A 41,126-nucleotide genomic window follows, 5' to 3' on the forward strand; every position below is an offset into this window, starting at 1 on the left:
ATCCTGACCGGCCTGAAGGTCGGCTGGGCGTTCGCGTGGCGCACGCTGATCGCCGCCGAGCTGGTCTTCGGGGTGTCGTCCGGGGCGGGCGGGCTGGGCTGGTTCATCTTCGAGAACAAGAACATGCTCGACATCCCGAACGTGTTCGCCGGGCTGCTGACCGTGATCCTGATCGGCCTCGTCGTCGAGAACCTGATCTTCCAGACCATCGAGCGCCGCACCGTCCAGCGCTGGGGCATGCAGGCCTGAAGACTCTCGCCTGCCCGCCGGCGCGTGATCGGACGCCCTAGGTCCGGCGCGGCCCGACGGGCCTGGAGGCGTATAGTCTCGCATGACCTTCGATTAGAGAACGATGTTCTCTCTTGCGCGGATGCGGCAAACGTTTTCTTCCTATACGCTCCGCAGGCGACCTCGGAGCCCGTTCCTTTGAGCCCTGACGCCCCTCCCAAGATGGCCCCGGCTCTCGCCCGGCATGGCAGCCGGTCGGACACGGCCGCCTCGCTCCTGCCCGGACTCGCCCTGTGCGCGGCGATCACCGCGGTGGCGATGGCCGCACAGGCCCTGGAGGAGCGCGTCGCCGGCCATCCCTATGTCGAGGCCCTGGTCCTGGCGATCCTGATCGGCATCGCGGTGCGTACCGCCTGGACGCCCCAGGCCCGGTTCCGCACCGGCATCGCCTTCTCGGCCAAGCAGCTGCTCGAGGTCGCCGTCGTCCTGCTCGGCGCCTCCCTGAGCCTCGGGGCGATCCTCGCCTCTGGCCCGGCCCTGTTGGCCGGCATCGTCGGCACCGTGGTCCTCGGCATCGCCGCCAGCGTGGCGATCTGCCGGATGCTGGGCCTGCCGGCCCGGATGGCGATCCTGGTGGCCTGCGGCAACGCCATCTGCGGCAATTCGGCCATCGCCGCGGTGGCGCCGGTGATCGGAGCGGAACCGAAGGACATCGCCGCCGCCATCGCCTTCACGGCGGTGCTGGGCGTGCTGATGGTGCTCGGCCTGCCGCTGTTCGTGCCCCTGGCCGGCATGACCGACAACCAGTACGGGGTCCTGGCAGGGCTGACCGTCTACGCGGTGCCGCAGGTGCTGGCCGCCACCGTGCCGGTGAGCCTGCTGTCGACCCAGGTGGGGACCCTGGTGAAGCTCGTGCGCGTTCTGATGCTCGGGCCCGTGGTCGTGGTGTTCTCGCTGATCGCCCCCCGCCTGCCGCAGGCCGCGGGCGCCCCGACCTCGCCGGCCCGCCCCGGCCTCACCAAGCTGGTGCCGTGGTTCATTCTCGGCTTCCTGGCCCTGGCGGCCCTGCGCTCGCTGGGCCTCGTCCCGGACGCCGCGGTGAAGCCCCTCACCCAGCTCGCCGGCGTGCTCACGATCCTGTCCATGGCCGCCCTCGGCCTCGGGGTCGACGTGCGGGTCCTCGCCCGGGTCGGCGGCCGGGTCACCCTTGCGGTCACCGCCTCCCTCGCCGTCCTCATCGTCCTCAGCCTCACGCTGATCCGCACCCTCGGGATCGGCTGAGGCCGCACCACCCTAGGTCCTGCAATCCGCGATCCGACGGAGGGAGCGGTATTCCCCGCCGGGGATCCGCCGCGCCACGGTAACCGGCGCGGGACCGGCACCGTCGTGCAGGTGACGGCATCATATCGGAGCCGGCATTCCGCCCATCGGCACCGAAAAGCGCTTTCAGCGATCCATCGCGTGTCAAGGCCGTCTTGACACATCCGCGGTTTTTGCTTTGGAACCGCATGCATCGTGGTCGAAACCTTCGTGTGGACTCGCGCAGTGCCCGAAAAGAATCCTGAGAACAGCCTCAAGTTGGTTGCGCTGGCCGGCGAGATCGTCGCCGCCTATGTCGCCAACAATTCCGTTCCGCCGGCGGCGCTGCCTGAGCTCATGGCGAGCGTGCACGGAGCCCTGATGGCCCTCGACGGACAGCCGGCCGCCGTCGCCGAGCCCACCGTGGAGCGGCCGACATCGGCGCAGATCCGCAGGTCGGTCCAAGAGAACGGCATCGCCAGCTTCATCGACGGCCGGACCTACAAGACCCTGAAGCGCCATCTCACCGCCCACGGCCTGACGCCGGAGCGCTATCGCGAACGCTACGGCCTGCCGGACGATTACCCGATGACCGCACCCGGCTACGCCGCGCAGCGTTCGGCGCTGGCCAAGGCGATCGGCCTCGGCGTGCCCGGCGGGCGCGTCGGTCAGCGCAGGACCGGGACCGGCGGCTGATCCGCGGCGCGGCGCGGGGTTGGTTGCGGTGCGCTCCGGGACTTGCGGCTCTCGAACGGCAGCACCGCAGCGAGGATCGCACCGGATCGACCGGCCTCGACACGGCCAGGACGGCCGAACGTATCGGCCCAGCTCAGCTTGATGATGCGGGCCTCCGGGGCCTCCGGTGTCGTGGACACGCTGTCCTCCGTACGCTTGTGGGCCTTGCGGTTTCCGGCGCCGATCCAGCGCACGATCCGGTGTGCGCGCCCACGGCGAAGCACCGGCGGCAGTGCCGACCCGCTTCGCTTGCGGTTCGGCCGGATGTCGTCGGTCTTGTCTGAGGTCGACACGCTGAAATAACCCCGTCCGCATTCGAGGTGCGAGCAGGGACGGATAGCGGGGGCAGCCGTGGATCCGCCGAGTGTGCTCCACCCTCGACAACGACCGTATCCTACTGAATTTGCACGATCCGGACAGAGCGGTCCCGTCCAAAAAACTTGTCTGTGCGTCCCAGATCGACTCCGATCCGGCCGGGCCTGTTCAGGCTCCGTGTGCCCCCGGAACCGCCGCGAGGAGGCTGCGCGTGTAGGCGTGCTCGGGTGCGGCGAACAGATCGGCCGTGCCCCGCATCTCCACGACGGCGCCCCGGTGCATCACGGCGATCCGGTCGCAGATCGCGGCGGCCACCCGCAGGTCGTGGGTGATGAACAGCATCGCCAGGGACAAGCGCTGCTTCAGGTCCTCCAAGAGGTCCAGTACCTGCCGCTGGACCGATACGTCCAGGGCCGAGACCGCCTCGTCGGCCACCAGCACGTCCGGCTCCATGGCGAGCGCCCGGGCGATGCCGATGCGCTGGCGCTGGCCGCCCGAGAAGGCGTTCGGGTAGCGGGCGGCGGCCTTCGGATCGAGGCCGACGAGGTCGAGCAGGTCCCGCGCCCGCGTCCGCGCCTCCGCGGCCGGGACCCCGTGGGCGATCGGCCCCGCCGTGATGATCTGCTCCACGGTGCGGCGCGGGTTCAGCGACGCGAACGGATCCTGGAAGATCATCTGGATCCGGCTGCGCCCGTCGCGCAGCGCCGCGCCCTTCAGCGCCGTGTAGTCGAGGGCGCCGAGCCGGACCGTGCCGCCGTCGGGCTCGATCAGCCGGATCGCGAGCCGCGCCGTCGTCGACTTGCCCGAGCCGGATTCGCCCACGAGCCCCAGGGTCTCGCCGCGGCGGACATCGAACGAGACCTCCTTGACCGCCGCGACGACCCGCGGCTTGCCGAACAGGCCGGAGCGTCCCGAATAGGTCTTGGACAGCCGGCTCACCGAGAGGGCGACCGGGGCCGCCTCCACGGGCGCGCGCGGCGGCGGCGTCAGGCTCGGGACGGCGGCGAGGAGTGCCTTGGTGTAGGGCGCCTGCGGATCCCGCAGCACGGACTCGGCGATGCCGGATTCCACCAGCCGCCCGCGCTGGAGCACCGCCACGTGGTCGGCGATCTCCGCCACCACGCCGAAATCGTGGGTGATGAACAGCACGGTCATGCCGCGCTTCCGCTGCAGGTCGCGGATCAGCCGGAGGATCTGGGCCTGGGTGGTGACGTCCAGCGCCGTGGTCGGCTCGTCGGCGACGAGAACGGAGGGCTCCAGGGCCAGCGCCATGGCGATCATCGCCCGCTGCCGCTGGCCGCCGGAGAGCTGGTGCGGGTAGGCCCGCACCGCCTCCTCCGGGTTCGGCAAGCCGACCTCCGCGGCCAGCGCCACCGCCCGCGCCCGGCGCTCGCTCCGCGTGAGCAGATTGTGCGCTTCGAACATCTCGGCGATCTGGTCGCCGATCCGCATCACCGGGTTCAGCGCCGTCATCGGCTCCTGGAACACCATGGCGATGCGCCGGCCGCGCAGGGCGCGCCACGCGGGCTCGTCGAGGGTCAGGAGGTCCCGGCCCTCGAACAGGATCGTGCCAGCGGTAGGTTTCAGCGCCCGGGGCAGGAGGCCGGTGAGCGCGTAGGCGCTCATCGACTTGCCCGAGCCCGATTCTCCGACGACGCAGAGGATCTTGCCGGCCTGCAGATCGAGGTTCAGGCCCTCGACCGCGTGGGGACGGTCGGCCCCTTTGGGGAGCGCGATCGTCAGATCGCGGATGCGGACGACCGGCTCACCCATGGTTCAGGCCCTCGCTTGCCGGCGGCGCAGGATGTCCGGGCCGTCGGCGCCGAGATCCCAGAACAGTCCCGCCATGATCGCCATGCCCTCCCGGGTCCCCGACGCGAGCAGGTGCTCGTCCGGCCCGTGCTGGCGGCAGGCTGGGTAGGAATGCGGCACCCAGAGGGTCGGCAGGCCGAGGATCTCCGAGAAGGCGTCGTTCGGCAGCGAGCCACCGAGATTGGGCAGCAGCGCCGGCTTTTTTCCGGAACTCGCCGCGATCGACGCGAGCGCCCATTCGACCCAGGGATCCTCGACCGGCAGCCGTGTCGCCTGGAAGACCTCCGCGGCGCGGGCGGGCCTGACCTCGATCATCGGGAAGTCGTGCGCGTCGAGATGGGCGCGGACGTTCGCGATGAGATTCTGCCAGTCGGTACCGACCACGAAGCGCAGCTGCAGGGTTGCCTTGGCGTGGGGCGGGACCGCGTTGAGCGGGCCGTCCGGATCGCCGGTCTTGAAGGCCAGCACCTCGAGGGTGTTCCAGGCGAAGACCCGCTCGGCGGGTGTCAGGCCCGGCTCGCCCCAGTCGGCATCGATCGCCGGCGCGGTCGGATCCTCGCCGACGCGAATGTCGGCGAGGGCCGCGCGCACGCCCTCGGGGATCGGCGGCGGCCGCAGGGCCTCGACCCGGATGGCACCGCGGGCATCCACCATCGACGCAATGGCCGAGGCCAGCACCGTGCCGGGGTTGCGCAACAGGCCGCCCCAATTGCCGGAATGGTGCGCGCCCTCCCGCAGGTTGAGGCTGAGTTCGAAATTATAGGCGCCGCGGGAGCCCAGGAAGAGGGTCGGGCGCGCGCCGTTGAGGCGTGGCCCGTCCGAGGCGATCAGCACGTCGGCACGCAGGGCTTCGGCCTGTGCCCGGCAGAACGGCCGCAGGCCGGGGGAGCCGGATTCCTCGCCCATCTCGATCAGGAGCTTGACGTTGAAGCCCAGGCGGCCGTCGCGGGCGGCGATCACCTGCTCCAGGGCGGCGAGGTTGAGGACGTGCTGGCCCTTGTTGTCGGCGGTGCCGCGCCCATACCAGCGGTCGCCCTCGACCACGATCTCCCAGGGGCCGAGGCCCTCGCGCCACTGCTCCGGGTACCCGCGCACCGTGTCGCCGTGGCCGTAGATCAGCACGGTCGGCAGCTCCGGTCCCTCGTGGCGCTCGGCGATCAGGAACGGGCCGTGCACCCCGTCCGGGTTCGGGAAGACCTGAGGGGTCTCGAAGCCGAGCCGGGTCACCAGCGGCGCGATGAAGGCGTCGAGGTAGGCGCGGAGCGCCGCCTCCTGGCCGGGGGCCTGGCTCTCGGTGGGCATCGCCACCGCCTCCCGCAGGAGCGCCAGGAAAGCGCCCGAGTCGAAGGCGTCTGTGGCGCGCGCGATGGCGGCGTCTCGCGTCATGGTGTGTTTCCCGTGAAACATTTTGGTAACGTACCGGCTGTGCCCCGGCCCGGCGGAGCCGTCAGTTGCGCGCCTCGGGGGCGGTGATGTCGCGCAGGCCGTCGCCCAGGAGGTTGATCGCCAGCACGAGGAGGAGGAGCGCCACGCCCGGGATGGTGATCACCCAGGGCTGGAAGAACATGTACTGCTTGCCCTCGGCGATCATCAGGCCCCAGGAGGGCAGGGGCGGCTGAACGCCGAGCCCCAGGAACGACAGGGCGGCCTCCAGCAGGATCGCGTGGGCCATCTCCAGGGTCGCCACGACGATCAGCGCGTTCAGGATGTTGGGCAGGATCTCCTGGCGGATGATCCGCAGGTCCGTGAGCCCCGCGGCGCGGGCGGCCGAGACGAAGTCCTGGTTGCGGATCTGCTGGGTCGCGGCCCGGGTCACCACGGCGAAGCGGTCCCAGAGCAGGAAGCCCAGCACCAGCACCACCACCTTCAGCGAGCCGCCGACCAGCGCCGCCATGGCCAGCGCCACCAGCACCACCGGCATGGCCAGGCGCGTGGTGACGACGTAGCTCACCACCGCATCGACCCAGCCACCGAAATAGCCGGCACACAGGCCCAGCGTCGTGCCGATCAGCCCGGAAATCAGCGCCGCCGAGATCCCGATCAGGAGGGAGATCTGGCCGCCGTAGAGCAGGCGACTCAGGTAGTCGCGCCCGAGCTTGTCGGTGCCGAGGACGTGGTCCCACGTGCCCTTGGCCTGCCAGATCGGCGGGATCAGGCGGCGGGACACGTCCTGCGCGTAGGGGTCGTGCGGGGCAATGAGCGGCGCGGCGAGCGCCGCCAGCACGATCACCCCAAGGATCCCGGCGCCGATTAGGAAGCCCGTGTGGCGCAGGCCCCGCCGCAGGATCAGGCCGAGGGGGGAGGGGATTGCCGCAGCGACCGGGACCTCGACCTCCGGCGGCAGGGACGGGGCGGCCAAGGCTGCCGAATCGGGGGGCAGGCTCATGGGCGGCTTCTCCACACGGCGGACGCCTGACGGTGCGCGCTCATGCCTGGCGCAGACGCGGATCGAGGAACGCGTTCAGCAGGTCGGCGGCCAGGGTCAGGCCGATGTAGATCATGGCCAGCACCAGCACGATCGCCTGGACGACGGGGAAGTCGTTGCGCGCGATCGACTCCCAGGCGAGCTGCCCGAGACCCTGGAGCGAGAACACCGCCTCGATGACGATCGAGCCGCCGAGCATGAAGCCGAACTGCACCGCCGCCAGGGCGATCACCGGGATGACGGCGTTGCGCAGCGCGTGGCGCACCAGCACCTTTCTGGGGGGCAGACCCTTGGCGCGGGCGGTGCGGACGTAGTCGGAGGCCAGCACCTCCAGCATGCCGTTGCGGGTCAGCCGCATCACCGCCGGCATGGCGTAGTAGCCGAGCGCCACCGCGGGCAGGACGAAGTTCTTCCAGCTCGCGTTGCCCGAGACCGGCAGCCAGCGGAGGTTGACGGAGAAGATCAGGATCAGCGTCAGGCCGAACCAGAAGCTCGGCATCGCCTGGCCGAGCACCGAGACGCCCAGTGCCGTCCGGTCGATCCAGGTGTCCCGCTTCACGGCGGCGACGACGCCCAGCGGGATCGCCACGAACAGGGCCACGGCGAGGGCGATGAACCCGAGATAGAGGGTGATCGGCAGGCGGGCGGCGAGCAGGTCGATCACGCTCTCGCGGAAATAGAAGGAATTGCCGAAATCGAGGTGCAGCGCCCGCCAGCCCCAGGTGAGGAACTGGGTCATCAGCGGCTGGTCCAGGCCGTAATCCTGGCGGATCTGCGCGATCTGCGGCCCGGTGGCCTCCGGTCCCGCGATCGCGGTCGCGAGGTCGCCCGAGAGGTGGAGGAGCAGGAAGCTCGCCACCGAGACCGTGAAGGCCACCGCCAGGGCGACCAGCACGCGCCGGAGGGTGAAGGCCAGCATGGGGCTCAGGCTCCTTCGGGCCGGCGCGCGGCGGCCACCATCATCACTTCCACGACGCCGCGTAGAACCGCGCCACCTCGTCGGGCTGGGCGGTGAAGTTCAGGTCCGACGTGAAGGCGTAGTTGGTCGAGTAGGAGAACATCGGCAGGGCGTAGGCCTCCGCGGCGATCCGCTGGAGCGCCTTGGCGTAGGCGGCCTTGCGGGTCTCCGGATCGGTGGAGCTGTCGCCCTTCTGGAGGTCGGCGATCACCTGCGGATCCTTGGTCAGGTCCTCCTCGCCGCCGCGGAAATACACCCCGTCGAAGGCCGAGACGTCGAGCACCGAGAACGACCCCCAGGTCTGGTAGCCGATCGAGGTCTTGCCGGCCCTCAGCGAATCGCGGAACGCCGCGTAGCGCAGGTAGTTGAGCCGCGCCTTGATGCCGACGGCGCCGAGATAGCCGATCACCGCCTCGGCGTAGTCGCGCTCACGATAGGCGCCGAGGTCGATCTCGAACCCGTTCGGGTAGCCGGCGTCCTTGAGCAGCGCCTTGGCCTTGGCGGGGTCGTAGGCGTAGCGCGGCACGCCCTGGTCGGTGCAGCCGAACTGATCGACGAAGCACAGGGCGTTCATCACCCGCGAGGCGCCGCGCACGAGGTTGTCGACCATCGCCTTGCGGTCGATGGCGTAGGAAATCGCCTGCCGGACGCGCACGTCCTTGAGCGGCGAGTTCTCCTTCGCCCGGCCCAGCGTGTCGAACTGCAGGAACCCGACCCGCATCGTCTCGGAGTTGAGCACCGTGATGGTGGGCGCGGCGCGCAGCTGCTCGGCCTGGTCGCTCGGCACCCGCCAGATCCAGTCGACGCCGCCGGTCATCAGTTCGGCCATCCGGCTCTCGCCGTCCGGGATGACGCGGAACTGCAGCTTGCCGATCTTCGGCTTCCCGAGGGGGCTCTCGGCCCAGTACTTGTCGAACCGCTCCATGGAGACGCCGCGGCCGCTGTCGACCTTGGTGATCCGGTAGGGGCCGCTGCCGACCGGCGCCTTGGCGAACCCGTCGAGGCCGACCTTCTTGAAGTAATTGGCCGGGAAGATCGGGGTCGGGCCGGCGAGGTATTCCAGCGCCGCCGGGAAGGGGGCCTTCAGGTGGATGCGCACGCTGTGCGGGCCGGTCACCTCCACCGACTTCATCCAGTCGACGTTCTGGCGGGTGACCGTGCGGGCCTCCGGCGTCAGCACGTAATTGAACGTGAACGCCACGTCCTCCGGCCCGAGCGGGTCGCCGTTGTGGAAGACCACGCCCTCGCGGATCGTGAGATCCAGCGTCGTGTCGTCCTTCCAGGTCCAGGCGGTCGCCAGAAATGGCTTGTAGGAGCTGTCCTTGGGATCCCGGTACAGCAGCGTGTCCCAGCAGTTCCGGGCTAGGATCACGCCCTCGCGGGCGCTGTTGTGATAGGGGCTGACGTTCTCCGGCTCGCTGTCCGACGCGTAGACCAGGGTGTCGTCCGCCTTGCCGGCGAGCGCCGGGTGGGCGGCGATCAGGGTCGCGAACGAGGCGGCCAGGGTGGCGGCTCGGGTGAGAGTCCGTAGCGGCATGCAGGCTCCGACGGCGCGGCGGACAGGCCCGGCGGAAGGTTCCGCGGCTGCCGCGTTTTTCACCCTGCCATGGTGTTGTGCATCTGGGATCGCAACAAGTAGAATTTAGCGAGTGCTGCGTTGCCGTATCGGCAATGTGCATGGCACCATACAGCGTATCGAGCACGATAATGCAGAGTACGGGCCTGCGCTACTTCCTGGCCGTGGCCCGCACCGGGTCGATCGCGGCCGCCTCGTCCCAGCTCAACGTAGCGGCCTCGGCGATCAGCCGGCAGATCGCCAACCTGGAAGCCGAGCTCGACTGCGTGCTGTTCGAGCGGCGACCGCGCGGCATGGTGCCGAGCCCTGCCGGGGAGCTGCTGGCGCAGCACGCCCATCAGGTGCTGATCCGCTCCGAGCAGGTGGTCACCGAGATCCGGGAGCTGGAAGGGCTCGCCCGCGGGCTGATCCGCATCGCCTGCTCCGAGGGCTTCTCCCTCGACATCGTGCCGAACGCGATCGCGGCCTTCCACGCGGCCCATCCCGGCATCCGCTTCGAGGTCACGGTCCAGCCCCCGGCCCAGGTCACCCAGACGGTGGCGGTGGGGGATGCCGATCTCGGGATCACCTTCGCGCTGACACCCACCGCGCAGGTCGAGGTGCTCTACGACGGGCAGGTCGACATGCTGGCGCTGGCCGCGCCCGACCATCCCCTCGCGCGGGCGCCGGCCCTGCGGCTCGTCGACCTGCTGGACTACCCGGTCGCCCTGCCGACCCGGGACACGACCCTGCGGCAGGTCTTCGACGCCGCCTGCGCGCACGAGGGCATCGCTGTGGAGCCGGTGCTGACCTCCAACAATCTCTCGGCGCTGCTGCCCTTCGTGCGGCGCTCCCGCGGCATCGCCCTGATGTCGGCGCTGTCGGTGCAGACGCCCCTGCGGCTCAACGAGCTGGTCAGCCTGCCGATCCAGTCCCGGACGAGCCTCGCCCGGGGCGTGAAGATCCAGGCGATGCGCGACCGGCGGCTGCCGAAGGCGGTGCGGGCATTCCTGCGCCAGCTGCTCGACGCGCTGCCGCCGCCGCGATCGGGGTGACGGCGGGCGGGACGACGCCGTAACCCTCCACGCGCTCGGCCCGCGGCTCTGCATCCTCGGCCCGCCGGACAGAGGCGCATCCACCCTGGCCGGCTTCGGCCGCACGGAGGCGTTGGCTCGGTGACAGGAACCGCGGTCGCTCAGGCGCCGCCCCGCGCGGCCGCGACGGCGCATGTGTGATCCATCACGTCCTCGGCGCTGGCGCTGGGCGCCCGGTAGGCCAGAAGGATGTAGCCCGGCTCGGGATCGCCCGTGGGCGTCGCGAGCGCGGCGAAGCTCGTCCGGTGCAGGTCCGGCCGGGCGCCCGGCAGGGTGTGCAGGGCCGCGAACGGATTGAACTGCCCGGCGTCCGCCTCCGGCACGCGCAGGGCGTAGTAGCGGTCGCCGGCGAGCGGCACCGGGAAGCGGGTCCAGGTCCGGTGGATCTGGTGCCCATGCGCCCGGATCGCCTTGAGCACGCTCGGCTTCAGGCAGTCGAGATGGATGTGGAGCTGGTCCTGGCTGCGGCCCCGGGCCGAGTTGACCGCCAGCCCGACCTCCGCGGGGGTGAGCCGTTCCCGCAGCACGTCCGACACGAACGGCCGCGCTGCCAGGGCGGCGCGCCAATAGGCGATCCCGCGCGCGCCCCGCAGGACCGGGGCCTCCAGGCCCGCGACGGTGTCGGTGGGCATGACGACGGTGTGGGTCGGCTCGCCGGGCGCGCGCAGGACCGCCGAGCCCGGACGCGCCCCGTCCCCGAGATCGACCGCGAGGCACGGGAAGGTCCGGTTGGCGAGACGCTTGGCGAGCACGCAGGTCTTCAGGGCGGCCCACAGGACGTCGCGGCTCGGATCGGGCGCGGCGGTGGCCGGCCGCGCGGCGGTGAGCGGGAGCGCGACGAGGAGGGCTGCGAGCGGCACGCGGCGCATGGGAGCTTCCGATGGGGCCGGCGCGGTTGTCCGGCTCGGCCGTCCCGCGATAGCCGATCCGGGGCTGCGCCGGCAAAGCGTCCCCGGGGCCTGACCCCGCGCCGGAAAGCCGCTATGCCGGCCGTCCCGGAGCCGGAGCCCCGCGATGACCGCCGCGACGACCCGTGCGCTCACCCCCGACATCGCCGCGCGCTTCGCCGCGGTCGCGCTGGGCCACGTCGCCCGCGAGTACCCGAACAAGCCGGGCCATGTCCTGGCCGGTCCGGAGGATGCGCGCACCCCCGCGGCGCTGCACCCGGCCTTCCACGGCAGCTATGACTGGCACTCCTGCGTCCACGGAACGTGGCTGCTGGCACGCATGCTGCGGCTGTTCCCGGACGGTCCCCAGGCCCCGGCGATCCGCGCCCGGTTCGAGGCGCAGCTGACCCCCGCGACGGTGGCGGGGGAATGCGCCTACCTCGCCGCCCCGACCGCCCGGGGTTTCGAGCGGCCCTACGGCTGGGGCTGGCTCCTGAAGCTCGCCGACGAACTCTCCGCTCTCCCCGAGCGCCGCTGGTCCGCGGCCCTGGCGCCCCTGGCTGGACTCATCGCCCGGCGCTTTCTGGAGTTCCTGCCCGTGGCCCCCTATCCGGTGCGGGTCGGGACCCATTTCAACACCGCCTTCGCCCTGCGCCTGGCGGCCGATTACGCGGAGGGCGCGCGGGATGCCGGGCTGGCCGCCCTGCTGCACGACACCGCCGGGCGTTGGTACGGGGCGGACGCGGCTTGCCCGGCCTGGGGCGAGCCCGGCGGCGACGATTTCCTCTCCTCGGCGCTGATCGAGGCCGAATGCATGCGTCGGCTGCTGCCGCCCGGGCGGTTCGCACCCTGGTTCGACCGGTTCCTGCCCGATCTCGCTGTCGGCCGGCCCGAGACCCTGTTCCGCCCGGCCACCGTGACCGACCGCTCTGACGGCAAGATCGCCCATCTCGACGGGCTGAACCTCAGCCGCGCGTGGTGCTTGCGCAGCCTCGCCGCGGCCCTCGCTCCGGAGGATCGCCGCCGGCCGCCGCTCCAAACGGCCGCGGAGGACCACCTCGCGGCGGGGCTCCCGCACGTCACCGGCGACTACATGGGCGAGCACTGGCTCGCGACCTTCGCGCTGCTGGCCCTCGAAGCCGGCTCGGACGGAGCGCGCCGCGGCGGCACGGACGATGATCGAAGCGATGCGTCAGACGGTTCCGCCGCGGTCCGCGTCGACATCCGCGGGACCGAAACAAAAAAGGACCGCCCACGGGGGAACGGTCCGAAAGTCTAGGGAGGAAACCCCCACGAGGGGCCGCAAGACGGCGACCGCGTCGCTGGATTGCGCTCCGTCAACCCGACAGGGGTGGCCTTGTTCCTGGCGCCGATGCGCCGCGGCTTAGCGCCAAACCGCCCGGCAGCGGGGCCAGGCCGGCGGGGCGGCGCACCTCGGCGGGTCCGAACTCGGCGCGGTAGGTCCGCTCCAGCGTCATGAGGCCCCGGAGGGGTGCCTCGGCGAGGTCGAGGAGCCGGGCGTCGCGCCAGCGCACCTTGGAGCCGAGGCGGCGGCGGAACCAGCGCCCGCGCTCCTCCTCGACGAGCAGGATCAGCTTGCCGGTCCAGGTCCGGCGGAACCAGAAGCGTCCGGTCAGCGGCATGGTGATCTCACGCTTCGATGATCGAGCAGAATATACTGGATCCGGCTCAGCAACACAAAATGTTTCCGATCAAAGCGCGGACATTTTCGTGTGAAGACTGTTAACTTGAAGTAACGTTACACGTCGCTGGCCGGGGTGCCCGGCTCGCCGCCGTGCTTCGCCGTCTCGTAGAGAACCTGGGCGAGCTGCTCGGCCGAGTAGGGCTTGCGCACGAGGGCGAAGCCGTGGGCGTCGTCGGTGGCCAGCACGTGGCTGTAGCCGGAGGTCAGCACCACCGGCAGGTCGGGACGGTCGCCCTGAAGCTGCCGGGCGAGGGCGACACCCCCCATCCCCGGCATGACCACGTCCGAGAAGACCACGTCGAAGCGGTCCGGCGTCCGGTCGAGTTCGGCCAGCGCCTCCTCGGCGGACTTCGCCCAGACCGGCGCATGGCCGAGATCCTCCAGGATCTGGGTGCAGAAGCGCCCGACCCCGAGATTGTCCTCCACGACGAGGATGCACAGGCCCCGCCGCGGCTCCGCCGCCCGGCGGCGATCCCGGTCGGCCCCGGCCGTCTGGGCGGGCGCCGCGACCTGCGGCAGGTAGAGCGAGAAGGTCGTGCCCTGGCCCACCGTGCTCGCGACGTCGATGTCGCCGCCGGACTGCTTGGCGAAGCCGATGACCTGGCTGAGGCCGAGGCCGGTTCCCTTGCCGATCTCCTTGGTGGTGAAGAACGGTTCGAAGATCCGCCCCAGATCCGCGTCCGGGATGCCGCCGCCGGTATCGGTGACCCGCACGGCCACGAACGGCCCCGGCGCGCCGGCATGCCCGCGGATCGCCGGCATCGGGCCGTCGCCGGCGAGGCGCAGGGTCAGGCTGCCTTCCCCGTCCATGGCGTCCCGGGCGTTGACCGCCATGTTGATCAGCGCGGTCTCGAACTGGCTCTCGTCCGCGCGCACGTAGCGGGGCGCCTCGGGCAGGTCGATGACGACGCGGATGCGGGCGCCGGTGACCGAGTCGAGCATGTCGGCGATGCTGCGCAGGCGCGCGCCGATGTCGAAGACCTGGGGCTTCAGCGCCTGCCGCCGGGCGAAGGCGAGGAGCTGGCCGGTGAGCTTGGCCGCGCGGTCGACGGTGTCGGAGACCGCGTCGAGGTAGCGGCGGCGGCGCGCCTCGGCGAGGTCCGGCCGGCGCAGGAACTCCACGGAGGACCGGATGATGGTGAGCAGGTTGTTGAAGTCGTGCGCCACCCCGCCGGTGAGCTGGCCGATGGCCTCGAGCTTCTGCGACTGGCGCAGGGCCTCCTCGGCCTGGCGCTGCTCGGTGATGTCGCGCCCGAAGCCGTAGAACAGGCCGTCCTCCGGCACGACGGTCCAGAGCACCCGGCGCCGATCGCCGGTGCGGGTCAGGCAGGACAGTTCGACATCCTCGACCCGGTTCTCCGCGCAGAGCGGCCGCAGGGCCGTGCGGGCGGCTTCGCGCTCCGCGGCCGCCACGAAGTCCAGGGCGGACCGGCCCAGGGTCTCGGTCTCGGACCACCCGAGCGCCCGGCCCCAGGACGGGTTCACCGACTGGACCAGCCCGTCCCGGTCCGCGACGAGCTTCAGAACCGGCGACAGCGTCCAGACCCGGTCACGGTCGCGGGTCTGGGCGGCGACCTGGGCCTCCAGGCGTTCCGTCCGGGACTGGAGCAGCGTCTCGATCCGCTTCCGCTCGGAGATGTCATGGGCGAAGACGTAGAACCCGTCGACCTGCCCGTCCTCCCCCCGGCGCGGGAGGTAGCGGGTGTCGGCGATCCGGGTCTCGCGGTGCGGAAACGTCCAGGCCCATTCCTGGCGGATCTCCTGGCCGGCGAGCGCCCGCTCGATCGCGGGCCGTCGTTCCGCAAACGCCTCCGGGCCGATCAGGTCCGGGACGGTCTGACCGACGACCGCGTCGGGCATCCGGCCGGTCCAGGCCTCATAGGCGGCATTGGCGAACCGGTAGGTGAGGGTGCGGTCGATGAAGGCGATCAGGACCGGCATCGCGTCCGCGACCAGCCGAAGCTCCGCCTCCCGGGCCTGGAGCGCGATCTCGCTGCGGCGGCGCTCGGTGATGTCGTTGAACAGGATCGCGACGTGGTTCCGTCCCGGCCCGTCGACCCGGTAGGCGTGGACGTCGTACCAGCGGCCCAGGGCCTCGGCCGCCTGCTCGAACCGGACCGGCTCCCCGGTGAGGGCGACCTGGCCGAACAGATCGAACCAGCGCTGCTCGTGGCCGGGCGCGAGGTCCCGCATCCACCGGCCGACCGCGTCGGTCAGGCCGGTCTGCCGCTCGAAGGCGGGATTGACCTCCAGGAAGCGGTAATCGACCGGCCGGTCGCCGTCCGCGAACTTCATCTCGATGAGGCAGAAGCCGGCATCGATGAACGCGAACAGGGAGCGGTAGCGCTCCTCGTTCAGGCGCAGGGCGGCCTCGGCGTTGCGGGAATCCAGCTGCGTCATCACCGCCCGGGCGAGGGCCTTCAGGACGAAGAGCTGCGGGTCGGTGAGCGTGCGCGGCACGCGGTCGAGGACGCAAAGCGTCCCGATGGCCCAGCCGTCCGGCGTCACCAGGGGCACGCCCGCGTAGAAGCGCAGGTGCGGCTCGCCCGTCACCAGGGCGTTGGCGGCGTGCTCCGGCACCGTCGCCAGATCGGGCAGCACGAGGACGCCGTCGGCGCGCATGGCCTCGGTGCAGAACCCGAACGCGAGGGGCATCGATCGCGTCGGATGGCCGAAAGCGGCCTTGATCCACTGCCGGTCGGCATCGACGAAATTGATGTGCGCCATCGGCGTGCCGCAGGCCTGGGCGGCCATCTCGGCGATCTCGTCGAAGGCGCGCTCCGGGGGCGTGTCGAGGATCGCGTAGGCGCGCAACGCGGCAAGCCGCTGCGGATGCTGGGGCTCGAAACCCGACAGGCGGGGTATTGTTGCGGTCCGCGACACGGGATCGTCATAGCCTAAGCTTCCGCTTCTCCCTAGAGCGCATTCCGACGCCGCGTGTGCCGGTTCCTCGAAGGAATGCGCGCTGTCACAAGGATCTGGGGGCGCCGGACTGAGGCAATCCGGTCGTATACCGCTCGCATCGATTTCCGGATCACGCTTCCGAAGAGATGATCGGCCGAAGATGTCTGCGATTGTCGGTTACTAGACATTCGCGTTGACCCTGGCCTCGTCGGGCGCTGTCCCGATCATCATCGGCGTCCTGCAGGGGATTCCGATCCCGTTCGGATGCCGGCCGCGGTGCCATCGCGACCGCGCAACCCGGTGCCAGGCGCCCGGCCGCACCGGCGTCGCGGCGGCCTGTGGATCGGATCGCCGCGGCCGGGAGCCCGCGGGCCGGATGCGGCGTTGCCGGCTCAAAGGGGACGGGTTCGGATCAGGCATGGCCAAACGCAGGACGAAGGCGGGCGCCCAGCAGAAACTGGACGACGCGCCGCTGATGCCCACCGGTGCCCTGGCGGTGTCGCTCCTGGCCTATGCCCAGGAGCCCGGGCCGGTGGTGCACGTCGCCCGGGATAGCCGCCGCCTGGAGGAGCTGTCCGCCGCCCTCCGGGCGCTGGATCCCGATGCGCAGGTCGCGGTCTACCCGGAATGGGATTGCCTGCCCTTCGATCACGCCTCGCCGTCGCGGGCGACGATGGGCGCTCGGGCCGCCGTGCTGCGCTGGCTGACCGACCGGTCCGCCCTGCCGGACTTCGTGCTGACGACCGCTCCGGCGCTCGTCCAGCGCGTGCCCCCGCCGGAGACCTGGGCCTCGGCCCGGGTGACCCTGCGGGTCGGCGATCCCCTCGACGTCGCCGCCGCGACCGCCGACCTGAAGCGCCTCGGTTACATCCTCGACGAGCGGGTCGACGAGCCCGGCGAGATCGCCGTCCGCGGCCGGACCGTCGAGGTCTTCCCCGCCGCGGCGCCGCGGCCCTGCCGGATCGCGCACGCGGAGGGCCGCGTCACGGCGATCCGTTCCTACGACCCGATCTCGCAGCGCTCCGTGGCGGAGACCGACGAACTCGTCATCGACCCGGCCACCGAGATCGTCCTGGAGCCCGGCTCCGGCCAGAGCTTCACACCGTTCACTGGCCAGGAGCACCGCCTCGACCGCTACTACCCGCGCCTCGTCACCTTCCTGGACTACGTGCCCGAGGCCCGTCTCGTGGTCGAGGACGGGACGAAGGCCCGCATCGACGCCTTCTTCGAGCAGATGGACGAGGCCCGCGGACGGCTCAAGGCCCGCGACGAGCGCGCGCAACCCGGCGCCGGCCTCTACCTGACCCCCGAGGCCTGGCACGCCATCGTGGCGGCGCACGGCCGGATCGCCGCCACCGCGGCGGCCGGGGAACCCCGCGCCATGCCGGTCTTCGCCGGGGATCATAGGCCGGGCACGGCCTTCGCCAAGGTTCTGCGCGAGCGGCTGAAGGCCGGCGACGTGGTCGTGCTCGCCGGCACGGTCCGACCGCTGCGGCGCCTCGTGCGCCAGGCCGGCAAAAGCGCCGAGCGCCCGATCCGCCTGATCGACGCCTGGGCCGACGTGGCCGCGGCGGCGCCGGGCGACGTCCTCGCCCTGGAGGCCCCCCTGGCGGCCGGGTTCCGGGTTCCCGAGCAGGGCGCGACCGTGATCGCCGCCGCCGACCTGTTCGGCCCGGAGGCCGCCGTGGCGGGGAGCGCCCGGGCGATCCTGCCGATGGGCGAGGTCGACCTGCGCCCCGGCGACGTCGCGGTGGACCGGGATCACGGCCTGTGCGTGTTCGAGGGGCTGGAGCCGGTGGCGACGCAGGGTGAGGCGCCCTCCGAGGCCCTGCGCCTGCGCTTTTCCGGCGACGCGATCCTGATGGTGCCGGTGACCCAGGCGGACCGGATCTGGCGCTACGGGCCGGAGCCCGACGCCGTCACCCTCGACAAGCTCGACGGCGGCACCTGGCCCCGGCGCCGCCTGGAGGCGGAGGCCACCATGGCGCGAACCGCCCGCCTGATGCTGGAGGCGGCCCGCGCCCGCCGGGAAACCGAAGCCCCGATCCTGACACCCCCGGCACGGGAGATGGAGCGGTTCGCCGCCGGTTTCGGCTTCGCGCCGACGCCCGACCAGGCGGCCGCGGTCGACGCCCTGATGGCCGACCTCGCCTCCGGCCGGCCGATGGACCGGCTGGTCTGCGGCGATGTCGGGTTCGGCAAGACCGAGGTGGCGCTGCGCGCGTTGGCGGCCGCGATCTTCTCCGGCAAGCAGGCGGCGCTGATCGCCCCCACCACCGTGCTGGCGCGCCAGCATGCCGAGACCCTGCGCCGCCGCTTCGGCCGGTTCGGCGTGGAGGTGGCGCAGCTCTCGCGCCTCGTGGCGCCGGCCGAGGCCAGGCGCGTCAGGGCGGGACTCGCCGACGGCTCGATCCGGCTGGTGGTCGGCACCCACGCCCTCGCCGGCAGCGGCGTCTCCTTCGCCGACCTCGGCCTGACGGTGATCGACGAGGAGCAGCGCTTCGGCGCAAAGATGAAGGCCGATCTGCGCCGCCTCGCCGCGGGCGGTCACGTCCTGACGCTCACCGCGACCCCGATCCCCCGCACGCTCCAGGCGGCCCTTGTCGGCCTCCAGAGCCTCAGCGTGCTGGCCACGCCCCCGGCGCTCCGCCAGCCGGTCCGGACCGTAGTGGCGCCCTTCGACGCCGAGGCGGTGCGGGAGGCACTCGTCCGCGAGCACCGCCGGGGCGGCCAGAGCTTCGTGGTCTGCCCGCGGATCGAGGAGATTGCCCCCATGGCCGAGCGCCTGCGCACCCTGGTGCCGGGCCTCACGATCCTCGTGGCGCACGGGGACCTGAAGCCCTCGGCCATGGACGAGGTTATGGTCCGCTTCGCCGACGGCGACGGCGACGTGCTGCTCGCCACCGCCATCGTGGAGAGCGGGCTGGACGTGCCCCGGGCCAACACCATGCTGGTCTGGGACGCCGCACGGTTCGGGCTGGCGCAGCTCCACCAGCTCCGCGGGCGCGTCGGCCGCGGGCAGCGGCGCGGCACCGTCCATCTGCTGAGCGACCCGGCCGCGCCCCCACCGGCGGCGGCGCTCCAGCGCCTGCGCGCCCTGGAGGCCCTCGACCGGCTCGGCGCCGGCTTCGCGGTGAGCGCCCGGGACCTCGACCTGCGCGGCGCCGGCGACCTCGTCGGCGAGGATCAGGCGGGCCACGCCAAGCTCGTCGGGCTCGGCCTCTACCAGCACCTGCTGCAGCTGGCGCTGACCGCCGCCAAGGGCGAGCGCGCCGAGGATTGGAGCCCGGAGATCGACCTCGGCCTGCCGAGCCGGATCCCGGCGGATTACGTGCCCGAGCCCGAGATCCGCCTCAGCCTCTACACGCGGCTGCTGCGCCTGCGCGACGCGGAGGCGATCGAGGCGCTGGCCGGCGAGGTGGAGGACCGGTTCGGGGCCGCGCCGGATCCGGTCCGCGCCCTGTTCGACCTCGCCCGGCTGCGGGCGGCCTGCTGCGACCTGGGCGTCGCCCGGCTGCGGGGCGGCCCGCAGGGCGTGGCGGCCGATCTGCGGCCCGACCGGCCGCTGCCCGCGATGGCGGCGGCACAGGAGATCGTCCTGCGCGAGGGGCGGATGGTGTGGAAGCGTCCCTGTCCCGGGGCCGCGGACTGCGCCACCCTGGCGAGCGACCTCCTGGACCGCGTCCGCGCCGCCCGGGAACGGGCCGGCTGACCTTACGGTTGATCTTGCGCCAGACGCGCCAAACCGTCACAGGCAGTCGCGCAGACAAAGCCAACGGGAGTGTCCCATGCACGTCACGATCGAGCAGGCCGAGAAGGCCATCGCCGCCGCGCGGGCGAAGGCCGTGGAACTCGGCACCCAGATGTGCATTGCGGTGGTGGATTCCGGGGGCAACCTCAAGGCGTTCCACCGCATGGACGATGCCTGGGTCGGGTCGATCGATATCGCCCAGAAGAAGGCCAAGACCTCCGTGTTCTTCGGCATGATGACCGGCCAGATCGGCCAGCTGTCCCAGCCGGGCGGCCCGCTCTACGGGATCGAGCACTCGAACCACGGCCTGATCACATTCCCGGGCGGGATCCCGATCGTCGACGCCGACGGCGTGATGTCGGGGGCCATCGGCGTCAGCGGCTCGACGGTGGAGAACGACCACACCGTCGCGGAGGCCGGTGCCAAGGCCATCGGCCGCACCGAGCTGCCGGCCCATCCCTGGCGGACCTGAAACCCCGGGTCTCTCAGGGGTTGCGGCGCGCCAGCGCGCGGCCGATCCCGAGAAGCAGCATCTCCGAGATCGTCCGCAGATAGGGGTCGCCGTGGCGTTCCAGCGCCGCATGGATCTGGATGCCGTGGTCGGCCGCGGCGTCCAGGTCGGCGCCGCGGCCATCCGAGACCGGCGTCGCCCGGAGGTGGAGGTCGGTGACGTCGATATAGGCGCCGCGCCCGCGCAGCGTGCCGGCCGCGTCGGGCATCAGGCAGCCGCGGTTGAGGATCCAGCGGGTCTCCCCCGCCCCGGTCACGATGCGGAACTCGAGGGAAACCGGGCCGCCGGTCCGCCGGACATGGCGGATCCGGCCGAAGACCCAGTCCCGGTCCGCCGGGTGGAGGCGGACGAGCGCGGCATCCAGCGGCAACGGGATCCCGGCGAGCCTCGGATCCCCCGCCAGCAGGGCGGCCGCGCCCGCGTCCAGCACCGAACGGCCGGCCGGGACGTCCGTATCCCAGGTTCCGACGAAGCCGGCGGCCTGCAGGGCAGAGGCTGCCGTGGAAGCCAGAACCATGGAAATCCCCCCGTGCCGGCTGAGAGCGATGATCGTCCGGCCGCGGACGGATTGATCCGCCACACGGGCCGTCCGCAACTCCGATGTCCAGTATCGACTGAAAAGATCCGGCGCACGACAGCTTCGGACACGGGGTCACGGAAGCCGTCCGGCCGGTCTCACTGCCGATGATGACGATCCAGGGCTCGGGGCAATTCGGGCCTCGACAAACCTCGGTCGTCCCGATTCGACCGAAGAACCGACTTCACATCGCGCAGACGGGGATCAATCGATCACAAATGATCGGTCGCCGCCCCGATCACGCCGGAATCTGTATTCCCACCGTCGGAATGCCCGCCGGCCCGCCCTGGCGCGGGGGCGGAGCGCGCCGTACCCTGGACCTTCCGGTAGGCGTTCGGCAGAGGCCCGATGGATCGCACGGTGGACCGCATCAACCTTCCGCTCTCGCGGGACCGGCTCTGGAACAGCCTGATGGACCTCGCCCGGATCGGGGCGCTCCCCAACGGCGGCAACGACCGACAGGCCCTGACCGACCGCGATGCCGAGGGCCGCGCCCTCTTCCGGCACTGGGGCGAGGCGGTGGGGCTGACCCTCACCGTCGACCGGGTCGGCACCATGGTCTTCCACCGGCCCGGGCGGGATCCGAGTCGGAAGCCGGTCGCCATCGGCAGCCATCTCGACACCCAGCCCACGGGGGGCAAGTTCGACGGACCCCTCGGCGTGCTCGCGGGGCTCGAGATCATGCGCGCCCTGCACGAGGCCGGGATCGAGACCGAGGCCCCGCTCCTGCTGATCAATTGGTGCAACGAGGAGGGCGCGCGCTTCGCCCCGCCGATGAGCGGCAGCGGGGTCGCCATGGGCATCGTCCCCGAGGCCGACATCCTGGCCACCCGGGACCTCGCCGGGCACGCGTTCGGCGACGAGTTGCGGCGCATCGGCTGGCAGGGCGAGGCGGATCCGGCGGCGCTGCGCGGGATCGGCGCCTATTTCGAGCTGCATATCGAGCAGGGCAAGCGCCTGGAGGATGCCGGCCTGACCATCGGGGTGGTCGACCGGGCGCTCGCGCAGATCTGGTACGAGATCACCGTGCTGGGCGAGGAAGCCCATGCCGGCAGCCCGATGGCCGGCCGGCGCGACGCGATGATGGCCGCGGCGGCGCTGATCACCTCCCTGGAGGACATCGCCCGCGACGCGGTCGGCGAAGGCGGCGAGCGCGGCCGCGCCACCGTGGGCGTGCTGACCGCCGAGCCTTCGAGCCGCAACATCACCCCCGGCCGGGTCTGGTTCAGCCTGGATACCCGCCACGGCGATACCGGGCAGCTGGAGGCGATGCGGACGCGGATCCGTGCCCGGGCCGACGCCCTGGCGGCGGAGCGCGGCGTCACGATCCGGGTGGAGGATTTCTGGCGGGCGCCCCCGACCGCGTTCGATCCGGTCCTGGTGGACCGCGTCCAGGCGGCCGCCGAGGCGCGGGGCCATGCCTGGACGCGCATGCCCACGGCGATCTACCACGATGCGGTCTACTGCGCCCGCGCGGTGCCGGCGGCCCTGCTGTTCTGCCCCTGCCACGGCGGGATCAGCCACAACGAGGCCGAGAGCATCACGCCGGACTGGGCGGGGGCTGGCCTGGAGGTCCTGGCCGACGCGGTTCTGGCGACCGCCGGCTTGTCCGCGGCCCGGATCGCGCAGGCCTGAGCGCCGCCCCCGCAGGCGCCCGCCGACCAACGGAGACTGGGTTCCGCATGTCCGACGACAACGTCATCCGCCCCGCCTTCGGCGTGCCCCGCACTCCCGCACCGGACCCGGAGCCCGACCTCGTGCAGGCGCCCCTGAGCGTCGTCGGCACGGGGGCCGGCCACCGGGTCGGCCTGATCCGGGATCCCTCGGCGGCCGAGGGCGACGTCATCCGGATCGTGGTCGGCCCCGAGGGCGAGCCGGGTGTCGAGACCGTGGCGCTGCTCCCCGCCGAGGCGGAGGCCGAGGCCGAGCGGATCGGCTTCGCCATCCTGCGGGCGCTGGAGGTGGTCGAAGGCGCGGTCTGAACCGCCGGGCGGCCGATGCGCGTTCTCGAAGGCGGGGGCACGACAGGCGCGAACGGGCGCCGGATCGCCGGGAGGGATTCATGACGGGCGGCAGGATCTGCAGCGCGGAGATCGCGATCCCCGCGCGGGCCGGGATGGTCTGGTCCGTGCTGACGGATCTGGAATCCTACCCCGCGTGGAACCCCTATATCCGCACGGCGACGGGGCGCCGGCGCGAGGGTGCGCGCTGGCGCCTGGAGCGGACCCTGAACGGCCGCGCCTACCGCGCGGTGCCCGTGACGGTGACCTGCTGGGAGCCCGGCCGGCGGCTGACGTGGCGCGGCGGCGTCGCGATGCCGCCCCTGCTCATCGCCGACCACGATGTCCAGATCATCGAGACCGCCGAGGGCGTCCGCCTCGTCCAGGCGCAGACTGTCGCGGGCCTGCTCGCGCCCGGCCTGTTCCCGTGGCTGAGGACGCGCCTGCAGGCCCGGTTGACCGCGATGAACGAGGCGCTCCGCGACGAGGTGGCGCGCCGGCTGGCCGAGAGCGCGTGACCCCTCGGGTCAGACGATCGGCTTCGGCTTGATGACGGGCGAGCGCGTCATGCTCTCGATCGCCCGGCCGGGCCGTCCGGCCTTCTGGGCGATCTCCTCCTCCTGCTCGGCGATCAGCTGCCGGGCCGGCTCGTCGCCGTCCAGGCCGCCGAGGATCTCGGCCGGCACGCGCCGGTTCGAGGCCCGTGAGCCGTCCGTGAAGACGATATCGAACAGAACGGAGCCCCGCTCCTGCGGTCTCGACTTGATGCGCTTGGCCATAGGTGCTGATACGCCGCCGGAATCGGTCGCGGCAAGGTGCGGCGTCGGGCGGGGGGTTGCGCGGGGCGCACTGCCGAGCCCGCGCGCCGCCTCGCTCCCGCCGCGATCCCTCCGCGCGCCCGTCCGGGACGGGCGCCGGCAAACGAGGACGCGCGCGTGGTACCCTGGGTTCATCTCGATACCGGCTCCGTGCCGGGCGGCGGCACCGACCTGCGGCTGATGCGGCGCGGCGACGAGTTCGCGATCCTCGCCGACACGATCGAGCTGATGAACAACCGGCGCAGCGGCTCGGAGGTGGCGCTCGCGGCGATGACCTGCGCGCGGCTCCAGGACCGGCCGCGCGCCCGGATCCTGATCGGCGGCCTCGGCATGGGCTTCACCCTGCGGGCCGCGCTCGACAATCTCGGCGCCGAGGCGCGGGTGGTGGTGGCCGAGCTGGTGCCGGCGGTGGTCGCCTGGGCGCGCGGGCCGCTGGCCCACGTCTTCGCCGGCTGCCTGGACGATCCGCGGGTCGACCTCCAGGAGGCCGACGTCAACCGCCTGATCCAGGCCGGCCCGGAGCGCTACGACGCGATCCTGCTCGACGTCGACAACGGCCCGGAGGGGCTCATGCGCAAGGCGAACGACCGCCTCTACGACAATTGGGGCCTCAAGCGCGCCCGGTGGGCGCTGCGGCCGGGCGGCATCCTGGGCGTCTGGTCGGGCGCGCCGGACCGGAAGTTCAAGAGCCGGCTGCAGCGCTCCGGCTTCGCGGTCGACGAGCTGCGCATCCACGCGAGCGGCCGGGGCAGCGGCCCGAAGCATGTGGTCTGGCTTGGGACCCGGACCGAGGGAGGGATCGAGGGCGTGGCCGAAGGCCGGGCCGAGAGCCCGATTCGGGGCCGGAGCGCCGAACGGGCGGAGGGCGGCTCCGGACCGCGCGGACCGGCCCCGGGCCGGAGGCGGCCGGCGCGCTAGGGCCGGTCCCGCGCGGGTTGCGACCGGGTTCCAAGGTTCGCGACCGCGGGGTGAGGATCGACGATGCGGCCGCCGCTGCGTTCCAACCAGCCCCCTCATCCTGATGTGAACGCGCCAGCGGGCCTCGAAGGTGGGCTCCAGGGATCGTGCGACCGGCTGGAGGCTCCTTCGAGTCCTCCGCTGCGCTCTGGCAACTCTGGATGAGGGGGCTGGGTCCGAGGGCCGGTCCCGGTCCGGAGTCCCGGCGCGGTAACGCGGGGGAACGGCTCCGGCGGCTGGGGCTGCCGCGCACCGTCGCACCCCCTGTCCCGACGCGAGAGGCTTCCGCACATTTCCAGCATGGGTGCGACGGGCGGGCATCTCTACACGGTCGAGGTCAGGCCGAGCCGGCACGATCCCGGCCGCTTCACCTGGGCGATCCGCGACCGCGGCAAGCTGGTCCGTGGTTCGTACCGCCCGCACAGCTCCGAGCACGCGGCGCGTACCGTCGCGGAGGCCGAGATCGAGCGGCTGATCGGCCAGGACGGCCGCTCCAGGGGGACCTGAAGACGCTCTTGCCGACGATGGGACCTGCTGCCCGGCCAGCGCCACGGAACCGTCCCGGATCTGGAATCGCCCGGCCCGGGCAGAGACCCTGCCGGCTTTCACGTCCGCATAAAAGGATGCCGCGCGTCCGGCGGCGCCTCACTCGCAGCAAGCGCAAAAGATCGTGTCTTTTGCGCATGGCTCAGCGGTTTGACCGGGTCACTTATGCATGGCTTCCGGGCGTCCAGTCCGTTGCCTGCCGCACTGCGGTATCCTATCTCTGCATTGCGGGATGGCGATGGCGTCGCGATCCCGCTGCCCTTCTTGGGCGTTTCCTCCCTAGACTTCGGGCCGCTCCTTCGGGAGTGGCCTTTTTTGTTTGCGCCGAACCGGCGTTTGGGAACGTCGCGATCAAGCGGAACCGGGAGCTTGGCGGTACGTTTTTCCGCCATGGAACACTATCGCTCCACCCTCGGTACCACTGCCGTTGCCGTATTCGGGCTGGTGGTGGCTGCGCATATTCTGCATCCAGGCAATTACGAGGTGCAGACACGTCCCGCGCGGCCGGTCATGGCCGCCGCCGAACCGGCTGCCTGGACCGATCCGCCGGCCCGGCTCGCCGCCACGGAGACCACCGGGGCGCTGGCCGCGCTCACCGCCACGCGGATCGCCGCCGTGGTCCCCCCGGCCGCGGTGCCGGCTCCGGCGCTGCCCGCCGAAATGGCGCGCCCGGTCGAACCGTCCCGCAAGGCCGCGGCGTTCCATCGCGCCCGGGCCGCGGACCGTGGGACGCATCGGGTCGCCCGGCTCCGTCACGCCACGATCGTCCGCACCGCGCAGTCTGATCGAGCCCCCGTCGCCGCCTCGGCTCCGCCGTCGGCCCGCGCCTCCGAGTCCGGGAAGATCGATCCGATCGGTGATATCATCCGCGGTCTCGGTTTCGGCCGCGACGGCTGATTCCGCCCCTGGATCCGATTCGACGGGGAGGGTGAGCTTCATCGTCGGGTGAAGCTCGCACCGGAGGACGAAATCGCCCGGCTCGGCAAGGGTGAGGCGTTCCTCGGCACCCGGCTTCTGAGACCCGGCATCGAACCGAGAACCGGTCCGCTTCGAAGGCGTGATGGGCCAGGCGCGGGTCGCGGCCGTGCAGGGCGTTCGTGTCGGCGCGGTGCAGATACAGGTCCGTGGGCATGTAGCGGCGACCCTGCTGCAGGACGATCCGGGTCGCGTCGGGCAGCGAGGCCCGAGCCCTCTTCAGAGCGACGCTCGTGCCGGCAGGCTCAGGATTCCGACGGCGAAAAGGGGACGCAGGCACCCGCTGCAAGGGGGCATGATGGGCGTCCGGAACCAAACCGATTCGTCCCCATCGGTGTGGAGCGATGACAGGGCGGCCGCTGGAGCGCATCCCGCGCAGAACCGCTGAATGGACCCCTGCTTTCAGGATCAAGATTTATCTGAATATCTTAGAGACGACCAATAAATATTGCATTATATTTGTATCATCCTTCAAGATCCGGGTTTATTTGCTGGTATTCGCCTGATGCCAGGGCGGTGCGGACGTGTTCTCGGAAAACCTGGACCCGTGCCGGCAACTCGCGCCCGGCCAGGGTGACGGCGCGCAGGTGCGCGCCGCGGGTCGCCCAGGGGCTGAGCACCCGCACGATGTCGCCGGCCTTCACGGCGCGGGCGGCGACGAGGCTCGGGAGATGGCCGATCCCGGCCCCCGCCAGGGTCAGGCGATGCGCGGTGGCGAAGTCGCTGACCCGGATCGCGGGGCTCAGGACCAGGGATTCGGTGCGGCCCTGCCCGTCGGTCAGCGGCAGCCCCGCCGTGCCGAACCGCTCTCGGGCGAGGATCAGATCGTGGTCGTGCAGGTCGGCGAGGTTGCTGGGGGCCGGGCGACGCAACAGGTAGGCGGGCGCAGCGTAGAGACCGACCGCCAGGGTCGCCAGGACCAGCGCCCGGTAGCCGGTTTCCTCCGCGCCGCCGAGCCGCAAGGCAAGGTCGATCCGGTTGGCCGCAAGGTCCAGGCGCGCATCGGTGTTCAGCATATCCACGGTGATCTGCGGGTAGGCAGTCCGGAAGCTCGCCACGATCTCGGGCATCACCTCGACCCCGAAATCGATCGAGGTCGTGATCCGCAGGTGCCCGGCCGGCACCGTGCGGGCGTCGCGGGCGGTTTCGGCCGCCTCGTCGAGGAGCGTCAGGCTTTCCTGGGCCTTGGCGTAGAAGGCGAGGCCCTCGGCGGTCGGCGAAACCGCCCGCGAGGTCCGCGCCATCAACCGTGCGCCCAGCGCCTGTTCCAGGCGGGAGATCCGCCGGCTGACGCTGCCCTTGGTCTCCCGCAGGCTCGCGGCGGCGGCCGTCACCGTGCCGAGGTCGACTACGGTGCAGAAGGCGCGCACGTCGTCGAGTCCGCCCCGGAAGGTTTCCGTTCTCGCAACCATGGGGTTCCGGATAGCAGGCTCAATCGGCGCCGTGAACGGGTCTACAGGGCTGCTGCGGCGCAGCGAATCGCGCTCGGCCGTCTGCTCTGCAGGAGACACCCTTGAAGTCGATTCTCGCCACCGGCCTGCTGGCCCTGCTGGTCGCCACCCCAGTCCTGGCCCAGACCCCGCCGACCCGCGATCCGGCCCAGATCCAGTCCGGCACCTACGCGGTCGATCCCGGACACACCCAGGTCGGCTGGCGGGTCTCCCATATGGGCTTCTCGAACTACGCCGGCGGCTTCTCGGACGTGTCCGGCACGCTGGAGCTGCAGCCGAAGACCCCGGCTTCCGCCAAGCTCTCGGTGAAGATCCCGGTCGCCTCGGTGACGACCACCAGCGCCAAGCTCACCGACGAGCTCAAGGGCGACCAGTGGCTCGACGCCGCCAAGTTCCCCGACATGACCTTCGTGTCCACCAAGGTCACGCCGGCCGGCAAGGACCACGCAAAGGTGACGGGCGACCTGACGCTCCACGGCGTGACCAAGGCGGTGACCCTCGACGTCACCCTGGTGGGCGCCGGCGTGAATCCGCTGAGCAAGAAATACACGGTCGGCTTCGAGGCCACCGGCACGCTCAAGCGCTCCGAGTTCGGGGTGAAGACCTACGTGCCGCTGATCGGCGACGAGCTGCACCTCACGATCGCGGGCGCCTTCGAGAAGCAGGACTGACCCGAGAGGATCCGCCATGGCGACCGCGGTTTCCGCGCGGCGGTACTCCGCCGTGGCGATCCTGCTGCACTGGGCGAGCGCGCTGGCCGTGCTCGTCCTGATCGGCCTCGGGCTGACCATGACGCACGCGGCCCTGGCGCCGCTGCGCCAGTTCCAGCTCTACCAGTGGCACAAGTCGGTCGGCGTCACCGTGCTGGCGCTGACGGCCCTGCGCGTCCTCTGGCGCCTGACCCGCCGGCCGCCGCCGCATCCGGCTGGGATGCCCGCGCGGGAGCGCCGGGCGGCCGCGGCGGCGCATCACCTGCTGTACCTGCTGCTCGTCGGGCTGCCCCTGACCGGCTGGGCCGTGGTGTCGCTGTCGCCGTTCAACATCCCGACCGTGCTGTACGGGTTCGTGCCCTGGCCGCACCTGCCGCTGGCGGCCCTCGTCCCCGACCCGGCCGCCGCCGAGGGTATCCTGAAGCGGGTCCACGCCCTGGTGGCGTGGGTCCTGGCGGCGCTGCTTGCGGTCCACGTGGCGGCGGCCCTGCGCCACCACCTCCTCCTGCGCGACGACGTGCTGCGCCGCATGCTGCCGGGGCGTCGGCCGTTGCATGCCCCAACCGTAGAGCCGACCCAATGACCGCGCGTCACCTCTGCCTGCTCGCGGCGCTCCAGAGCGCGCTTCTGGGCGCGGCGCTGCCGGCCTCCGCGGCCGAGTGGGCGGTCGATCCGGCCAAGAGCGCCATCCGGTTCTCCGGCGTGCAGGTCGGCGTCCCGTTCACCGGGCGGTTCGAGCGGTTCAAGGCCAGTGTGGATTTCGATCCCGCCAAACCCGAGGCGGGCCACGCCCTCGTGCTGGTCGACCTCGCCAGCGCGCGGACGGGGGACGTCCAGCGCGACGAGGCCCTGCCGCAGAAGGACTGGTTCGACGTCAAGGCGGCGCGCGAGGCGCGCTTCGAGGCGACCCGCTTCGTCGACAAGGGGCAGGGCGACTACACGGCGATCGGGACGCTGACGATCCGCGGCACGAGGCTGCCGGTGACGCTGCCGTTCCACCTGACCCTCGACGGCGGCACGGCGCATGCTACCGGGCGGGTCGGCCTCGTCCGCACCGAGTTCGGCGTCGGGCAGGGGGCGTGGGCCTCGGGCCAGTGGGTGGCGCTCGATGTCGGCGTCGAGGTCGACCTCGTCGCGGCGGCGCGGCCGGCGGCCGGCCACTGATACCGGTTCCGGACGAGTCCTTCGACCGGCGTCACCCGCTCCGTCATCGCGAGCGCAGCGAAGCGACCCAGGGCAGCGCGCCCTCCGTAAGTGTGGCGCTACTGGATTGCTTCGCTGCGCTCGCAACGACGGCGGCCCGGTCCCGGCCCGCTACCCCGGCCGGTCCTCCGACCCGGTTCCCAGCGCCCGCTGGACCATGACGCTGTCCGACCAGTGGCCGTACTTGAAGCCCACCGCCCGCAGGTAGCCGACCCGCTCGAACCCGCAGGCCTCGTGGAGACGCAGCGAGGCCGCGTTCTCGGCGTCGATGTAGCCGATCATCTGGCGGTAGCCGCCCGCCGCGCAGGCCTCGATCAGGGCCGGCAGCAGCCGCCGGCCGATCCCGGCATGGAGGTGGTCGGGATGCACGTAGATCGAGTGCTTGAGGGTGTAGCGGTAGGCCGGGCGCTTCCGGAACGGCACCGCGTAGGCATAGCCCGCCACCGCGCCGTCCCGGTCGGCCACGAGGTGCGGCAGGCGCTTCTTGCGCATGGTCTTGCGCCGCCGCTTCAGGTCGTCGGGGAGCAGCCGGTCCTCCTCGGCGACGCTGACATCGGTCACGCCCTTGCCGATATGGTGCTCATAGATCGCCACCATCGCCTCGACATCGGCGTCCGAGGAGGCGCGGATCACGATGTCGGGGCAGGAACGGGTCGCGAGGGGCTCGATCGTCTCGACCTCGATCTCCATCAGGCCCCCTCCCGCGCCACGTAGGTGTGGAAGCGGATCCGCCCGTCCGGATCGACCTCGCGGTAGACGCCCTGGATCTCGGCCTCGAAGCCCGGGAACAGGTTGGCCGAGGCCTCGAACATCTTGAAATAGTCGAGCATGGGCTTCGCCCGGTCGTCTAGGCGCTCGCCCGGCAGCACCGTGCCGATGCCCGGCGGATAGACCAGCATCAGCGTGGTGGCGATGCGCCCCTCGGCCTCGGCGATCGGCACGTAGTCGACCTTGTTGCGGGTCAGCAGCTGGGCGGCGCGCTTGGGCGGCATCACCATCTCGGGCAGGTGTTCCGGCGCGAACTGGCGCCGCTGCAGCGCCGAGGTGCCGGCCTCCCGGTGGAAGGCGTGAAGTTCGCCGCAGAGGTCGCGCAGGCGCACGCCCCGGTAGCGGTTCGGCCGGCGGTTGACGAATTCCGGCATGGCCTCCTCCAGCGGGACGTTGTCGTCGTGGAGCCGCTTGAAGGCGACGAGGCCCGAGATCAGCGTGCCGGCCTTGGAGGATTCGACCCCCGGGGTCAGCAGGAAGAGCAGCGAGTTGAGGTCGTTCTTCTCGGCGACGATCCGGTTCTCACGCAGGTATTGCGCCACGATCGGCGCCGGCACGCCGTGCTGGGCGTAGGCTCCCGTGTGCCGGTCGAAGCCGGGGGTCAGCACGGTGAGCTTGTTCGGGTCGGTGATGGCGTAGCCCGGCGCCACGTGGGTGAAGCCGTGCCAGCGGGCGCCCGGCTTCAGCTCCCAGTGGCGCGGCGTGGCGGCCAGTTCGTCGGTGGGCACGCTCTCCCAGGGCACCTCGGCGCCGTCGGCGTTCACCGTCACGTCCGGCACGAAGGGGTCGAAGAACCAGCGCCGGGCCGGATCGCCCTCGCGCTCCTCGAATTCCCGCCGGATCGCCCGGACCTTCTTGCGCCACTCGATCCCGAGCCGGATCGTGTCGTCCCACAGGATCATGCCCGAGCGCCCCTTCATCATCTGGGCGCCGACATCGAGGGAGGCGAAGAGCGGGTAGAACGGCGAGGTCGAGGCGTGGACGAGGAAGCTCTCATTGAGGCGCTTGTGCTCGACCCGCCGGGTCTGGCCGCGGATATGCCCGTCCCGGGTGTGGATCTGTGAGGCCTGGGAGAAGCTCGCGAGCTGCTTGTGGGTCGATTGCGTGGCGACGATGCCGGGCGAGGTCTCGTCGAGGCCGGTGAGCCCCATGGCGAAGCGCCGCGCGTAGAGCGGGTGGAACTTCATGAAGCCCGCCCAGGCCTCGTCGAACAGGATGTAGTCGCAGAGGTGGCCGATCTTCTCCAGGATCGTCTGGGCGTCGTAGATCGTGCCGTCGTAGGTGCATTGCTCGATCACCGCGACCCGGAACGGCCGCTCCCGTCGCCACGCCTCCGGATCGGTCACCAGCGGGTTCCGGCGGATTTTTTCCCGGATCCGGGCCTCATCCAGGGCCTCGTGGTACATCGGCCCGATCAGCCCGTAGGCGTTGCGGTCGGTCTCCAGGAAGATCGGGATGCCGCCGCCCAGGAACAGGGCGCCGTGATGGGCCGCCTTGTGGTTGTTGCGGTCGAACAGGACGAGGTCGTCCTCGGCCACCAGGGAGGACAGGACGATCTTGTTGGAGGCGGAGGTGCCGTTGAGGACGAAGTAGGTCTTCTCCGCCCCGAAGATCTTGGCGGCCTCCTTCTGGGCCTTCAGCGCCGGACCCTCGTGGGTCAGCAGGTCGCCGAGGTCGAGGACCGAGTTGTCGAGGTCGTCGCGGAAGATCGCCTCGCCCAGATGCTCGACGAAGATCCGTCCGATGGGGGATCGGTTATAAAAGATCCCGCCGTTGTGGCCCGGGCAGGTCCAGAGCTGGTTGCCCTTCTCGGCGTAGTCGACGAGCGCGCCGAAGAACGGTGTCTTGAGGGTCTCGGCGTACTGCGTGACCCGGCTGACGAGGCCGCGGGCGATGAATTCCGGCGTCTCCTCGGCGAGGAAGATGTAGCCGTCGATGAAGTCGAGGAGCTCGACCGGGATGTCCTCCAGCCGCTTGCGGCGGACCATGATGACGATCGGCATCTCCAGGCCGCGCCGGCGCATCATGTCGATGAGGGCTGCGGCCTTGCCGTCGAGGCCGCGCTTGCCCCAGTCGACGACGAGGCAGCCGACCGCCGCGTCGGTCTGGACCGCGATGGCCGCGTCCTCGACGCGCCGGGCGCGCACCACCTCGAAGCCGCGCTGCTCCACGGCTGCCACGATCTGGTTGACGCGCGCGCCCTCGAGATCGTCTGGGTCGAAGGCCGGGGCGCACATCAGGACCGTGAAGCGACGGTGAAAGTCCATGGAGCCCTCTCTGGCCTCGGATGCAGCGGGTGGCTTTCCGGCCCGTCTGCGACGATTGCATGACACGGCGCGCGGCGAGCGGTCTCGGTCCGGACGAAACACCGTGATCCGGGCGGGAGCGCGGGAGCGCGGCGTCCCACGCTCACGATTTCCGGTTGAACGCTCCGGTCGATCCAGCCCTCTCGGTCATCGCGAGCGTAGCGAAGCGACCCAGGGCAGCGCGACCTCGGTCAGCGTGGCGCGACACTGGATTGCTTCGCTCCGCTCGCAACGACGGAGGCACCGAAGCGATCGACCTGACACGGTTTCACACCTCAGGGTGCGTGGCGGGGCTGGAGGCCCGCCGCGGGCAACGCGCGACCGGCCTCACACCCCGCGCCGCTGCTCCCAGACGGCCGGGTTGACCAGCCCGCCCGGCCGCCGGCCGGCGAGGACATCGACCACGCGGGTCGCGGCGGTCTCGGCGGTGCGGATCAGGGCCGCCCCGGTGGAGCCGCCGACATGGGGCGTCAGGATCGCCCGGGGCTGGCGGGCGAGGGGGTGATCGACCGGCAGCGGCTCCTGGGCGAAGACGTCGAGCCCGGCGCCCGCGATCGTGCCGGCTTCCAGCGCCTCCACCAGGGCCGCCTCGTCGATCAGGCCGCCGCGGCTGGTGTTGATCAGGAAGGCCTCCCGCTTCATCCGCGTGAGCTGGTCCCGGCCGATCAGGCCACGGGTGGCCGGGGTCAGCGGCACATGCAGGGAGACGATGTCGGCTTCGCCCAGGAGCGCGTCGACCGAGGCGGCCCGCAGGGCGCCGACATTGGCGAAGTCCGCGTCGGGCCGGCTCGGCCCGTAGGCCAGCACCCGCAGGCCCAGGGCGGCGCCGAGCCGGGCGGTCGCCTGCCCGATCGCCCCGAAGCCGACGAGGCCCAGCGTCAGGCCGGCGAGCTCGACCAAGCGGGCGGTGAACTTGAAGCTGTCGTCGCCGGCCCGGACCGAGCGGTCGGCCTCCGGCAGGGCCTTGGCCAGGGCGAAGATCAGCGCCAGCGTCTGCTCGGCCACCGAGACGGCGTTGGCGCCGGGCGTGTTGACCACCACGATCCCGGCCTCGGTCGCCTCGGCGGTGGCGACGTGGTCTGTGCCCGTGCCGTGCACGCCGATCACCCGCAGGGCCGGCGCCGCCGCGATGGCGCGGGCCGGGAAGCCGGTGTTGCGGGTGATGACGGCGACGCAGTCGGCGACCTCGCGCGCCAGCGTCTCGGGATCGGTCCCGCTCGCCGGGCGCGGCTCCAGCCCGGCTGCGCGCAACCTTTCGAGGCCCGCCGCGTGGATCGGCTGGACGATGAGGCACGGACCGGTGATCACGGCGGAAGCTGCCTCTGCAAACGGAAAGGGGTGGCGGAGAAACGTGCGCCCGGCTCGTCTAAGGCGGGGCGTGCAGCCCTGGCAACAGGCGGCTTCGAGGTCCGCATCCTCAACGGCGCGGTCGTGACGACCGGGCGGCGCCTCGTCGACCGCGCGAACAGACAGGCTCTGCCGGAGTGGGCGCACCGCGACCTCCGCCTGCGCCATACAGGTCCCGCCGCCAGCGCGTCCCGGAGCCTCGGGGATCGTGAGGCACCGTGACCTGCCGCCAGCTCCGGATGCTTCGACAACCCCGCGCGCCCTCCGCTCGGACGGGACGATGTTTCACGGGAAACATCGCCTTAACCATGAGCGGAACGCGGACCACTACGTTCCCGCCGCGGGCTTCGGAGGCTCGGCAGCCCGACGGATGGCGATCCAATCGCGCGACCGGGTCCGGGATCGGCCCTCTGTTGCAGCGGCGCCGTCGCCGCGCGCCGCGCCGCGGGTTACCACCGGCCTGACATGACGACATCGAGCTGGCGCACCCTCCGAAACGTGCAGGCCCAGGCGCGGCTGGAGCGCGCCCTGCCGCCGGTCTTCCCGACGCCCGTCCTCCGCCACGCCCTGGCCCGCCCCCTGATCCCGCCGACGCCGCGACTCGCCGTCGAGAGCTACTGGCGCAGCCACATCCTCCGCGCCGACCGGCTGGCCCGCGCCCTGGCGGCCCGCTCGGGGACCCCGGAGGGCTGGACCTGGCAGCTCGGCGCGGAGGGGCGCGCCGGAAGCTTCCGGATGCCGCCCGCGCCCTATCGTGATCCGGCCTTCGCCCGGGGGCGGGGGACCTGTTGCATCTGCGGCCAGCCGGTCTACCGGTTCGGCTGGCACCGGGATCTCTGGGAGCGGGGCGTGCCCAACGCCAGGGCCGGCTGGCACGCCGCCTGTGTCGCCGCCTGGAAGTTCTGGATCGCCCCGCACGCCCAGGTCCGGGCGCTGAAGCTCCGCCAGCGGCATCGCTGCGCCACCTCCGGCAAGCGCCTGATGCGGACGGCCGAGGTCGACCATGCCCTGCCGCTCTACCGGGTCTGGCGGGAGCATCGCGAGGCGCCCTGGCCGGACCTGCTCGGCTACTGGGGCGCGCCGAACCTCCAGGTGGTCAACCGCGCCGTCCATGTCGACAAGTGCCGCGACGAGGCGGCCGAGCGCTCCCGGACCCACCAGCTCGCCCGCTTCCGCGTGGTCGAGGACGAGTCCGGGTTCAGCGTGGTCGAGGAGGCGTGAGCCGCCGGCTCAGCCGCCCAGCGCCCCGAGCGCCCGCGACAGGTCGGCGAGCAGGTCGGCCTCGGCCTCCAGTCCCACCGACAGGCGCAGCAGCCCGTCGGTGATGCCCGCGATCGCCCGTGCCTCCGGATCCATCGCGGCGTGCGTCATGGTCGGCGGATGGGCCACCAGGCTCTCGACGCCTCCCAGCGACTCGGCCAGCGTGAACACCCGCAGGGCTTCCACGAAGGTCTTCACCGCCGCCCGCCCGCCGGCCAGCTCGAAGCTCAGCATGGCGCCGAATCCCGCCTGCTGGGACTGGGCCAGGGCGTGTCCCGGATGCGTGGTCAGGCCCGGATAGTGCACGCGGGCCACGGCCGGATGCGCATCCAGGAAGGCGGCCAGGGCGGCGGCGTTGCGCTGCTGCTGCTCCACCCGCACGAACAGGGTGCGCAGGCCCCGGAGCGTCAGGTAGGCATCGAGGGGCGAGCCGGTGACGCCGATCGTGTTCGCCCAGGCGGCGAGGTCCTCCCCCACGGCCGCGTCGGCGGCGATCACGGCCCCGCCGATCACGTCGGAATGGCCGTTGAGGAACTTGGTGGTGGAGTGGACGACGAGATCGGCCCCGAGGGTGATCGGCCGCTGGAGGGCGGGCGACAGGAAGGTGTTGTCGACCACGGCCAGCGCCCCCGCGGCCTTCGCATCCGCGGTGATCCGTCGGACGTCCACCACGCGCATCAGCGGATTGCTCGGCGTCTCGATCAGCACGACCTTCGGCCCCTCGGCCAGCGCCGCCGCCAGGGCGTCCGGGTCCGTCTGATCGACGAAGGCCACGCGGTAATGGCCGCGGGCGCTGCGGAAGCTCAGCAGACGGTGGGTCCCGCCGTAGCAATCGTGCGGGGCGACCAGGAGGTCGCCCGGCCGCAGGCTCGAGAGGGCGAGGTCGATGGCCGCCATGCCGCTCGCCACCATGACGGCCCGGGCGCCGCCCTCGAGCTTGGCGATCGTGTCGGCCAGGGCGTCGCGCGTCGGGTTGCCGAGGCGGGAATAGTCGTAGGGGCCGGCCTGCTCGAAGGCCGGAAATTTGAAGGTCGTGGACAGGTGGATCGGCGCGATGACCGCCCCGAAGGCGGAGTCCTGGGCCACGCCGTTGGCCGCCGCCACGGTGCGGGCCGCAAATCCCTCTGACATCGACTCTTCCTCCACGCACGGACCGCCCGGTCGGCCGAACCCAGACCCGGCGATCGTTCTTTATGGAGAACGTATCAGACTTTCAAGAGAACGATCGGTCTTCACCAACCTGCGGTCGGCCGGAGCCTGGCCGTCAGCGCGCCGAAGGGCCGTGCGCCGGCTCATCCTGCGATCGGACCGGCGCGTTGCGCCGCTTCGAAACGGTCGACGCGTCGCGCAGGATTCAGGCCGCGCGGGACTCGCGTTTCGCCGACGGGGACGGGCCGTCCGTCTCGGCCTCGATGGAGTCGCGCACGCCGTCGGCTTCCTGAGCCATGGCGCGGGCGAGCAGGCCCGCCCGCCCGGCCCAGAGGTCCCGCGCGTCGCGCAGGGCCTCGATCCGATCCTCGGAGGCGGCCAGGGTGACGCGCAGGGCGTCGATCTCCGCCCGCAGCTCGGTCGTACGCTGCCGCTCGCTCGCCAGCGCCGCCTTGAGCACGCTGAGGGCCGCCTCGGTCGCGCCCCGAGCCCCGGCAGGCCGCTTCGGGCTCGCGGTGGCCTGAGGGGCCGTCTCGGGTCGCAGCTGCGCGATCTCCGCCCGCACCTGCGCGACGTCGAGCCCGGCAACCGCGCGCGTTTCGGGCGCGGTTTCCAGGGAGACGGCCTCGAGGAGGACGGCTTCCTGGGGGACGGTCTGCGGGGCCGAGACACCCTCCTCTTCGAGAACGAGTCCGTGCAGCATGGCGAAGACCCGGTCGCCGTCGAGGCGCGCGAGGTCGAACCCGCTCTCCCTCGCGAGGCCGCTGAAGCGGGCCTTCCCGCCGTCCGACTGGCCGACGAACGCCATCGACCAGTTCGCGAAGCCGCGGCTCTCCGCGGGGCCGCATTGGAGGACGGTGACGTCGCTGTGCCGCAGGTCGCGCTGGATCCGCTCGAACGTCGCCTCGACTCCCCGCCGCGGGCCCTCGAGCACCTGCGCGAAGGCGCCCCCGTTGAACATCAGGGCGCCGGTCACCCCGACCGCCGTGTTGTTCCGCTGAGACGCATCCAGGATCTGCCGAATGGCGGCCATCACTTCCGGCTCCGGTCCCTGGAGCAGGTTCTTGCTGGCATAGACGAGACGGTACAGGTCGCTCATGGCAATGCGTCCGGGAGGGAAGAGGGTCGGGCCTGCGGGAAGCCGGCGAAGACCTGGCGCAGGTCCTCGGCGGGGACGGGTTTGCTGATCAGGTAACCCTGGACGTCGGTGCAGCCCTCCAGGCGGATGCGCTGCAGCTGCTCGGCCGTCTCGACACCTTCGGCCACCGTGGTCATGCCCAGGCTCTTGCCGAGGCCCGCGATGGCCCGGATGATCGCTTCGCCGTCGGGCTTGCTGGTCAGGTCGTTCACGAAGGAGCGGTCGATCTTGATCTTGTCGAACGGGAACGAGCGCAGGTAGCTGAGCGACGAGTAGCCGGTCCCGAAATCGTCCATCGAGACGCGCACCCCGAGTTCCCGCAGCCGGTGCAGGGTCTGGAGCGTCTTGTCGTTCTCCTGCAGCAGCACGCCCTCGGTGATCTCCACCTCCAGCCGCCGCGCCGACAGGCCGGAGCCCGCCAGCGCCGAGATGATCGTCTCCACGAGCCGGTCGCTCTTGAACTGCGCCGGGGAGACGTTCACCGCCACCGACATCGGGTCCGGCCAGGTCATGGCGTCGCGGCAGGCCTGCCGGATCACCCATTCGCCGATCGGGACGATCAGGCCGATCTCCTCAGCCAGCGGGATGAAGTCGAGGGGCGAGACCAAGCCGCGCTCGGGATGCCGCCACCGGATCAGGGCCTCGCAGCCGATCAACCGGCCGGTCGCGAGCTGCAGCTGCGGCTGATAGTGCAGCTGGAATTCCCGGCGGGCCAGCGCTTGGCGCATGTCGAGTTCGAGTTTCCGGCGCGCCTGCATGCGCGCATCCATCTCGGGCTCGAAGAACCGATAGGTGCCGCGGCCGTCGAGCTTGGCCCGGTAGAGGGCGAGGTCGGCGTTCTTCAGGAGCCTGTCGGCGTCGGCCCCGTCCTCCGGCGCCAGCGCCACGCCGACGCTGGCGCCGATCGTCAGGAGATGGCCTTCCACCATGTAGGTCCGGCCGATCAGATCGACGACGCGGCGGGCGAGCGCCTGCGTGCCCGCCGCGTCGCGGATCCCCGTCTGCAGGATGACGAACTCGTCGCCGCCGATCCGGGCCACCGTGTCGGTCGGGCGCACGGTGGAGCGCAGGCGGTCGGCCACGGTCTCCAGCAATGCGTCCCCGATCGGGTGGCCGAGCGTGTCGTTGACCGGCTTGAACCGGTCGAGATCGATCAGCAGCAGGGCGCAGGCCTCGCCGGTGCGCGCGAGGCGGGCCAGGGCCTCGGCGAGGCGCTCCCGCAGGAGCAGCCGGTTGGGCAGGCCGGTGAGGGGATCCAGCCGCGCCATCGCGTCGGCCCGGGCCTCGGTGGCCTTGCGGGTGCTGACGTCCTCGAGGGTCACGACCCAGCCCCCATCCGCGAGGGGATGGAGTTCCGCCTGGACCGTATGGTCCCGGTGCCGCAGCTCGAACATCGCCGGCTGCCGCCGCGCCAGGGACCGACGCAGGGTGCGCAGGAGCGTGCGCCGCGGTGGCGCGGTGTCGCTCCGCAGGGCGCGTAGCAAGGGTATCGCGGCCGCGTTCGCCCGCAGCGAGACCGCCACGTCGGCCAGAAGATGCCGTGCCGGGGCGTTCGCGGCGATCACCGTCCCCGCGCGGTCGATCATCAGAAGTCCCTGCCGGACCGCATCGAGATAGGGGAGCAGGGGATCTCGCGTGACGCCCTGCATCGCCGGAATCGCGTGCGCCGCCGCGCGGTTCGACAGGGCGGCTGGCTGGAGATCCGGGCACATGCCAGGTGGCCTTGGAATGGGCTGCCGTGCGAGGCGCAGCAGGAATACGAGGTCTCAATACGCCGGGAGATGCTAATCCAGCGTTTAAGTATCCTGAAAATACGATCTTGATCTAAGTTAAGCGCCCGATAGCGCTGTGTTGACCGGGACGGGCAGGCCATCGGCAGCGCCCATCCCGGGTGGCGGGAGCGGACCGGCGCGGTCAGGCGCTTATCAGGGCGCTCTTCGGCAGCAGCATGTGAACGCCCTTGTTGCCGTCCACGGTCTGGGTGATCCGCAGGTTCCCGGCCAGGGAGCACAGCATGTAGGCTTGGTTGCGAGTGAGGCGCGTGCGGGCGCAGATGAGGCGGATCATCTCGCGGACCGCCTGCCGCATGGCCTCGTCCAAGCTCTCGTGGAGGCCGAGGCTCATCAGGTCGGTGGCGGTTTCGGCGTAGGGCCAAGTGCCCTGGAGATCCGGGCGCGCCGTCAGCCGGAAGGTGCCGCTCAGGCCTGTTTCCAGCGCGGTGATGCAGACCTCGCCGTCGCCCTGCACGCCGTGGCCGTCGCCCGCGTAGAAGCCGCCGCCGGGGTTGAAGACCGGCAGGTACAGGGTGGTGCCGACCTTCAGTTCCTTGTTGTCCATGTTGCCGCCGAAGGCCCGCGGGATCGACGTGCCGACGCGGCCCCAGGCGGCCGGCGGAGCGGTGCCCAGGATGCCGAAGAACGGATCGAGGGGCAGCTCCGTCCCCCAGGGCAGGCGGCAGACGCCCCGGGCGGTGTCGATGTCGGCATGGACGGTCTCGTAGTCAGTGAATTCGTCCGGCAGGGTGCCGAGCAGCGGCAGGATCGACACGAAGCCCCAGTCGAGGCGGAACGTCAGGTCCAAGATGTCGACCTGCAGCAGGTCGCCGGGCCGGGCACCCTCCACGTGGACAGGCCCGGTGACGAAATGCGGTCCCAGGCCGCGCTCCAGCGTGTCGAGGGCGTGCAGCAGGTCGGGCGGCACCCGGGCCGGATCGGGGTGCAATGATTCGCGGCCGCCCGCCGGATGCGCGTGCAGGGTGACGGTGTCGCCGGACGCGATCGTCAGCACGGGCGGCCGCGCGGCGTCGAAGGTGCCGAGCACCATGGTGTCCGGGATGGCGGGAATCTCGTGGTGACGCGGCATCGTCTGTCCCTCCTGCAATGCTGAGATGGAGCGGCGGGTTGGCAAGTCGCGCGCCCGACGCAAGCTGGGCGCCGGATGATCCTGTGCCATGACCGTTCGCCCGCATGCGCGAGCGGGCCTCCAGGCCAGGGTCCGCAGGACGGCGCCCGGATGCATGCGCGACCCGGCCGCGGCACGTGCGCCACCCGGCCCCTTGCGCATCGCGGCGGGGCCGACTACATCACCGCCATCGGAACCGACGGCCACGCCGTCCTCCGGAACTTCCATCATGACCGCCGGCCAGCATCGACCTTCGGGTCGGGACGCTGCCGGGCTTGAGCACAGGCTCAAACCCGACGTTCGGCACAGGATGGAGCGTCCATCGTCCAACACCGCAGAGGAAGCCCCCTGGGCCGCCCGACGCTGTGCTTTTTCGGCGGATGGCACCGGATACCGGCTCGACCGGTTCGGTTCATTCGCCGGGAAAAGGTCGGTTGACAGGAAATCTGGGGCGGCCTATACGGCGCCTCCCGACGCGGTCCGGAAGAAAAACCGGGCGGGTCGGACGGACTTCCAGAGGTTTAGAAAAGTAGATCTGGCGAAAGCCGAGGTACTTGACTTCTCCTCTAAAGGTAATTACGAAAGTGATTACTGATCTTTGACAAGTTATGATTGAGGAAGGGAGACGCGGGCGGCGTTTGTCCTTGCGGCTGGGTCTTATGGCCTGGCGTGAGAGACTTGTGCCGATCTGTTGTTTTCTTTCTGAGCTCACCGACGGGTATTTGGCGCTGTGAAGCGTTGGGTGCTTGGTCGATGTGAGGCTCCGTCTGAGAATATATGTGATCGGCCAGATCAATCTCTTCAACGTGAGAGTTTGATCCTGGCTCAGAGCGAACGCTGG

The 41,126-nt window shown here is 71.4% G+C and carries 35 protein-coding genes and 1 pseudogene; 17 read left to right on the forward strand and 19 right to left on the reverse strand.

What is annotated here, in order from left to right; genetic code table 11:
• The 3 genes and pseudogenes from ACXJKQ_RS22275 to ACXJKQ_RS22285 all read left to right on the forward strand — a co-directional run.
• Positions 1-249 (forward strand): annotated as a pseudogene (locus ACXJKQ_RS22275) (ABC transporter permease); the annotation flags it as partial.
• A gap of 201 nt (positions 250-450) precedes the next feature.
• The gene (locus ACXJKQ_RS22280) at positions 451-1,509 is read left to right on the forward strand and encodes a YeiH family protein (RefSeq protein ID WP_457107910.1); all 1,059 of its coding nucleotides are present in this window, start codon (positions 451-453) and stop codon (positions 1,507-1,509) included.
• Positions 1,510-1,773: 264 nt separating this feature from the next.
• Positions 1,774-2,223: a MucR family transcriptional regulator gene (locus ACXJKQ_RS22285; protein WP_457107876.1), complete on the forward strand. Its 450-nt coding sequence runs from the start codon at positions 1,774-1,776 to the stop codon at positions 2,221-2,223.
• Here the strand turns inward: ACXJKQ_RS22285 and ACXJKQ_RS22290 are convergent.
• From ACXJKQ_RS22290 to ACXJKQ_RS22315, 6 genes are all read right to left on the reverse strand, one after another.
• Positions 2,196-2,555: a hypothetical protein gene (locus tag ACXJKQ_RS22290; RefSeq protein WP_457107877.1), complete on the reverse strand. Its 360-nt coding sequence runs from the start codon at positions 2,553-2,555 to the stop codon at positions 2,196-2,198. The two genes, ACXJKQ_RS22285 and ACXJKQ_RS22290, sit on opposite strands and share 28 nt — an antisense overlap.
• A 190-nt stretch (positions 2,556-2,745) precedes the next feature.
• The gene (locus tag ACXJKQ_RS22295; RefSeq protein WP_457107878.1) at positions 2,746-4,350 is read right to left on the reverse strand and encodes an ABC transporter ATP-binding protein; all 1,605 of its coding nucleotides are present in this window, start codon (positions 4,348-4,350) and stop codon (positions 2,746-2,748) included.
• 3 nt (positions 4,351-4,353) lie between these two features.
• A complete protein-coding gene (locus ACXJKQ_RS22300) occupies positions 4,354-5,775 on the reverse strand; it encodes a M20 family metallopeptidase (RefSeq protein ID WP_457107879.1) in 1,422 nt (473 codons plus the stop codon).
• Between the two features lie 61 nt (positions 5,776-5,836).
• Positions 5,837-6,775, reverse strand: coding sequence for an ABC transporter permease (locus ACXJKQ_RS22305; RefSeq protein WP_457107880.1), 939 nt, complete (start codon positions 6,773-6,775; stop codon positions 5,837-5,839).
• Between the two features lie 40 nt (positions 6,776-6,815).
• Complete coding sequence (locus tag ACXJKQ_RS22310; protein WP_457107881.1) at positions 6,816-7,733, reverse strand: ABC transporter permease; 918 nt, start codon at positions 7,731-7,733, stop codon at positions 6,816-6,818.
• Positions 7,734-7,776: 43 nt separating this feature from the next.
• The gene (locus ACXJKQ_RS22315) at positions 7,777-9,309 is read right to left on the reverse strand and encodes an ABC transporter substrate-binding protein (protein ID WP_457107882.1); all 1,533 of its coding nucleotides are present in this window, start codon (positions 9,307-9,309) and stop codon (positions 7,777-7,779) included.
• A 170-nt stretch (positions 9,310-9,479) separates the two neighbouring features.
• Here ACXJKQ_RS22315 and ACXJKQ_RS22320 point away from each other — a divergent pair, with 170 nt between their 5' ends.
• The gene (locus ACXJKQ_RS22320; RefSeq protein WP_457107883.1) at positions 9,480-10,382 is read left to right on the forward strand and encodes a LysR family transcriptional regulator; all 903 of its coding nucleotides are present in this window, start codon (positions 9,480-9,482) and stop codon (positions 10,380-10,382) included.
• 140 nt (positions 10,383-10,522) lie between these two features.
• Here the strand turns inward: ACXJKQ_RS22320 and ACXJKQ_RS22325 are convergent, their stop codons facing one another.
• Positions 10,523-11,290, reverse strand: coding sequence for a CDP-diacylglycerol diphosphatase (locus ACXJKQ_RS22325; protein ID WP_457107884.1), 768 nt, complete (start codon positions 11,288-11,290; stop codon positions 10,523-10,525).
• A gap of 145 nt (positions 11,291-11,435) precedes the next feature.
• Here ACXJKQ_RS22325 and ACXJKQ_RS22330 point away from each other — a divergent pair, with 145 nt between their 5' ends.
• Positions 11,436-12,587 carry a DUF2891 domain-containing protein gene (locus ACXJKQ_RS22330; protein WP_457107885.1) on the forward strand — a complete coding sequence of 384 codons (1,152 nt, stop codon included), beginning with the start codon at positions 11,436-11,438 and terminating at the stop codon, positions 12,585-12,587.
• A 58-nt stretch (positions 12,588-12,645) separates the two neighbouring features.
• Here the strand turns inward: ACXJKQ_RS22330 and ACXJKQ_RS22335 are convergent, their stop codons facing one another.
• Both ACXJKQ_RS22335 and ACXJKQ_RS22340 read right to left on the reverse strand, forming a co-directional pair.
• Positions 12,646-12,951, reverse strand: a complete 306-nt coding sequence (locus ACXJKQ_RS22335; RefSeq protein ID WP_457107886.1) for a hypothetical protein — start codon at positions 12,949-12,951, stop codon at positions 12,646-12,648.
• Between the two features lie 116 nt (positions 12,952-13,067).
• Positions 13,068-15,896 (reverse strand): PAS domain-containing protein, encoded by a 2,829-nt coding sequence (locus ACXJKQ_RS22340; RefSeq protein WP_457107887.1) that lies wholly within the window; start codon positions 15,894-15,896, stop codon positions 13,068-13,070.
• Between the two features lie 439 nt (positions 15,897-16,335).
• On the opposite strand from ACXJKQ_RS22340, the gene ACXJKQ_RS22345 reads away from it, so the two are divergent.
• Entirely contained in the window at positions 16,336-19,629 is a 3,294-nt protein-coding gene (locus tag ACXJKQ_RS22345) for a DEAD/DEAH box helicase (RefSeq protein WP_457107888.1), read from the forward strand.
• Between the two features lie 76 nt (positions 19,630-19,705).
• The gene (locus ACXJKQ_RS22350) at positions 19,706-20,140 is read left to right on the forward strand and encodes a GlcG/HbpS family heme-binding protein (protein ID WP_457107889.1); all 435 of its coding nucleotides are present in this window, start codon (positions 19,706-19,708) and stop codon (positions 20,138-20,140) included.
• 13 nt (positions 20,141-20,153) lie between these two features.
• Here the strand turns inward: ACXJKQ_RS22350 and ACXJKQ_RS22355 are convergent, their stop codons facing one another.
• Complete coding sequence (locus tag ACXJKQ_RS22355) at positions 20,154-20,696, reverse strand: PAS domain-containing protein (protein WP_457107890.1); 543 nt, start codon at positions 20,694-20,696, stop codon at positions 20,154-20,156.
• 408 nt (positions 20,697-21,104) lie between these two features.
• Between ACXJKQ_RS22355 and ACXJKQ_RS22360 the strand changes: the two genes are divergently transcribed.
• From ACXJKQ_RS22360 to ACXJKQ_RS22370, 3 genes are all read left to right on the forward strand, one after another.
• Positions 21,105-22,391, forward strand: coding sequence for a Zn-dependent hydrolase (locus tag ACXJKQ_RS22360; protein WP_457107891.1), 1,287 nt, complete (start codon positions 21,105-21,107; stop codon positions 22,389-22,391).
• A gap of 47 nt (positions 22,392-22,438) precedes the next feature.
• Entirely contained in the window at positions 22,439-22,738 is a 300-nt protein-coding gene (locus ACXJKQ_RS22365) for a hypothetical protein (RefSeq protein WP_457107892.1), read from the forward strand.
• 80 nt (positions 22,739-22,818) lie between these two features.
• Positions 22,819-23,274 carry an SRPBCC family protein gene (locus ACXJKQ_RS22370; protein WP_457107893.1) on the forward strand — a complete coding sequence of 152 codons (456 nt, stop codon included), beginning with the start codon at positions 22,819-22,821 and terminating at the stop codon, positions 23,272-23,274.
• Positions 23,275-23,283: 9 nt separating this feature from the next.
• On the opposite strand, the gene ACXJKQ_RS22375 is transcribed toward ACXJKQ_RS22370, so the two are convergent.
• A complete protein-coding gene (locus ACXJKQ_RS22375; protein WP_457107894.1) occupies positions 23,284-23,535 on the reverse strand; it encodes a hypothetical protein in 252 nt (83 codons plus the stop codon).
• A 156-nt stretch (positions 23,536-23,691) separates the two neighbouring features.
• Between ACXJKQ_RS22375 and ACXJKQ_RS22380 the strand changes: the two genes are divergently transcribed.
• The 3 genes from ACXJKQ_RS22380 to ACXJKQ_RS22390 all read left to right on the forward strand — a co-directional run bounded on the left by ACXJKQ_RS22380 (position 23,692) and on the right by ACXJKQ_RS22390 (position 25,974).
• Complete coding sequence (locus ACXJKQ_RS22380) at positions 23,692-24,492, forward strand: spermidine synthase (protein ID WP_457107895.1); 801 nt, start codon at positions 23,692-23,694, stop codon at positions 24,490-24,492.
• 339 nt (positions 24,493-24,831) lie between these two features.
• Complete coding sequence (locus tag ACXJKQ_RS22385) at positions 24,832-25,038, forward strand: hypothetical protein (protein WP_457107896.1); 207 nt, start codon at positions 24,832-24,834, stop codon at positions 25,036-25,038.
• A gap of 522 nt (positions 25,039-25,560) precedes the next feature.
• Positions 25,561-25,974 carry a hypothetical protein gene (locus tag ACXJKQ_RS22390; RefSeq protein WP_457107897.1) on the forward strand — a complete coding sequence of 138 codons (414 nt, stop codon included), beginning with the start codon at positions 25,561-25,563 and terminating at the stop codon, positions 25,972-25,974.
• 542 nt (positions 25,975-26,516) lie between these two features.
• Here ACXJKQ_RS22390 and ACXJKQ_RS22395 read toward each other — a convergent pair.
• Complete coding sequence (locus ACXJKQ_RS22395) at positions 26,517-27,464, reverse strand: LysR substrate-binding domain-containing protein (RefSeq protein WP_457107898.1); 948 nt, start codon at positions 27,462-27,464, stop codon at positions 26,517-26,519.
• Between the two features lie 101 nt (positions 27,465-27,565).
• On the opposite strand from ACXJKQ_RS22395, the gene ACXJKQ_RS22400 reads away from it, so the two are divergent.
• The 3 genes from ACXJKQ_RS22400 to ACXJKQ_RS22410 are packed head-to-tail and all read left to right on the forward strand — an operon-like array spanning position 27,566 to position 29,377.
• Positions 27,566-28,174 (forward strand): YceI family protein, encoded by a 609-nt coding sequence (locus ACXJKQ_RS22400; protein ID WP_457107899.1) that lies wholly within the window; start codon positions 27,566-27,568, stop codon positions 28,172-28,174.
• Between the two features lie 16 nt (positions 28,175-28,190).
• Entirely contained in the window at positions 28,191-28,796 is a 606-nt protein-coding gene (locus tag ACXJKQ_RS22405) for a cytochrome b (protein ID WP_457107900.1), read from the forward strand.
• Positions 28,793-29,377, forward strand: coding sequence for a YceI family protein (locus ACXJKQ_RS22410; protein ID WP_457107901.1), 585 nt, complete (start codon positions 28,793-28,795; stop codon positions 29,375-29,377). Before ACXJKQ_RS22405 ends, ACXJKQ_RS22410 begins: the two co-directional genes overlap by 4 nt.
• Before the next feature lie 150 nt (positions 29,378-29,527).
• On the opposite strand, the gene ACXJKQ_RS22415 is transcribed toward ACXJKQ_RS22410, so the two are convergent.
• The 3 genes from ACXJKQ_RS22415 to ACXJKQ_RS22425 all read right to left on the reverse strand — a co-directional run bounded on the left by ACXJKQ_RS22415 (position 29,528) and on the right by ACXJKQ_RS22425 (position 33,798).
• Positions 29,528-30,106 (reverse strand): N-acetyltransferase family protein, encoded by a 579-nt coding sequence (locus ACXJKQ_RS22415; protein ID WP_457107902.1) that lies wholly within the window; start codon positions 30,104-30,106, stop codon positions 29,528-29,530.
• Positions 30,106-32,451, reverse strand: a complete 2,346-nt coding sequence (locus tag ACXJKQ_RS22420; protein WP_457107903.1) for an Orn/Lys/Arg family decarboxylase — start codon at positions 32,449-32,451, stop codon at positions 30,106-30,108. Before ACXJKQ_RS22420 ends, ACXJKQ_RS22415 begins: the two co-directional genes overlap by 1 nt.
• A 366-nt stretch (positions 32,452-32,817) precedes the next feature.
• Positions 32,818-33,798 (reverse strand): hydroxyacid dehydrogenase, encoded by a 981-nt coding sequence (locus tag ACXJKQ_RS22425; RefSeq protein WP_457107904.1) that lies wholly within the window; start codon positions 33,796-33,798, stop codon positions 32,818-32,820.
• Positions 33,799-34,302: 504 nt separating this feature from the next.
• On the opposite strand from ACXJKQ_RS22425, the gene ACXJKQ_RS22430 reads away from it, so the two are divergent.
• On the forward strand, positions 34,303-35,058 hold the full coding sequence (locus ACXJKQ_RS22430) for a hypothetical protein (RefSeq protein WP_457107905.1): 756 nt from the start codon (positions 34,303-34,305) through the stop codon (positions 35,056-35,058).
• A gap of 9 nt (positions 35,059-35,067) precedes the next feature.
• Here the strand turns inward: ACXJKQ_RS22430 and metB are convergent, their stop codons facing one another.
• The 4 genes from metB to ACXJKQ_RS22450 all read right to left on the reverse strand — a co-directional run bounded on the left by metB (position 35,068) and on the right by ACXJKQ_RS22450 (position 40,246).
• Positions 35,068-36,228, reverse strand: coding sequence for a cystathionine gamma-synthase (metB, locus tag ACXJKQ_RS22435; protein ID WP_457107906.1), 1,161 nt, complete (start codon positions 36,226-36,228; stop codon positions 35,068-35,070).
• A 223-nt stretch (positions 36,229-36,451) separates the two neighbouring features.
• On the reverse strand, positions 36,452-37,345 hold the full coding sequence (locus ACXJKQ_RS22440; RefSeq protein ID WP_457107907.1) for a BLUF domain-containing protein: 894 nt from the start codon (positions 37,343-37,345) through the stop codon (positions 36,452-36,454).
• The gene (locus tag ACXJKQ_RS22445; protein WP_457107908.1) at positions 37,342-39,096 is read right to left on the reverse strand and encodes a putative bifunctional diguanylate cyclase/phosphodiesterase; all 1,755 of its coding nucleotides are present in this window, start codon (positions 39,094-39,096) and stop codon (positions 37,342-37,344) included. The genes ACXJKQ_RS22440 and ACXJKQ_RS22445 overlap by 4 nt, the downstream gene beginning before the upstream one ends.
• 202 nt (positions 39,097-39,298) lie before the next feature.
• Positions 39,299-40,246: an acetamidase/formamidase family protein gene (locus ACXJKQ_RS22450; RefSeq protein ID WP_457107909.1), complete on the reverse strand. Its 948-nt coding sequence runs from the start codon at positions 40,244-40,246 to the stop codon at positions 39,299-39,301.
• Between the last annotated feature and the right edge of the window lie 880 nt (positions 40,247-41,126).

Source organism: Methylobacterium sp. P5_C11, from assembly GCF_054049775.1.

Coding starts and splice junctions, on each gene's coding strand:
- ACXJKQ_RS22405 (WP_457107900.1), top strand. CDS start 28,191: ATGGCGACCGCGGTTTCCGCGCGGCGGTACTCCGCCGTGGCGATCCTG.
- ACXJKQ_RS22445 (WP_457107908.1), bottom strand. CDS start 39,096: ATGTGCCCGGATCTCCAGCCAGCCGCCCTGTCGAACCGCGCGGCGGCG.
- ACXJKQ_RS22370 (WP_457107893.1), top strand. CDS start 22,819: ATGACGGGCGGCAGGATCTGCAGCGCGGAGATCGCGATCCCCGCGCGG.
- ACXJKQ_RS22360 (WP_457107891.1), top strand. CDS start 21,105: ATGGATCGCACGGTGGACCGCATCAACCTTCCGCTCTCGCGGGACCGG.
- ACXJKQ_RS22415 (WP_457107902.1), bottom strand. CDS start 30,106: ATGGAGATCGAGGTCGAGACGATCGAGCCCCTCGCGACCCGTTCCTGC.
- ACXJKQ_RS22335 (WP_457107886.1), bottom strand. CDS start 12,951: ATGCCGCTGACCGGACGCTTCTGGTTCCGCCGGACCTGGACCGGCAAG.
- ACXJKQ_RS22365 (WP_457107892.1), top strand. CDS start 22,439: ATGTCCGACGACAACGTCATCCGCCCCGCCTTCGGCGTGCCCCGCACT.
- ACXJKQ_RS22280 (WP_457107910.1), top strand. CDS start 451: ATGGCCCCGGCTCTCGCCCGGCATGGCAGCCGGTCGGACACGGCCGCC.
- ACXJKQ_RS22430 (WP_457107905.1), top strand. CDS start 34,303: ATGACGACATCGAGCTGGCGCACCCTCCGAAACGTGCAGGCCCAGGCG.
- ACXJKQ_RS22410 (WP_457107901.1), top strand. CDS start 28,793: ATGACCGCGCGTCACCTCTGCCTGCTCGCGGCGCTCCAGAGCGCGCTT.
- ACXJKQ_RS22450 (WP_457107909.1), bottom strand. CDS start 40,246: ATGCCGCGTCACCACGAGATTCCCGCCATCCCGGACACCATGGTGCTC.
- ACXJKQ_RS22295 (WP_457107878.1), bottom strand. CDS start 4,350: ATGGGTGAGCCGGTCGTCCGCATCCGCGATCTGACGATCGCGCTCCCC.
- ACXJKQ_RS22375 (WP_457107894.1), bottom strand. CDS start 23,535: ATGGCCAAGCGCATCAAGTCGAGACCGCAGGAGCGGGGCTCCGTTCTG.
- ACXJKQ_RS22300 (WP_457107879.1), bottom strand. CDS start 5,775: ATGACGCGAGACGCCGCCATCGCGCGCGCCACAGACGCCTTCGACTCG.
- ACXJKQ_RS22320 (WP_457107883.1), top strand. CDS start 9,480: ATGCAGAGTACGGGCCTGCGCTACTTCCTGGCCGTGGCCCGCACCGGG.
- ACXJKQ_RS22385 (WP_457107896.1), top strand. CDS start 24,832: ATGGGTGCGACGGGCGGGCATCTCTACACGGTCGAGGTCAGGCCGAGC.
- ACXJKQ_RS22355 (WP_457107890.1), bottom strand. CDS start 20,696: ATGGTTCTGGCTTCCACGGCAGCCTCTGCCCTGCAGGCCGCCGGCTTC.
- ACXJKQ_RS22395 (WP_457107898.1), bottom strand. CDS start 27,464: ATGGTTGCGAGAACGGAAACCTTCCGGGGCGGACTCGACGACGTGCGC.
- ACXJKQ_RS22350 (WP_457107889.1), top strand. CDS start 19,706: ATGCACGTCACGATCGAGCAGGCCGAGAAGGCCATCGCCGCCGCGCGG.
- ACXJKQ_RS22325 (WP_457107884.1), bottom strand. CDS start 11,290: ATGCGCCGCGTGCCGCTCGCAGCCCTCCTCGTCGCGCTCCCGCTCACC.
- ACXJKQ_RS22330 (WP_457107885.1), top strand. CDS start 11,436: ATGACCGCCGCGACGACCCGTGCGCTCACCCCCGACATCGCCGCGCGC.
- ACXJKQ_RS22305 (WP_457107880.1), bottom strand. CDS start 6,775: ATGAGCCTGCCCCCCGATTCGGCAGCCTTGGCCGCCCCGTCCCTGCCG.
- ACXJKQ_RS22315 (WP_457107882.1), bottom strand. CDS start 9,309: ATGCCGCTACGGACTCTCACCCGAGCCGCCACCCTGGCCGCCTCGTTC.
- ACXJKQ_RS22310 (WP_457107881.1), bottom strand. CDS start 7,733: ATGCTGGCCTTCACCCTCCGGCGCGTGCTGGTCGCCCTGGCGGTGGCC.
- ACXJKQ_RS22440 (WP_457107907.1), bottom strand. CDS start 37,345: ATGAGCGACCTGTACCGTCTCGTCTATGCCAGCAAGAACCTGCTCCAG.
- metB (WP_457107906.1), bottom strand. CDS start 36,228: ATGTCAGAGGGATTTGCGGCCCGCACCGTGGCGGCGGCCAACGGCGTG.
- ACXJKQ_RS22420 (WP_457107903.1), bottom strand. CDS start 32,451: ATGGACTTTCACCGTCGCTTCACGGTCCTGATGTGCGCCCCGGCCTTC.
- ACXJKQ_RS22345 (WP_457107888.1), top strand. CDS start 16,336: ATGGCCAAACGCAGGACGAAGGCGGGCGCCCAGCAGAAACTGGACGAC.